This is a genomic window from Mucilaginibacter sp. R-33 (assembly GCF_049949235.1).
GTDB lineage: Bacteria > Bacteroidota > Bacteroidia > Sphingobacteriales > Sphingobacteriaceae > Mucilaginibacter.
In genome coordinates, this window is the sequence record NZ_CP188089.1 from 4,440,708 (window position 1) to 4,498,378 (window position 57,671).

The window sequence follows — 57,671 nt, forward strand, 5'->3', positions numbered from 1 at the left end:
TGAGCAATGTAACGCGCGATACTACTACCGGTATCAGCACTTATCAATCGTCAAACCTTAAAAACAAATCAACCAGCAATTTTTGGGTTAATGCTTACTTTGACAGAAAGATCCCCGGCCTGGATATTAATGCAGGGCTTGGACTTAATGGTAACGGCAATACATACTATAACCTGTCAAACAACGTACTTAACGAAACTAAATCATACAGCTATTCCGGGAATATCAGGCTATCTAAATACAAGGAAAAAAAGTATGATGCCTGGATGTCGGCAGGGCCTACCTATAACATCAACTCTTCATCACTTAATACTGTACTGAATAATAACGGTCGCGGGTTTAATGCTAACGGAGGGTTCAATATTTATCTGCCTGGCAAATTCCAGATTGGCTCAGACGGTAATTATACCTATAACGCCCCTACAAAATCATTCCCGCAAGATTTTAAAAGGTTCCTGCTGAATGCTAACATATCAAGAACATTCATGAAAGATGCTTTGAAAGCTACCGTATCCGGCAATGACCTGCTAAATCAGAATACCGGCTATAACCGCACAGGATCGGCCAATGTGCTTACACAGGAACGTTATACCACTATCAGGAGATATTTTATGTTTTCCCTTACCTGGGATTTTAACAAAGTTGGAGGCGGTGCACCTAAAAAATAACCTATCATGAAAAAGATTTTAACCTTAACAACCATATTGCTATTAAGTGCGAACCTTTTGCGTGCGCAGGGCAATAAGCATTTTACTTTTCACGGTACCATTGAGTATAACAAAACCTCAAATGTATGGGCTATGCTGCAAAAAGCCATTAATAAAGATAACGAAATGTGGTACCAGCCCAGGTATGAACAATATAAAAAAACCAAACCCCAGTTTAAGATATTAAAAAGCACCCTGAAGTTTGGCAATAACCAAACGCTGTTTACACCTGTTGAACCAGAAACACCAACAGCCGGTTACTGGAGTGAGCCAATGATGACGGCTCAAAACAGCACTGTATTTTCTGACTTTAATACAGGAATGAGCACCAGCCAAAAAAGTGTATTTGAAGAAACCTTTTTAGTGAAAGACACCACCCGTCATATCAAATGGAAACTTACCGGCGAAACCCGTGAAATTGCCGGCTATCCATGTCGCCGGGCTAACGGGCTGATTCTTGATTCGATTTATGTAGTCGCCTTTTATACTGAAGAAATCCCTGTTTCGGGCGGTCCCGAATCATTTAATGGCTTGCCAGGGATGATATTAGGCGTAGCTCTCCCGCACGAAAACGTAACCTGGTTTGCCACTAAAGTTACTGAACAGCCTATCGACGAAAAATCATTAACAGCACCCAAAAAAGGCAAAGCAGCTACTAACAAGAGCTTCATGACCGTATTGCAAAATGCCATGAAAGATTGGGGTACGGAGGGAAAAGAGTATTTGAAGGGGTTTTCGTTGTAAGGATAAACTATTTCATATTAATAAAACGTCATTGCGAGGTACGAAGCAATCGCGAGCTATACAGAGCGGCTCTGTAAGTTGGGGATTGCTTCGTACCTCGCAATGACGATTTTATAATAAATTAATCCCTTACGCATTAGCCAGCGCCCTGTCCAGATGCACATAACCACCATCAACATAAATTAGCTGACCGGTAGTATGGCTTGATACCGGCGACAATAAAAACGCAACAGTATTAGCAATTTCTTCGGCCGTAGTCATGCGGTTGCCTAATGGAATCTTTGCTTCGATCTCTTTCAGCTTTGCCTGTGGATCGGGCAGGGTCTTGATCCAGTTAGCGTAAAGCGGTGTCCAGCATTCGGCTACTACCAGTGCGTTTACACGGATGCCATATTTCAAAAGCTCAACCGCCCATTCTCGGGTAAGCGCGTTACGGCCACCATTTGATGCCGCGTAACCCGAGGTATTCCCCTGGCCGGTATCGGCAGTTTTTGAGGTAATGTTAAGGATGGCTCCTTTTGATTTTTTTAGTTCGGGCAGGGCATGATGCGCCATCAGGTAATAATGCACCACGTTTTTATGCAGAGAGGCCATGAACCCTTCGTAATCACCGCTTTCCAGGCCAACGCCATCGTTAACACCGGCGTTGTTTACCAATCCGTCAATACGGCCAAATTTTGTTATTACTTCATTAACTGCGTTTTCGCATGCTTTGGGATCAGTAAGTTCGGCTACTACCTGGTATGCCTTATGCCCCGCTGTTGCTACAGCTTCAACCGTTTTCAGGTTATCAGCCTCACCGCGGCCTACTATAACCGGGATAGCACCCTCGGCAGCTAACACTTTCACTATGCCTTCGCCTATGCCCTTGGCGCCGCCGGTAACTATAATTACCTTATCTGTAAGTTGTAAATTCATTTTTAGTATGATAGATATATTAATGACTGCCGGCCATTACCAGCTTCTTAACTTTGTGATTATTGATGGCAAAGAGCAAGATGCCAAAAAAGCAAATACCGGGCACAACGTAAGCCCATTGAATGCTGTGTGTTGCGTCAGAAACCCGTCCCATGATTACCGGGAATATAGCACCGCCCACAATCCCCATGATCACCAATGATGAACCAAGTTTGGTTTTAGCGCCCAGGCCACGGATACTTAACGAGAAAATAGTCGGGAACATGATCGACATAAAGAACCAGGTACACATCAACGCGTAAACAGCCACTTCGCCTTTTAGCGTTACAGCCATAGCTATCAGGAAAATGTTAATAATCGCATAAGTGATGAGCAGTTTAACCGGGTTAAAATAACGCATGAGTAATGTACCAATGAACCTGCCTGCCATGAAACCTGCAGAAGCTATAGTGAGGTAAAAAGAAGCCGGTTTTTCGGCGAATCCGGCTACTTTTTCTGAATAGCGGATAAAGAAACTACTTATACCAGCCTGTGCCCCTACATATAAAAACTCAGCAAAGATACCGGCCCTTAAACTTTTCACGTGCAGCAGCTCGCTTATCCTTACACCAAGCGAACGGTTGTCGTTAACTGCCTCCTCACTGGTTTCTTCAACAATTGGCGGGAAGTGCGTGCGATAAATTAAGAATGCAACTACAAGCACCACTGCGCCAATTACCACAAAAGGAATTTGTACAGACGATGCTTCATGATTAAGATATTCATTCAGCTGCTCGGGCGACATTTTGCTTGATTCCGCATCTGTTAACACTTTGCCCGATAAAATATAATTACCACCTACAAGCGGAGCTAAGGTAGCAGCCAATCCGTTAAATGATTGTGAAAAGTTTATCCTTCTTTCAGCACCAGCCGGATCACCTAATACCGTTATATAAGGATTAGCTGCCGTTTCCAAAAAGGCCGCTCCCGAAAATACAATGAATAACGCTGCTAAAAAGAACGCGTAGTTACGTACCGCCGCAGCAGGGAAAAACAGGAATGCTCCTGTTGAAAAAAGTATCAAACCTAAGATGATCCCACCCTTGTAGCCATATTTTTTCATGAACTGTGCGGCCGGAATAGGTAATATGAAATAGGCAATATAGGATGCCGAATCGATCAGTGAGGATTGAAGGTCATTAAGCTGGCAAGCCTTTTTTAAGTGCGGAATTAAGATTGGGTTAAGATTGAGCGCGAACCCCCAGATAAAGAACAGGGAAGTAATTAATGCTACTGCGAACAGGGCGTTGTTTTTTGACATTAGTGTTTATGGTTGATTATATATTGATCTGTTATTTAAATGCTGCTGAAATATCATCCAGTGAAATCCCCAGCGTTTTTAATGCTATTTTATTTAATGCGGCTTTATTACCGGTAAAATGGAATACGCTATGTTTATGTGTTAGCTTTTCGCCCGGCTTCAGGAACGCGGCGGGAGATACGCTTTCTATCTCATAAAAAGGCCCCATTTGTTTACCATCGGCCAGTGGTCCATCGTTATAAGCATTCACCGCGTCACCGCTGTAAGGCGCGGTATCAGTTTTCCATTCCTGGTTTAAGTAGGATGCTGTACTAGCCACATCAAACATAGTGATGGTTAAAACATCGTTTTCGGCATCGTAACTGCCTGCCATATTTTTTGCACGATGAGGTGGAATACCCAGCTTGCCACGGCTTTTACCATCAGCTTTAAACAACAGGATGCCATTTTTATAATTAACCCTGTCTTTCGGGATCTCACCAAAATAATTGGTGGTAGCTACTTTGCCGGTAGCTTTTTCATGGTACGGTACTACGATCACCACTTTTGGCGATGGCGTAAACATATCTAAATTCCAAAGGCATGGGGCGCCTGTAGCTTCATTCCAGGCGTTATTACCTGTATTAACGATTGAATTTACTGTACTAAAGCCAACTGATTTTACAGAGGTGTCGGCATCAATACCAAGAGCCTGCTGTATTGCTTTCGGCTCCATAATCTCCACGTCACGTTCAAGCTTAATTGATAAATCAGTACCGACATAATTTTGCAAATGTGTGCTTTTGCTCATCGATACCTTTTTATCCGATTTGGATATCAACTCCCAGCTTTCATTATCAACCGCTGCCGGGGTGTGCCAATTGGCAAACTCCATTTTGGTGCCGGGCTTAAAGAAAAGCGAAAACTGTCCGCCTTCCGGCCCAAGCCATAAACGGTCTTCCCCGCCAAAAGCGTTCATATGTGGGTCGGGCTGTTTCAGGTCGAAAGTTTCGTATTTGATCCATCCGAAACTTTTGCCATTTAAGCCATCAGCAGTTGAGGTAAAAACCTTTGCCTGGTATTTGGGCGATACGATGACCTGCCCTAAACCGCTGTCGTCTTTTAAAACGATAACACTATCCTTTGTTTTTAAAAAATCAAGATCAGATCCAAAAGTACCTTTCATGGGTAGTTGAGGGTTGCGCATGGTACATGACGCTAAACCGGTAAGCAGCAAAACTAATGATGACTTTTTAAAAAGCTGCATATGCCGGTTATTTATGTTTAGGATTTAAGCCGATCACATTCACCATCGTACCGATATGATCAATGCTGATCTCCACAACATCACCGGCTTGCAAAGTAAAGCTTGGCGGCGGCACCAGGCAGGTACCCGTCATTAAAAAGCATCCGTTAGGAAAATCACATTCGCTGTACAAATAACTGGTAAGTTCTGTAAAGGAGCGTTTGATCCGCGATACGGTAGTTTCATCTTTAAAAACCAGTTCGCCATCACGTTTGATATTCATGCTGATCACTGTCTCGCCGGGAATGGGCGATGAAGTAACATATAAGCATGGCCCAAGTGCGGCGCTTTTTTCATAAACTTTAGCCTGCGGCAGATATAAAGCATTTTCGCCCTCAATACTCCTCGAACTCATATCATTGCCAATGGTATATCCCTGGATATTACCATCGCTATTCACAAATAGTGTAAGCTCAGGCTCCGGCACGTCCCAATCCGAGTCTTTGCGGATGTAAACCTCGCCGTTGTGCCCGGATACCCGATGTGCAAGCGCTTTGAAAAAAAGCTCAGGGCGGGCTGCGTCATAAACCTTGTCATACAAACTTGCGCCTGTTTCTGACTCCTCCATACGGGCATCACGGCTACGTAAATAAGTTACGCCGGCGGCCCATACTTCCTGGCTGCCAATAGGCGGCAGAATATTGCCGTTCAGATATTCATTCTCCACCTCGGCGCTTAAAGCCGTAGTATCGGCAGTGATCGATTCCAGGTAAGCCGCTAAACCATCCCGGTTGATCAGTTTATCCCATTCATCATCAATAATATATGATGAACCGTTATGTTGCAATAGGCTGCCTTTGGCAAGTTTATATAGTTTCATTAGTTTACTTCCAGTTCGTCTTTTGAGGGGAATTTAGGGAAAGGGCCATGTTCGCCGGTTTGATACCAGAACACGGTTGAAGCGATATCATCCTGCAGGGGCATGTACCGGCCATCGTGCCGCCAACCCAGGGCCTGTATGGTAACCTTCAGGCTTTTTTCAAAGCGGATAGGATCAACAATATGCCAGCGGTACATGCCGAAACGTTGTGCAATTTCATAGTGCCCATCGCCGCGGATCACCTGGGGTAAACCGCTGTAAGGGCTGCAAAATTCGGTGTACTCTGTTCCCGGTTTTTCTTTCCCATTGGCATCTTTATGGCGGGTATCAAAATCATACGATCCGCAAAAATAATCTTCTGTCCCTGTTCCATTTATAGTAGGAAACTTGGTATCGCCATCCATAAAAAATTTGATCTCCCCTTCGCCCCACCATCCATTTTTGTTTGAGCCATAAGCTATGTAAGTACCAACATATTGCCCTTTGCCTTTGATACTATCCACCAAAACGAAATCTTTTTTATAAGGTAACGGGTTTACCCTACGAAACTGCGCGTGAAAATAGCCCGCATCCTCGGGTACATCGGTCAACGTATAATCCACCTGGTAGTACAGCACCATATCCGCATCGTCGATATTTTCCATAGTAATGCGGCATTTTTTACGGAACGGCATTGGCCAGTAGCAATTAAATGCACTGCCAGGGTTTACTGCAACGGCAAGGGAACTTACCGGCGCATATTTACCCCAACCCATACAAAAAAAGTCGCCCACGGGCACCTCAACTGACGGGGTAGTTTCATCGTCCCAGTAAAAACGGATTATGGAATAGCGCCAGTTGCCGGTTGGCGTCATCCAGATATGTTGGATAGCGCCCGATCCGTTAATTTCAGCGACGGTAAAAGTTGTATGCTTTTTGATGACAACACTTGGGCTTACTTTCCAGGTCTGGCCCAGATCGCGCGAGGCATTGGCACCGGTGCCTGTTGTGGCCATGCCGCCTTTACCTTTTTCGCCGGTGAAGTTCTCGGGGCTGATAGATCGTGTCTTAGCGTCAGACGTACGATAAAGGTTGCCGAGCCCAACATCAAGACCGTTAAATTTTTGCTGCGCATTAACAAACGAAGCGACAATAACACACAGGCAGATCGTTAAAAAATAATTTTTCACCATAAAACTTATCTTTAAAATCAATTAACGCAGTAATTGGTAATGCGTTCCAGGTTTATTTGTTTATGCTTCAGGCCTTGGTTAAAAAGCCATTCACAATCATATTGATAATTTTTTGCTATCCATACCGCTTTATAAGCATAACATGCGCATATTTTGGCATGGCTTAACTACGGTTGATAAAGCTAATTTAAAAATTATTAAATAATGCCCTGTACCTGTAAAAAACAGGATAGATTAATTGCCCATTCTTCGATAAATAAGCTAAATAAACCACATTTTTGCATATGCCGTTTGATCTGATACTTAACAATCTCGAAAAACACATTCATCTAACCCGCGAAGAACAGGAAATTTTCACGGCTTATTTACAGCCTAAAAAAATAAAACGAAAACAGTTTTTGCTTACTTATGGTGAGATATGCAAGTATTCGGCTTTTGTAACGGCCGGTTGTTTGCGAGGCTATACCGTAGATAAAAGTGGTATCGAACACGTGTTAAACTTTGCCCCTGCCGATTGGTGGATTGCCGATATGTATAGTCTAATTTCGCAAAAACCCGGTATCCAGAATATCGAAGCATTGGAAGATACAGATGTACTGCTGCTCTCAAAAGCAAATCAGGAAAAACTATACACACAAATCCCAAAGTTTGAACATTTTTTCCGGATCCTTACCGAAAATTCTTTGGTAGCCAGCCAGCAGAGGTTGATCGATAGTTTAAGCTTAACTGCCGAAGAACGTTATAATAATTTTTGCAAGCGCTACCCTACACTAATAGATCATCTCCCACAAAAACAAATAGCCTCCTATATAGGTGTAACGCCCGAGTTTTTTAGTAGGATGAAGAGTGAAATGGTAAGGAAGAGGTAGCCCCACCCAAACCCTCCCAGGCAGGGAGGGCTTCAAATGCTGAAAGCCTCCCCTACCGGGGGAGATTTAGAGGGGGCTGTTTTCTTAACCTACATCAAGTGCCGCCAACCAATGTCCCTTTAAATTTGTATTATAATTTAAAGGAAACATACAATGGCACAGACCGTTTTACATAAAGCTAACACCCGCGGACATGCAGACCACGGATGGTTACACAGCTACCAATCATTTAGTTTTGCTGGTTATTACAATCCTCAACGGATGAACTTTGGCGCGTTGAGGGTGTTGAACGATGATACCGTTGATCCGGGTATGGGTTTCGGCAAACACCCGCATGATAACATGGAGATTATATCCATTCCGCTGGAGGGTGATCTGGAGCATAAGGACAGCATGAACAATGTAGCTGTTATCAAAAACGGAGATATCCAGGCTATGAGCGCCGGTACCGGAATTTTTCACAGTGAGTATAATTTTGACCGCACCAGCGAAGTTAAATTTCTTCAAATCTGGATTTACCCTAACAAACGGAACGTTGAACCACGTTATGATCAGATTTCATTAAATCTTGAAGACCGTCATAACAAACTACAACAGGTATTATCCCCCAGCCCCGACGATGCAGGTGTGTGGATCCATCAGGACGCATGGTTTCATTTAGGCAAGTTTGATAAAGTAGTAAGCACCGAATACAGCATCAAGAAAGAGGGCAACGGCGTTTATGCGTTTGTGTTAAGCGGAGAAGTAAATATCAACGGTCAAACATTGAGCAGCCGGGATGCTTTAGGTATCTGGGACACCGACAAGTTCACTATTGAAGCAGGTACCGACGCCGAGTTTTTATTGATAGATGTACCGATGAAATTTTAAGATCATGGAAAAGATTCAGATATTGGTAATTGGCCGGCATCCAGAAATATTAGCCACAGTAGTGAGATTAGTAAACAATAATCCTGACTGGAACGCAACTGGCTGCCTCAGCGATGAGGAGGCCATTGCGGCGTTCAGTACGCAGGATTTTAAACTCGTGCTGTTAGGTGGTGGTGTTGATGAGATGTCGGAATATAAATTGAACGAGTATTTCTATAGTGAAAAACCCAACATTAAAGTAGTTCAGCACTTTGGTGGAGGCAGTGGGTTACTTAGCGCTGAGATTTTTGAGGCATTAGTTAGCTGACTAACTTAATGACTACTGCAACCGCTACATCCTGACGCAGAGCATCCGGAACAGCCGCTTCCACAGCCGCTGCCCCCGCCGCTATGGCATCCATGACCAGAATGCCCGTGATGGCCCGAATCGAAACCGCCATTAGCCCCGCAGCCGGCGGTACTACAACCAGCCCCCCCTCCATTACCGTCACGGTCCCGTTTATCACTATTACGCCCTTCACTATGATAGCTTAATATGGTAACACCAACAAAGATTACCAGGAAAATCAATATAAAAATATCATTATCTGAGGCCTGCATACATAACCATGAAACAAGGATCAACATACCCATCAGCAACAGTACTCTAATTCGTCGAGGTTTACGGACAAGCCAGTATTTATCCAGGTTCACTCGTTGAAAATTGATCTCTTTAAAGCGGGCTTCGTTTCCAGGCCAGATATCAGCAGGCGGCTGTTCGCTAAAACAATTAAAATATAGTTGGCCGGTATCCGTATAAAAGGTATCATACTTTACAGCTTCACTATTTCCGCCTTTAGTAGGATTGTGATGGATCTCTCTTCCGAGTGTATCACGGCAAAGATCAATCCAATATGACCAGGTGAAAGTTAAGTGCAGGTGCCAGACCTGATCGACAGCGTCAGAAGGTGTTACACCATTTTCGGAGATACAACAAAGAAAGATAAAACGTTTGTACTCCACAATCACCTTACGGGTATAAACCGCGTTCCAACCGTTCTCCTGAGCCAGGCGTTCCGAGAATTTAAAAGCAGCATCAGAATCATCCAATTGAAAATCCAGGATTTTTTGCCAAAGTTCGGCTTGTTCTGCTGTAAGCATCTGTTTAGGTTATATAGCCTAAAAGTAGCAAAATAATATCGAAATGAAAATCTGTTATCTTGGCCTGTAAAACGAAATATCTTAAATAGTAAAGCAGTTGTGCAATTTGTTTAGAAAAAAGGGTTCGTCAGGGCGTTTCCTCCGGCCGGGCTATGCGCTCATACGCCTCCAGGCCTTACGCTCATTGGCCGGTATCCGCTCCTATCCCTAACGCGGGGAGGTGAGTGGAGCGCAGTGGATGGTGAGTTGTTAACCATCTGTTTATAACCTCAAACGTCATTCCCTTGCGCCTTTGCGTGAAACCAATAGAGAATTATGAAAAAAACCCGTAAATGCAAAAAGCCTTAGTAATTAGCTAAGGCTTTTGCGTTTGTTACACTATTGAAAGTGATAAAGGGTGGCACCGACCTACTCTCCCACGTTTTACCGCAGTACCATCGGCTCTGGCGGGCTTGACTTCTCTGTTCGGAATGGGAAGAGGTAGACACCGCCGATATAGGCACCTGAATATTTTTAAGTGTGTGGTTGATTATGTGAGCCGTGAGTGGTTCTTGTCTGATTGCTTATATCATGGTAGTTTTGCAACTACTCACCTAATCAACCATTCACCATTCACTATTTTTCACTTGCCACAAACATGACATATTATTGAAAGAAGTGATTGAAGTTAAGAGAAAACAACAGCATTGTTGTTCATTATCTGTTTTGTTTCGGATGAGTGATCAATATCTTGTTCATAGTCTTGCAACTACTCTCTCAATCAACCACTCACCTTAATCCTTCACGAAGAAAGCTTCGGGCAATTAGTATTACTCGGCTATGATGTCACCACCTTTATACCTGTAACCTATCAACGTAGTAGTCTCCTACGACCCTCAATGGAAGTCTCATCTTGTGGCTAGTTTCGCACTTAGATGCTTTCAGCGCTTATCTATTCCCAACGTAGCTACTCTGCAGTACACCTGGCGGCATAACAGATTCACCAGAGGTTAGTCCAACCCGGTCCTCTCGTACTAAGGTCAGCCCCACTCAAACTTCCTACGCCCACAACAGATAGGGACCGAACTGTCTCGCGACGTTCTGAACCCAGCTCGCGTGCCACTTTAATGAGCGAACAGCTCAACCCTTGGGACCTTCTCCAGCCCCAGGATGTGACGAGCCGACATCGAGGTGCCAAACCTCCCCGTCGATATGAGCTCTTGGGGGAGATCAGCCTGTTATCCCCAGCGTACCTTTTATCCTTTGAGCGATGGCCCTTCCATGCAGAACCACCGGATCACTATATCCGTCTTTCGACCCAGCTCGACTTGTCTGTCTCACTGTCAAGCAAGCTTATGCTATTGCACTCCGCGTACGGTTACCAAGCGTACTGAGCTTACCTTTGAAAGCCTCCGTTACCTTTTTGGAGGCGACCACCCCAGTCAAACTACCCGCCAAACAATGTTCTCCACATTGCAGAGTTAGACACCAAATACAGAAAGGGTGGTATTTCAACGTTGACTAACCAACTCCTAGCGAAGCTGGATCACAGTCTCCCACCTATCCTACACATCCTGTATCCGATATCAATGTTAAGCTATAGTGAAGGTGCATGGGGTCTTTCCGTCCCGTTGCGGGTAACCGGCGTCTTCACCGATACCACAATTTCACCGAGCTCATGGCTGAGACAGCGCCCAGATCGTTACACCATTCGTGCAGGTCGGAACTTACCCGACAAGGAATTTCGCTACCTTAGGACCGTTATAGTTACGGCCGCCGTTTACTGGGGCTTCGATTCAATGCTTCGCCTTGCGACTAACATCCCCTCTTAACCTTCCAGCACCGGGCAGGTGTCAGGCCTTATACGTCATCTTGCGATTTTGCAAAGCCATGTGTTTTTGTTAAACAGTCGCCTGGGCCTTTTCACTGCGGCTGACATTGCTGCCAGCGCCCCTTCTCCCGAAGTTACAGGGCCATTTTGCCGAGTTCCTTAGCCATGATTCACTCGAGCACCTTAGGATTCTCTCCTCGACTACCTGTGTCGGTTTACGGTACGGGTTTTTATTACCTGAAGCTTAGCGGGTTTTCTTGGAAGTCTGATTACCTGAACTATCACATCCCCCGAAGGTTCTGTGTACTATCAGCTTTCAGCAAAGTCTGCGTACTTAACTACAAACTCTATACCTACAGCCTTTAACGAACTATTCCGTCAGTTCGCGTCAGTGTCACTACTCCGTCACCGCATCGCAGTAATAAAAAGTACTGGAATATTAACCAGTTGTCCATCGGCTACGCCTGTCGGCTTCACCTTAGGCCCCGACTAACCCTGATCCGATTAGCGTTGATCAGGAAACCTTAGTCTTTCGGTGGGCGGGTTTCTCTCCCGCCTTATCGTTACTTATGCCTACATTTGCTTTTCTATTCCCTCCACAGTCAGTTACCTTCCTGCTTCGCCGGATAATAGAATGCTCCCCTACCAGTCATATTAATATGAATCCATAGCTTCGGTATACTGCTTGATGCCCGTTTATTATCCATGCCCGATCGCTCGACTAGTGAGCTGTTACGCACTCTTTAAATGAATGGCTGCTTCCAAGCCAACATCCTAGCTGTCTGTGCAATCGGACCTCGTTAGTTCAACTTAGCAATAATTTAGGGACCTTAGCTGATGGTCTGGGTTCTTTCCCTCTCGGCCATGGACCTTAGCACCCATAGCCTCACTCCAGCGTATATTATAAAGCATTCGGAGTTTATCTGGATTTGGTAGGATTTGACTCCCCCGCACCCAATTAGTAGCTCTACCTCTTTATAACTCAACCGCCAGGCTGTTCCTAAAAACATTTCGGGGAGTACGAGCTATTTCCCAGTTTGATTAGCCTTTCACCCCTACCCACAAGTCATCCGGAAACTTTTCAACGTTTATCGGTTCGGTCCTCCAGTACCTGTTACGGCACCTTCAACCTGCCCATGGGTAGATCACAAGGTTTCGCGTCTACCTCCCCTGACTATACGCCCTTTTCAGACTCGCTTTCGCTTCGGATCCGTGTCTTAAACACTTAACCTTGCCAGGGAAGAGTAACTCGTAGGCTCATTATGCAAAAGGCACGCCGTCACGGTGTTAACCGCTCCGACCGCTTGTAAGTACACGGTTTCAGGTTCTATTTCACTCCCCTGTTCGGGGTTCTTTTCACCTTTCCCTCACGGTACTGGTTCACTATCGGTCTCTCAGGAGTATTTAGCCTTACCGGATGGTGCCGGCAAATTCCCACAAGGCGTCTCCGACCTCGCGGTACTCAGGATACCACTATCCTATCATTCATTACCCGTACGCAGCTCTCATGCTCTATGGCAGGGTTTCCCACCCCCTTCCGGTTCTTCTTGATATTCATGTTGTGGTCCTACAACCCCTGCTATGCCGTAACATAACAGGTTTGGGCTTCTTCCATTTCGCTCGCCACTACTCTGGAAATCACTATTGTTTTCTCTTCCTCTGCTTACTTAGATGTTTCAGTTCGGCAGGTTAGCGCATTTATGCAATTAGTCTTCAACTAATTAGGTTTCCCCATTCGGAAATCTGCGGATCAATTCATATTTGCTAATCCCCGCAGCTTATCGCAGCTTATCACGTCCTTCTTCGCCTCTGAGAGCCAAGGCATCCCCCGTGTACCCTTTCTTACTTTCTTCTACTCATGCGCCTTTTGCGCCGCATGGTATGTCTTTATTTTAGTCCGTCGTTCGACAGAGTCAAGAGTTCAGGAGTCAGGAAGCAAGATTACTCTTGTTTCTTTATTCTTGTAATCTTGGTTCTCAATCAAACAACTTCCTATCTGTTGTTTTCTCTTGTTTTCAATTACTTCTTCCAATATGTCAAAGAACGTTAGTTGTTAGTGGCAGTCTTTAGTTGCAGCGGCAGTTTCCTGCTTCTGCTACTTATTACTGTTACTTACAAAGTGTGGAGAATAACGGATTCGAACCGTTGACCCCCTGCGTGCAAGGCAGGTGCTCTAGCCAGCTGAGCTAATCCCCCTTTCAGATGAGTGGGCAGTGGTTAGTTTACAGTGGCAGTTAATTACTGCTGCTGCTACTTCTTACTGCTACTTCCCCTTGTGTAGTCCCGAGCAGATTTGAACTGCTGACCCCTACATTATCAGTGTAGTGCTCTAACCAAGCTGAGCTACAGGACTATTTGTTTTTAATTGCAGTTATCAGTTGCAGTTTGCAGGACTTTTCTGCCTACTGCTGCTGCCACTGCTTACTGCCACTTGTCCTGTGCTTACTTGCGTTTGCACATTCCACAGATGGCTTCATCTTCTGGGTTTCCTTTTGTCTTTTTTTTGTGTTTTAAGAAATATCATGTAGGTAACAGTCCCGAGTCAATCAGAGATCCTGCTCCAGAAAGGAGGTATTCCAGCCACACCTTCCGGTACGGCTACCTTGTTACGACTTAGCCCCAGTTACCGACTTTACCCTAGGACGCTCCTTGCGGTTACGCACTTCAGGCACTTCCAGCTTCCATGGCTTGACGGGCGGTGTGTACAAGGCCCGGGAACGTATTCACCGCGTCATTGCTGATACGCGATTACTAGCGAATCCAACTTCACGGGGTCGAGTTGCAGACCCCGATCCGAACTGTGAATGGCTTTAAGAGATTGGCATCCTGTTGCCAGGTAGCTGCCCTCTGTACCATCCATTGTAGCACGTGTGTAGCCCCGGACGTAAGGGCCATGATGACTTGACGTCGTCCCCTCCTTCCTCTCTATTTGCATAGGCAGTCTGTTTAGAGTCCCCACCTTAAATGCTGGCAACTAAACATAGGGGTTGCGCTCGTTGCGGGACTTAACCCAACACCTCACGGCACGAGCTGACGACAGCCATGCAGCACCTAGTTTCGTGTTCCGAAGAACTGTGACGTCTCTGTCACATTCACTAACTTTCAAGCCCGGGTAAGGTTCCTCGCGTATCATCGAATTAAACCACATGCTCCTCCGCTTGTGCGGGCCCCCGTCAATTCCTTTGAGTTTCACCCTTGCGGGCGTACTCCCCAGGTGGAACACTTAACGCTTTCGCTTAGACGCTGACCGTATATCGCCAACATCGAGTGTTCATCGTTTAGGGCGTGGACTACCAGGGTATCTAATCCTGTTTGATCCCCACGCTTTCGTGCCTCAGCGTCAATCATACTTTAGTAAGCTGCCTTCGCAATTGGTGTTCTGTGACATATCTATGCATTTCACCGCTACTTGTCACATTCCGCCTACCTCAAGTACATTCAAGCTCTTCAGTATCAAGGGCACTGCGATAGTTGAGCTACCGTCTTTCACCCCTGACTTAAAAAGCCGCCTACGCACCCTTTAAACCCAATAAATCCGGATAACGCTTGGATCCTCCGTATTACCGCGGCTGCTGGCACGGAGTTAGCCGATCCTTATTCTCAAGGTACATTCAACCCGGTTCACGAACCGGGGTTTATTCCCCTGCAAAAGCAGTTTACAACCCGTAGGGCCGTCTTCCTGCACGCGGCATGGCTGGTTCAGACTTCCGTCCATTGACCAATATTCCTTACTGCTGCCTCCCGTAGGAGTCTGGTCCGTGTCTCAGTACCAGTGTGGGGGGTCATCCTCTCAGATCCCCTAAACATCGTCGCCTTGGTATGCCGTTACCACACCAACTAGCTAATGTTGCGCATGCCCATCTTGATCCTATAAATATTTGATTATAATACGATGCCATATCATAATGTTATGCGGTCTTAATCTCTCTTTCGAGAGGCTATCCCCCTGATCAAGGTAGGTTACATACGTGTTACGCACCCGTGCGCCACTCTCATTAGGAGCAAGCTCCCAAATCCCGTCCGACTTGCATGTATTAGGCCTGCCGCTAGCGTTCATCCTGAGCCAGGATCAAACTCTCCATTGTAAAATGTTTTGTTTAACCACTGACCCTATTATTAATTAATAGAATCTGTATTATTATATCTTTATACAGTCTCTCTTCTTTTTCTAACTCTTCAATCTTCCTCAGCCTTAGCTTTGGTTAATCTCCCGTTACGCTACATGATTTCCATTTCTTAAAAGAACTTGATCGCTTCATCATCCGAATCAGCTATTATGTCGTCGCAATTCGCATTGCTTAACTTGTCAGTTTGTTTCCCCGAAAATCGCTTCCGGCTCTTTTGTTTTACTCATTAACCATCGTTAACTTTCTTCCTTCTTTTATTGACTGAACTCGCTCAGCCTCAACTTCTTTCGCTCTCTCAAGCACCCTTCCGTTTGGGTCTGCAAAGGTAGAAAACCTTTTCTTATTTCCAAAACTTTTTTATTTTTTATTTTTAAAGTTTTGCAGTGCTTCTCTCTCTTCTCTTTCCCTCTTCAACACCGATTCTTTTACCCTTTGTATGAACTACCGCTCCTGTTTGAAGCGGCTGCAAAGGTGCGAATTTCATTTTGATTTAGCAAGTGAAAATTTCACTTTTTTTAATCTTTTTATTCGCTTTTAATTTTCAAAAAACAACGCCTCTTTTTCTAAAGCGGTCACAAATGTACACAGAAAACCATCTACCAACCAAGATATATTTTCAAATAATTAAACCTATTTTACAACTGCCTGTAAATTAAGGTAAAATACATCCCCAAACACCCTCATAATTAAGTAAAGACGGGCATTTAGCTAATGTGTATATTTGAAATGTATATGAATGAGCATAATTTCCCTCCGCATTTCATCGCATCATTGAGCGTGGAAAACGGCTTCGATGAAGAAAATTTTGTAAAAGCGCACCGGTTTGAGGAGGCTCCAACCTCTATAAGGGTTAATCCTTTTAAACCATCTGCCTTAAAAATTACACAAAATGTACCCTGGTGCGCCAACGGATATTATCTTGAAAGCCGCCCGTCGTTCACATTCGATCCTCTTTTTCATGCCGGCTGCTATTATGTACAGGAAGCATCATCAATGTTTATTGATCATATTTTTAAAACCATCAACCAAAATAATGATGATGCGGTAAAAGTACTTGACCTTTGCGCGGCACCCGGAGGTAAAAGCACCTTGCTTAATTCGGCCCTGCAACCTGCCGATTTATTAGTGGCAAACGAAATCATTAAAACACGTGTACCTATATTAACAGATAATTTGAACCGGTGGGGTACAGCCAATACCATTGTTACCAATAATGACCCTAAAGATTTCAGCAGGCTGAAAAGCTTTTTTGATATCATACTCGTTGATGCCCCCTGCTCGGGCTCGGGCATGTTCCGAAAAGATCCGGATGCGATGAGCGAATGGTCGGAAGGGAACGTGAACCTTTGTCATCAGCGGCAGGAACGCATACTTGCTGATATTTACCCAGCCTTAAAAGAAGATGGTTACCTTATATATAGCACTTGTTCCTACTCACACCAGGAAAATGAAGATATCCTGGACTGGCTTTGCACCGAGTTTGAGCTGGAAAGCATCCGCATACCTATTAATAAGGAATGGGGCATTGTTGAAACCCAGTCGCCGGAGAAAAAAGCCTGGGGCTACCGTTTTTACCCTGGTAAGATAAAAGGCGAAGGCTTATTTGCCGCCTGCCTGCAAAAAAAAGAAAACAGCGGCGATCTGGCCTCCTTCAAAAACAACACCCAGCAAAAATTGCCGGGCAAGGAGCTCGACCAGGTGCGCTCATATATTAATAACCCCGACCACCTTTATTATTTTAAGGTAAATGACGACTGGATGGCTATTAACCGCGCCCATAAAGAAAGCCTCAACATACTACAGCGACAGCTCTATATAAAAAAATCGGGCGTAATTATAGGTAAGCTTGCCGGTAAGGACCTGATCCCCGATCACGAACTGGCCCTAAGCCTCATAGTTAATAGGAATGCTATTTTGGAAACGCCCCTTAATAAAGATCAGGCTATCCAATACTTGCGCCGGGACAACATAGAACTATCCACAGCAGATAAAGGCTGGACGCTCATGACCTATGAAGGGCATCCGCTTGGCTGGGCCAAATTATTGCCAAATCGGATCAATAATTATTATCCTAAAGAAATAAGGATCCTCTCGACGCATCCTCCGAGGGAATGGTAATATTATGCCTTTACGTTAGGGATTGAAGCGGATACCGGCCAATGTGGCTAAGGCCCTGCGCAGTATGAGCGGAAAGCCCGGCCGAAGGCAACGCGCTAATAAATAAAGATCGAACTTAAACTCACAAAAAAAGCTAAGCCGCAAAGTTTTGGAATCTCTTCCCCCTTTGCGGTTTAGCGTATTTGCATAAAAGTAAATGCTACATTAAAGTTACTGTGATCAATTACCGTGCTCCATTATTTATTATTGAAATTTAAACCCTAAACCAATTTGCCAAACCTGGTTACGGTAATCGGGCAGGTTTTGATCAGCATAAGGACGATTTTCACCAAGGTCGATATTATAACGACCGCGGATCTCCACATTGCGGTTAATGTCAAAACTTACGCCTACTACACCGGCAACGTAACTATGATTGGCATCATTGTCAATATGATCAACACTGGTACCTAAACCGCTTTCGTAAGTATTTTTGGTTGATGTTAAAAAGGTAAGCTGCGGACCAACCAGCAGGTTAAAGCCTCGTACCACCCTAAATTTAGCCAGCAAAGGCACATCAATATAATTGGTGCGCTGTGTAAATTTCCCGTCCCGGTCATTCACCTCATATCCTTTTTGCGAAAACAATACTTCGGGAGCAAATGACAGCGGGTAGATAATAGGCACATCAAAGGTTAAACCCGCGTGCCAGCCCGCAAGTGAACTCGAACTATAATTGCTGTTATAAGCATCAACCGTGTTTGAAACGTTTAAACCAACCGCCAAACCAACTTTGGGGGTGTAAAAATCATCATAACGGCGTTGGGGCTGAGACCTTTCAACAACCCGGCGGGGCGGGCGGCGATGACGCGGTCCATAGTAATACCCCTGCGCACTAACTGTCCCTACGGTAAAGAGGCACATTGCCAAGAAAAGTAATTTTTTCATCGTATTTGTCTGTTTTAAATAAGTGGCGGAAAAGTCGTTAGCCCGTTAGTTACCGGTTACCGCCGGCTTTTCCTCGTATGTATGTTAATAACGTGATAGATTAATAAAAAACACAAAGGTTTATTAGCGGTTTGATTTTTGTAATAGTTGTAACATCATTTTCATCAAAAATTCAGAATAACGCTACATTTGGCCTATGCAAGCTTCTAAAACCCGCATTTTCTACCCGCTGATTATCATCTTCACATTTTTCACCGCCGATGTTTTTGCACAAAAAGAAAGTTATATCCAATTGTTAGGCAAACAAAACCGCTGGGTCGACTCGGTGTATCATAAAATGAGCCGCAAGCAGCGGGTTGCACAATTATTATTTGTAAGGGCGCATACCAATAAAGGGAAAGCCTATGAAGATTCGGTTGGGCAGGTGATTAAAGAGCAGCAATTGGGGGGCGTTGTATTTTTTCAGGGTGGGCCGGTGCGCCAGGCCAACCTAATCAATAAGTATCAAAAACTGGCCAAAGTACCTTTAATTATAACTATGGACGGCGAATGGGGCCTGGGCATGCGCCTGGATTCTACCATATCATATCCATACCAAATGACCCTCGGTGCCATACAGGATAATAACCTGATTTACAAAATGGGCCAGCAAGTAGCTTATGATTTTAAACGCCTGGGCATGCAAATGAACCTTGGGCCAGATATGGATGTGAACAACAATCCTAATAACCCGGTTATCAATTACCGCTCTTTTGGCGATAACATGTATAACGTGGCCAAAAAAGGTATTGCTTATTTTAAAGGCATGCAGGATGCGGGCTTGCTTACTTCGGCCAAGCATTTTCCGGGGCATGGCGATACCAATGTCGATTCGCATTTTGATTTGCCGCTGCTTCCTTATAGTCGTAGCCGATTAGATTCATTGGAGATGTATCCCTTCCGGGAAGCCATCAATGCGGGTATCAGCGGGGTAATGATCGCTCATATGGGGATCCCTTCCTTAGATAATACGCCAAAACTCCCCTCAACCCTTTCGCGCCCTATTATTACCGGAATCCTGAAAGATTCGTTAAACTTTAAAGGCCTGGTGATATCCGATGCGATGGAAATGAAAGGGGTAACCAAATATTTCCCCAACGGTGAAGCCGATGTAAAGGCCTTTATTGCAGGCAATGACATCATCGAGCTGTCTGAAAACTCCGACCGGGCCATAGGCCTGATCCGTAAAGCTGTGAGGCATGGCAGCGTTAGTGCTGTTGAATTTGAAGCGCGGATCAAAAAGATCTTAGTTGCCAAATACTGGGCAGGGCTTAATCAATACAAGCCAACTGTTTTAACCAATTTGAGCCAGGACATTAACAGCGATGCCGCCAAAGCACTGGTACAACAACTAAGCGATGCCGCGGTAACTCAATTGAAGAACAATAATGTAAAGCTCAATCCATTTTTAAAAACAGCCGTCGTGAGTATAGGGGTAAGCTCGCCAACGCTTTTCCAGATGGAGGTTGTAAAAAGTTTCCCGAACAGCCGCATATTTATAGTTAATAAAGACGCACCGGCGATTGAAGTTACCAACATCCTGAACTGGCTTAAACAATACCAGCAAGTAATTGTGGGCATACATGATACCCGCCTGCGCCCGCAAAGCAAGCTTGACTACAGCAGCGATGTAAAACTGATGATTGCCGATCTGGCATCACGCAAAAACACAGCATTTAGTGTGTTTGCCAATGCTTATACTATAGCGGGTTTGCCGGGACTTGAAAACGCTGGCAGTTTATTGGTTTGCTACCAGATGTCGCCCGAACTGCAACAGTCGGCAGCGAAAGTGCTTAGCGGTCGTTTAAAGCCTACGGGTAAGCTTCCTGTAAGCGTGAATGCATTTTTTACTACGGGGATGGGGTTGTAGGCCCCCCGACCCCTAAAGAGAGAGTTTAAAATAGGATTTCAATATTATTGATGAAAGTCATCTGTTCAATTTTTATGTCTTATTTTTGATATTATTGATTTCGGGCTTAAGATATTGAAGTTCGAACAGTATTATCATACGTCACAAATTCCATACTATAACTAATTAAAAGTCTTCCCCTTCAGGCGGAGATTTAGAGGGGGCTTATGCAATCTACATTCAATAAATATAACGCTAAATTTCAGGAAGCCTTAGCCGGTTTAAACCCCGAGCAGCTGGCCGCAGTTAACAAAATGGATGGCCCGGTGCTTGTAGTAGCCGGCCCCGGTACCGGCAAAACCCAGATCCTGGCAGCGCGGATAGGCAAAATCCTGACCGATACAGACGCTTTACCCAGCGAAATCCTGTGCTTAACGTATACCGATGCCGGCGCAGTAGCCATGCGCAAACGCCTTTTTGAATTTATCGGCCCTGATGCTTACCGTATTAATATATATACGTTCCATGCTTTTTGTAATGAGATTATCCAGGAGAACCTCGAGTATTTCGGCAAGCTGAATTTGGAATCCTTATCCGACCTGGAATCGGCCATGCTTTTCCGTGAGCTGGTTGATGAGTTCCCGAACGATCACCTGCTGAAGCGTTTTACGGGCGATATTTATTACGACGTTCCCCGGCTTAAAAGCCTGTTCAGCACTATGAAGCGGGAAAACTGGAATGCCGAAATGATCGAACAGGCGGTAAATGACTATCTTGAAGACTTGCCTAACCGAGAGGAGTTTATTTATAAACGGGCTAATGCCAAAGCAGGCATCAAGATTGGTGATCCGAAGCAAAAAGATATCGACGCCGCGCACGACGTGATGAAAAAACTGCTGGCTGCTGTTGGAGAGTACCAAAACTACACAGAAAAAATGAAAAGCCGCGGCCGCTATGATTATGACGACATGATCATTTGGGTGTTGCGCGCTTTCCGCGATAATGAGGAAATCCTGCGCCGCTATCAGGAGCGTTACCAGTATATTTTGGTTGATGAGTTCCAGGATACCAGCGGATCGCAAAACGAGTTACTGCGTTTCCTGCTTAATTATTGGGATACCCCAAATGTTTTTGTGGTAGGCGATGATGACCAATCGATCTTTAAATTTCAGGGGGCAAACATGAAAAACATCCTTGATTTTGCCAATGACTACGTAGATACACTATACACCGTAGTGCTAAAACATAACTATCGCTCCAGTCAGCAGATCCTCGACATTTCAAAAGCGCTTATCGATAACAATTTCGAGCGATTGACCAGTCAGCTTAATTTAGATAAAGCTTTAAAATCGTCGCATCCACGTTTTAATAACCTGTTGGTCGAGCCGGTGATCCGGGAGTACGAGAACCCTGATAAAGAACTGGTTGATGTATCGCTGCAGATAAAACAACTGGTTATTGACGGTGTACCGCCGGGCGAGATAGCGGTAATTTACCGCAACCACAACCAGGTTGAGGAGATGATCAAATTTTTGGACGTGCAAAAGATACAGGTAAACACCAAGCGCAAAATTGACGTGCTTACCCAGCCCTTTGGCGAAAAGATCATCAATATCTTACGTTACCTTACCATGGAGCTCGATTCGCCATACAGCGGGGATGAATTACTATTTGAGATCATGCACTATGATTTCTTTAACATCCCCCCTATTGAAATTGCCAAGGCAAGCGTTGCCGTGTTTAAAGAAAACTTTGGTACCCTGGCTTACAATCAGCCTAAAACTTCTATCCGCCGTTACGTAAGCGAGATGAGGCCACCCAAACAGGCAGACCTTTTTCACCCCGATCAACAACAGGAGATGCGGTACCTCGTAAGCAATATCGATTATCTGCTCAAAGAGTCGGTTAGCGTTACGCTGCAACAGCTTTTTCAAAGTGTGATAGCCAAAATGGGCATCCTGAAATATATTATGCAGCAACAGGATAAGGGCAGCTACATGCAAATGCTTACCAGTTTTTTCGATTTCCTGAAAGATGAAAGCCGCAAAAGGCCCGACATCAGCCTGGATGATTTGATCTCGACCATCGAGATGATGAAGAAACATCAGATCCGCCTGGAGCTTAACCAAAGCATCTTTTCGGAGAATGGTGTTAACTTCCTCACCGCACACGGCTCAAAAGGGCTTGAGTTTGAATATGTGTTTTTTATTGGCTGCGACAAACGTACCTGGGACAGTAAAGGCCGGAACAGCGGTTTCAGCTATCCCGACACACTTACCCGCTCCGCAGCTGATGAAATTGCACAGAAAGAGGAAGCACGCCGTCTGTTTTATGTGGCGGTAACGCGTGCCAAGCAGCACCTTATGATCTCATACGCTGCCAAGGACAGGAAAGACAAAGACCAGGAGGCTAGCCAGTTTATAGGCGAGATATTAGCCAGCACCAACATGCAGGTACAATACCCTAAAGTGGATGCCATGGATATGATCGAGTTCCAGGCAACCCAATTCAGCGAAGCCGAAAAACCAAAGGTTGAGTTACTGGATAAAAACTACATCAACCAGCTGCTGCAGAATTACACGCTATCAGTAACCCACCTGAGCAGTTACCTGGATTGCCCGCTGCGATTTTATTTTCAGTGTTTGATCAGGGTACCATCGGGTAAAAGTCCGGCGGCTACTTTTGGACAGGCGGTACACTGGGCACTCAATAAAACTTACAGGCAGTTGAAGGATAATGGCAACGAGTTTTTGAGTACGGAAAATTTCATGCGCGAGTTTAGATGGTATATGGCCCGTAATCGCGATTCATTTACTAAAGATGAGTTTAAACTGCGCTCGGCTTATGGCGAAAAGATCTTGCCGCCATACTACGAGCAAAATGTACCGCACTGGAACAAAATAGCGGTAACCGAGCGCCCTATCAAAAATATTGAAGTACACGGCGTACCTATTAAAGGTAACCTGGATAAAATTGAATTTGAGGGCAAGCAGGCTACTGTTGTTGATTATAAAACGGGTAAAGTAAAAAATGCCAAAGAAAAACTGATGCGCCCAACAAATGATCTGCCCAACGGAGGCGATTACTGGCGCCAGGCAGTTTTTTACAAGCTCCTTGTTGATCATGACCGCAGTAACGACTGGGAAGTTATAAGCACTGTATTTGATTTTGTTGAACCCGTAGCCGACAACGAATATTACCGCGAAAAATTTGTGATAACACCCGATGACATGGAAACGGTAACCGGCCAGATCACCGAAACTTACGCCAAAATCATGGCGCACGATTTCAGCACAGGCTGCGGCAAAAAAGAATGCGACTGGTGCCATTTTGTAAAAAGCAATTTTAAACAGGCCGATGAGATTTTGGGGATTGTTGCGGAAGAGGAAGGAGAATAAAAGATGCTGATGTAGAGACGCATAATTGCGTCTCTCGCAGGACAGGCAATCGGAAATAAATAGTTCGATAGACGCATGTGATGCGTCTCTACATTAAAAAAAACCACTACCATACCATATGAAATATATCATCCCATGTTGCTTTGGCAATGTGATCACACTTACCCCATACAGAAACGACAGGGGTTAACAGGGTTAACACAAATTCAAATACCCCTTAATAAAAATCTGATAATCAGTCATTTATAAAACACGCAGGGTTACACAAAAAATCCCCAGTGGTCGCTGCTATCGCCTGGAACATACAAATTTATAGTCGCCGTTGAACGAATCGCATCACGTGATTATTACAATATGTTTCATTCTGCAAATTCATTAATTCCATAAATTCGGGTTTCAGACATACATCATATGAAACACATCCTCCCATTCCTCCTCCTCATCTTAACCTTGCCTGCCACTGCCCAAACCATCATAAAACAGGACGCTGGCATTAAGCAAATGGTTGATGAGGTATCAGCCAAAAACATTGAGGCTACCATCCGCAAACTGGTTAGCTTTAAAAGCAGGCACACGCTGAGCGATACAACCAGTAAAACCACGGGCAGCGGTGCAGCGCGCAACTGGATCAAGGCCGAAATGGAGAAATATGCTTCGGAATCAAACGGGAGGATGACCGTGCAGTTTGATACGTTCACACAGCCTAAAGGTACACGTATCGATAAACCCATCAAGCTCAAAAACGTACTGGCCACACTGAAAGGTACCGATCCGAATGATACGCGGGTGTACCTGGTATCGGGACATTATGATTCACGCATCAATGATGTGATGGACGCCAACGGGGTTGAACCCGGTGCCAATGATGATGCTTCAGGCACTGCTCTTTCGATGGAACTGGCCAGGGTGATGGCTAAAAGATCGTTCCCTGCCACTATTATTTTCATGACAGTGGTTGGTGAAGAGCAGGGTTTGTACGGATCTGCCAACGTAGCCAAACGGGCCAAAGCCGAAAACTGGAATGTGGATGCCATGCTGAATAATGATATCGTTGGCAATACTTACGGCATGGAAACTGACCTGAAAGATAACCGCAGCGTACGTGTTTTTAGCGATGGTGTACCTACAGCAGCTACCGATAAACAAGTAACGGTTTTGAAATCATTAGGAGGGGAAAATGATAGTCCGTCCAGACAACTGGCGCGGTATACCAAGGAAATTGGAGAGCGTTATGTTGACCAACTGGATGTGAAACTCATTTACCGGCGCGACCGCTACTTGCGCGGCGGCGATCACCTGCCGTTTTTAGAGCAGGGCTTTACAGCTGTAAGGTTTACCGAAATGAATGAAAACTTTAATCGCCAGCACCAGAATATCCGCACCGAAAACGGCGTAGAATACGGTGACCTGCCCAATTTTGTAGATTTTAATTACGTGCAAAAAGTAGCCCGCATGAACCTATCGGTATTAGCCAGTCTTGCTTCAGCCCCTGCCGAGCCGCAGAATGTAGGTGTGATCACCAGCGACTTAACCAATAAAACTAAACTGAAATGGGAAGCTCCCGCTACCGGTAAAAAGCCCACAGGTTATTATGTATTAATGCGCGAAACTATCAGCCCTTATTGGGAAAGGAAATTTTATGTAACCGATACTTCGGCTATGTTGAATTATTCAAAGGATAATTATTTTTTTGCGGTGCAATCTGTTGACGCGGATGGGCATGAAAGTTTGCCTGTGTTTCCGAAGCCGGTTAGGTAATCTTTTTTTTGACAGATAATAGATTTATCACCATCTTTATAGCTAAAAAAGTCCTGACCTTATGGCATTTAGCTTTACCCCTTCATTTAATAAACAAATTGATACAAACAACGCCGACCCAAAACATATCCTGGTAATCGCACTCGAGACCGCCCGGCAACTGGATTGGAGAATAATTTATACCGGAAAAAATGGGCTAATAACAATTATAGGCGGAGGCCTTTTTTCACCCATGCAGGAGTTCAGGCTTGTTATTAATCAGTCTGATATTTTGCTGATAAGTAAAAACGCCGATGGAAAAATTACTGATTGGTCGGAAATGAACGAAGAGAATGTAAATACTTTCATTGAAAAATATGATCAGCTTAAAACATCTCTGAACAGCGAATTTATCGAGGAAAAATTAGTCGAACTCACTCCCATATTTGAATCTGAAGAAGAAGATATCTTAAACGCCCCTCCACCAACCACAAAAAAAAAGTTACTGGGATTCCTTAGTTTTTTTATACCACGGCCTGAATACTTCATAACACCAATAATTATAAATGTTAACATCGCGATTTTTATTATTATGGTTATTCGTGGTGTATCGGCGTTCGAACCTACAGTAAGCGACCTCATTAGCTGGGGAGCAAACTTTGGGCCACTCACTTTAGATAATCAATATTGGAGACTAATAACGGCAATTTTTCTTCATATCGGCATCATGCACTTGCTTTTAAACATGTATGCCCTGATGTATATAGGTATGCTACTTGAACCCCGGCTTGGCAAACTAAAATTTGCAGCTGCCTATTTATTGACAGGTTTATCTGCCAGCATAGTTAGTGTTACAACGCATGGGTTTATTGTTAGTGCAGGTGCATCCGGGGCTATATTTGGCATGTATGGTGTATTTCTTTCCATGCTCACAACAAATATTATCGAAAAAAACGTACGAAAGCAACTTTTGGTCAGCATAGGCTTTTTTGTCGCTTTTAATTTATTATATGGTACTAAAGAAGGGATTGACAACGCGGCTCACGTTGGTGGACTGGTAAGCGGATTCATTATAGGATACCTTTACTATCCAAGTCTTAGCAAACCGGATAATACAGGATTAGAAGTTCTCTCTGTAATGTCCATTGCCGTTTTAACACTACTATGCTGTACCGTTACCTACTATCAAACACCTAATGTATTTGCTATATACCAGAAAAAAATGAAGGATTTTGCCATTAAGGAGTCGATGGCATTAGAGGTAATGCAAATGCCTAAAAATACTGCTAAAGATGTTTTAATGTCCGAACTGAAGGATAGGGGGATATATTACTGGAACGAAAATATCCAGGTTATCAACTCTGCCGACTCGCTTGACATTCCCGAACCTTACAAGGCACATGACGATATGCTTAAAAAATATTGCCAGCTACGTATTAACAGTTATAATTTGTTATATAAGCGATTACAGGATAGTACGACAGTTAACCGAGCGTCGATAGATTCAATTAATCACGAGATAACTCAGATTATTGACGATCTTAATAAACACAACAAATAAGCTATTTCACACTCTTACGCTGCACGATAAAATACCCGGCGATAAATACTACAGTAGCAACGGCCATACTAACAAATACATCTTTTGTAAAAACATCTATCTGCAACCGTTTAGAAGGATCACCATGATTGTTCTTTAACATGGTGGTTATTGCAGCCATGGGATGGGCATAAGGGTATAAATAACTGTATTCCCAGCCTTTTGAGGCAGCTACAACACCCGCTATGGTGCATATAAAACCAATTCCCATCGGCTTTAAAAAATCTGCCCAAAATAAACTGAGTAAAAACTGAATGGAAAGGATACCTAATGATGATAAAAACAGTTTGAAATAGATCTGTGCCAGTTCTTTCTCCATGTGGAAATCGTCGAACCGTAACTCTGGTTTTACTATGCTTAACAAATTGCCGAAACCAATGGTAAACAGCACAAACAACGCAAGGCAAACAAATACAAGGAAAACCGCATAAAAAAATTTAGCCGCATAAACCGACCAGCGGGGGATTGGCAGATTAAACAAGGTTTTCCAGGTATCGGCCCGGTGTTCGATACTGTTTACGGAGTATGCTATAAATATGATATACATTGGCAGCACCAATGAGCCCATGATACCCAAAATAGCACCAGCAAACTGTAGCCAAAGCATCATCGGCGGCATTGACACCAACTTTTCACTTTTGGTATAAAACCCTACGAACAACAAAACACCTATAAATAAAGGAAGCATTACCGAAGCCCAAAAGCCGAGTGTTTTACGGCTTTTGTAAAACTCCGAACGGAACGATAGTATAAATCCTTTCATGGTTTAGGCGTTTTGGTGATATCTAAAAATAGTTTCTCCAGGTCTTTTTGCTGTTTACTGATGCTGTAAACCGTTTGCCCGTTTTTATTGAGCAGGGCGTTGATCTCGCCCATTTGCTGTTTGGAGATGTAGGGTACCAGTAAATGCTCGTCGGTTACTTCGGTAACGTTAATATGGTTGCGGGTTAAGAGGTTGGCGGCGTCAACGGTATTTTCGGCATCAACGCGCACCAGCGGTTTACTAATGGCCTGCAGGTCGGCAACACTCCCCTGAAAAAGCATTGCGCCATTATTTATAATGCCCACATGCGTGGCCATCCGTTCAATTTCGGCCAGCAGATGGCTTGATATAAAAACAGTTTTACCGTGTTGGGCAACAAGCTTTTTTAAAAGCTCGCGGATCTCGATGATACCGTTTGGGTCGAGGCCGTTGGTAGGCTCATCCAAAATCAACAATTTAGGATCGGCCAGCAGGGCCAGTGCAATTCCAAGCCGTTGTTTCATCCCTAATGAATATTGCCCGGCCTTTTTATTGGCGGCGGCGGTTAGCTGTACCAGGTCAAGCATATCTTCAACGCGCTGAGCAGGCACCTGCAATAATAAGGCCCTGTTCAATAAATTTTCCCTCCCGGTTAAATGCTGGTATAAAGCAGGCTGTTCAATAAGCGAGCCTATTTGTGAAAGTATGCTGATGCGGTTAGTTTTGATATCCTGCTCAAAAATGTGGATGTTACCTGCATCGGGTTTTAGCAGGTTAAGCAGGAGTTTGATGGTAGTGGTTTTCCCGGCGCCGTTGGGACCGAGAAAACCATATATACTTCCTTCCGGAACTTGCAGCGCCAGAGATTTAACTACCTGCTGCTTACCAAAGGTGAAGGAAAGCCCTTCGGTTTTAATTACCATATATTATTTTTTGCTACTGAGCAAACGGTTTTAACCATTACAAAACCTTTGTGAAACAATGAGGTAGCATGTACTGCTGTGCGGCCAATTATTGCTGTTTCCTTTTTTTGCTCGAACTGGTAGCTTACACCCAAAATAAGGGCAAACATTACCGGGATCAATAACATGATAAAAGGATTTGAATTTTTGATAAGCGTTTTCATTGTGAGTGGTGATTTTATACAACAAAGGAATATTAAAAAAATAACCTGCTAAAATCATTTAGACCAACACACTTTGTTTATAGATGAACGCTTTTCTGCACCTTTTAACCAGTTCATCGATGATAAAAGCCAGTTCATCGAAAAAATGAGCCGCTATATATAAATAACAGGCCGATATCATTATCAAAATATTAAATTAGATGCCACACCCGTAAACATAAAAGGGATTTAAAAACAGCGAATGGAGGCTTCATTACCATTACCGAAATCCAGAACCGGCATTAAAACTGCCTGGATAATTTTTTGGCACCTGTTTTTTTGGACGGGCATTATATCCTTTTTTGTTTTTTTGGCAAGGCTAAACGATGCGCAGCTCAGTACCAAAGAGCTGCTGGTGATCTTTTTGCTTTATCCTGCTATTAACATCAGTCTGTTTTACCTTAACTACCTGGTTTATATCCCCAATTTCCTTAATAAAAAACGGTATTGGGAATATGCCACAGCTGTACTGGTAAGCATAATAATATATGGCATAGGTAAATATGGAGTAGGGCTAATATTTAAGGACATTGTATTAGTACATCAAAAAGGGCATGTAACCAGTTTTGCCACCTATTTTTACAGCAGTATTTTCACCAGCCTTATATTTGTTTTCCTGAGCACAGCGCTAAAATTCAGTACAGACTGGTTCCTGAACGAACGCATCCAGCGCGACCTGGAAAATCAGCGCCTTATTGCCGAGCTGGCTTTTCTGAAATCGCAGATCAACCCGCATTTTTTATTTAACTCCTTAAACAGTATTTATTCACTGGCTTATCAGCGCTCAGAAACTACCCCCGAGGCTATTTTAAAGCTTTCGGAAATTATGCGTTATATGCTGTATGAATGTAACGAAAACAAAGTTGACCTGAGTAAAGAACTCCAGTACCTGCAAAACTATATCGACCTGCAAAAGATCCGCTTTGGCAGCAAGGCATTTATTGATTTTAAGGTAGATGGCAATATCACCGATCAAAAAATAGAACCTTTGCTACTGATCGCTTTTATCGAAAATGCTTTTAAGCATGGCGTTGCAAATGATATCAATTCGCCTATAAAGCTACTTATTAACGTGGCGGATGGTAAACTGCATTTCTACATCCAAAACAAAAAACATAACAATAACCGTGATGCTGTAGGTGGAATTGGTTTGATAAATGTGCAGCGCCGGCTCAACCTGCTTTACCCCAACAGGTACTCTTTAAAAATAAGGGATGAAGAATATACTTACACCTGCGAATTATCAATAGATTTATAGTTATAACCCATTATAACCATGACCTGTTTGAAAAAATTTCTCCCTGCCCTGTTTCTTGCAACATCGGCCATTACCGCATCTGCACAAACCGATCCTAAAGCAACCGAAGTTTGGGACCCCGAACCTGAAGTAGTTTCACCGGGCGTCGGCAACAAGCCGCCATCTGATGCTATTATTTTGTTTGATGGTAAAAACTTGGACAAATGGACAGATCAGAAAGGCAACAAACCGGGCTGGATAGTAAAGGATGGTATTGTAACTGTTAAGCCGGGCAGCGGCTCTATCATCACCAAACAAAACTTTGCCGATTGCCAGCTGCATATTGAATGGCGCACCCCGGCTGTTGTTAAAGGAGAAGGACAGGAGCGTGGCAACAGCGGCGTAATTATGCAAAGCCGCTACGAACTGCAAATCCTGGATAGTTATAAAAACCGTACCTACTCAAACGGGCAGGCCGGTTCTGTTTATAAACAATACCTGCCGCAGGTAAATGCCTCGCTTAAACCGGGCCAGTGGCAAAAGTATGATATCATTTATACCGCTCCACGCTTTAATATCGATAGCTCGGTTAAATCACCGGCTTACATTACCGTATTACACAATGGCATACTGGTACAAAACCATGTTGCTATAAAAGGAACAGTGGCGCATGTTGGTCAGCCCAAATATCAAAAACATGCCTTCGCCTTACCCTTGTTGCTGCAGGAGCATGAGTTTCCGGTATCGTTCCGTAATATCTGGATCAGGGAGATTGGGGTTCAAAAGCTGTTGAACGGCAAGGATAAAAAGGGCTGGTATACCTACCTGGATACACTCGGTAAGGATAACGATGTACACAATAACTTCGCCATCGAAAACGGCATGGTACATGTAATGGGTAAATATTTTGGCTATATGGCCACCCAAAAATCGTACGATAATTATTACCTGAAAGTAGTATTTAAATGGGGGAGCAAACAATATCACCCGCGCGAAAAAGGCGTACGCGATGCAGGTATTTTATATCATTTTGGAGAGGGCGATAAGGATATTGTTTGGCCAAGATCGATAGAATGCCAGATCCAGGAAGGTGATTGCGGGGATATTTGGTGCGTACAGCATACTAATGTGGTTACGCCTAATAAATCGGCTATTGAGTGGGACCAGCAGCGTGTTTACCGCACCGCCAATTTTGAAAATCCGCGCGGCGAATGGAACACCATCGAAATTATTTGCAATGGTAACCAGATTGAGCATTATGTTAACGGGCATTTAGTAAACTGGGGAGTAGCTTCCTTATCGCACGGTCGCATCCTTTTACAATCGGAAGGCGCCGAGATCTGGTATAAATCTGTTGAAATGACGCCGTTATAACAAAACAGCACATTAAAAAATTTAGAATAACCATTATTACATTATTTTTACGCTATGATCAGATGTTTGGTAGTTGACGATGAGCCTTTGGCGCTGCATATTTTGGAAGACTATATTTCCAAGATGCCTTTTTTGCAATTGGTTAAAGCTACAACCAACCCCATCGAGGCGCTTACCATGGTACAGGCCGCCGAAGCCGACCTTGTGTTTTTAGATGTTCAGATGCCAGAACTTACCGGCATCCAGTTTTTGAAGATCGCCAACGGCAAGGCCAAGGTTATTTTAACTACAGCCTACCCGCAGTACGCGCTTGAAGGCTACGAACTTGATGTAGTTGATTACCTGTTAAAGCCTATCGCATTTGATCGTTTTTTTAAATCGGTACAAAAAGCACAAAGTATTATCCAGCCGGTTGCAGCCAAACCACAGGTAGTGATGCAGGCCGAACCCGTGCAGCAGGATGATTTTTCAACCGATTTTATCTTTGTAAAAACCGAGCATAAAATTCAGAAAGTTTACCTGCATGACATCATGTTTATTGAGGGCTTGAAGGATTATATCAGCATCTTCACTTCTGCCGAGCGTATTATTACCCTGCAGGGCATGAAAAAGATGGAAGATGCCTTGCCCGAAAAACATTTTGTTCGGGTACACAAATCATATATCGTCGCCCTCAATAAAATAGACAGCATTGAACGGAGCCGCATCCAGATAGGAGATAAGATCATCCCCGTAGGCGATACTTACCGCGATGAGTTTTTCAGGATGATTGAAAATAAAAATATTTAAGCTTGGTGCTTATCTGAGATTACTTCGTTTCTTATAATGACGATAGAAACTAAAAAAGGCGATGTTTTTAATATCGCCTTTCTTTATTAGATTACTTAGTGCCTTAATCCAACGTGTCCACTGTATCCTTCTCCCCTATCTGCTGCCTCCACATGGCATAGTATAAGCCTTTTTGGGCAATCAGATCGGCATGTTTGCCACCTTCAATAATGCGGCCTTTCTCCAATACATAAATGCTATCGGCATGCATGATTGTTGATAAACGATGAGCGATGAGAATGGTAATGTGATTTTCCTTTTCGGATACGTTACGGATGGTTTCGGTGATCTCTTCTTCGGTAATGGAATCAAGCGATGAAGTGGCCTCATCGAAAACAAGGATATCCGGTCGGCGTAATAACGCGCGGGCTATAGAAAGACGCTGCTTTTCGCCGCCAGATACTTTTACACCACCTTCGCCAATTACAGTGCTTAATCCTTTATCGGCGCGGGCCAGCAGGGTTTGGCATGCGGCACGCTGCAGCACATCCATACATTCCTCATCGGTAGCATCCGGGCGTACAAACTGCAGGTTTTCGCGGATGGTACCCGAAAACAGTTGCGTATCCTGGGTTACAAAACCTATTTTTTCGCGCAGCTGATCAAGGTCGATTTCTTTACTTAATGTACCGTTGTATAAAATATCGCCCTGCAGGGGCTGATATAAACCTACCAATAATTTAACCAATGTAGTTTTACCCGAACCCGAAGGGCCAACAAAAGCGATCGTTTCGCCCGAATTGGTTTCAAAGCTGATATGGTTAAGGGCATTACGATTAGCTGTTAAATGTTTAAAGCTGACATCGTTAAAAGTTAGGGTATTCACCTTTTCAAGCAATACAGGCTTTTCGGGTTTTTTGTCAATGGGGATACTTAGGATATTCCTGAAATTGCCAAGGGAAACTTCAGCCTCACGCCAGGAAAGGATCACATTACCTAACTCCTGCAATGGGTTAAATAAAAAGAACGAATAAAATAAAAAGCTAAAATACTGACCAGGAGAGATAGTCTCTTTGAAGATAAGCATTAACAGTACTACAACCATTACACTGCGTACAAAGTTTACGGTAGTACCCTGTACAAAGCTCATACTGCGTACATACTTCACTTTTTTCAGTTCCAGGTCGAGAATTTTGTAGGTAGTATTATTTAATCTTGCTATTTCCTGTTTTGCCAAACCCAAACTTTTTACAAGCTCGATATTCCTTAGCGATTCGGTTGTTGAACCTGCCAGCGCTGTTGTTTCGGCTACAATTGTCTTTTGGATTTTCTTAATTCTCCGGCTCATGGCCATACTCACAAAAGTGATGACAGGTATCGCCGCGAAATATACCAGGGTAACTTTATAGCTTACGCTTACCGAGTAAATGATAACAAATACCATCCCGATAAGCGAAACAAAAAGGATCCCGATAAAGGAGGTAATAAACTTTTCGCAATCTAAACGCACCTTTTGTAATATACCTAAAGTTTCGCCGCTCCGCTGGTCTTCAAATACCTGGTAGGGTAACTCAAGCGAGTGCTTTAAACCATCGGCATACATTTCGGCCCCAACCTTTTGGGTAATGATATTGGTAAAATAATCCTGGAAGTTTTTAGCTATACGCGATACCATGGCAACACCAATAGCAGCGCCAACCAGCATCAGCACCTGGTTGAGGTATGCGTCATATTGCAGCTTACTGCGTTGTTCAATAACACGGTCAACAATACGACCGGTTATCCATGGGTCGAGCAGTGAGAAGCCTATATTCATAGCCGCCAGGAAAAGTGCAAATACAACTATCCAGCGGTGTTTTTTTAAGTAAGAGATTAATACATTCATGTTTCAACGGCAAACATAAAAAAAGGGAATGGCTAAGTAGCTCATTCCCTTTTAATTTGACACAAGGTTAATATTAAACCGTCATGATATCTTTTTCTTTAGCTTCTGAAAGCTGATCAACTTTAGCAATATAAGCATCAGTAAGTTTTTGAACTTCAGCTTCGCCTGTCTTTATTTCGTCTTCAGAAACACCTTCTGATTTTAATTTTTTGATCTTTTCGTTAGCATCTTTACGGATGTTACGAACAGCCACCTTACCGGTCTCAGCCTCGGCTTTAGCTTTTTTAACCAAATCACGGCGGCGCTCTTCGGTAAGCGGCGGTACATTAATACGGATAATGATACCATCGTTTTGAGGGTTAACACCTAAATTAGCTTCTTTAATGGCTTTTTCAATAGGGTTTAACAATGATTTTTCCCATGGCTGAACAACAATGGTACGGGCATCAGGGGTGTTAACACTACCTATCTGGCTTAGTGGTGTTGGGGTACCATAGTAATCAACCCTGATATCGTCAAGTAATGAAGGGCTTGCCTTACCTGCACGTATTTTATTTAATTCGCTATCTGCATGGTCAATGGCCTTTTCCATCAAGGCCTTTGCATCGTTCACTTGTTTTTTAATGAGTTCGCTCATCGGTTTTTAAATTTTCCACAAAAGTAATAAAATCTATCAGTTTATGGCTTTGGTATTTGGGTTCAATTCAAAAGCATTTAACATTTAATAACATTATTTAACATTTAAATATTATTGAATGATAGGTATATTAGTATAAAATATTATCGCCATGAAAAAAGCCCTACTTTTTGTTGCAATTTTAGCCTGTGCAGATCAGCTTAAAGCACAAAGCCTCAATAAGGCGCCTAACAACAATAACGCTGCCGATAAACTTTTTAACCTGAAGCCATTAAAGCCTGACAGCAACTTGTCTAAACTAATCCCGGTACTTCCGAAAAACGGACTTTTAAATGATAACAGCACATTGCTAAATACCCGTGAACTTTTTGATAATGTAACCGTGTATAGCCGGATGCCTGTGGTTAAAACTTATCCTAACGATAATATGCCTGTGGTTAAAACAGATAAACCAGGGATGAAATACCATATGCTCATTAAAAGAATAGATGTTGTTAATCCGGATACGGTAGGTGTTAAAAAAGAAAAGGTTACTCCTTGATAGTGCTTTTATTCGTATCCAATTTATAAAACCATATTCCTAACAAAAGAGAAAGCGGATATGCTAAATAAGCAATAAAGCTCCTTTTGTTTAAAAATGACAGCGAATGGAACAATAAGACAAATAAGAGCACAAAAAATATTATGCTAACTACCGACAATATTAGCTTCATTACATTTCTGTTTACAATGAGCCTATTAAACAAGCTTGTTATTAAATAAAACAACATAAAGCATGGCACGGATAGTAACAACCCGAAGAATATCATATAAACATATATGACATTAGTTGCAACATTGACCACAAGGGTTCAGAAAGAAAATTGACCTCAACTCCTGACGGTAGCTGTGCAATGAATATAATAACAGGACAACTAACGTAGATGTCAACCAAATTCCCAAGCAATAAGACCTTACAGGTTTCATATAAGTTCATTGACGACACCACGACAAAGTCACAAGTCAGCCCAGCATTGTCCTGTGCACAAGACTTGCATCAGTTAAGTAATATTTACTGTGTTTTTATAACCGTATCACATTCCTGAGACATTAGCGAATCCTCACTAACTTCAATACCTGATTTAATTTTGTAAACCAAGATACTTATTATCAAAGCAAGGTAATAACCAATAAACATAGGAAATACCGAAGGCCAGTAATTTCTTCCGAAAACAAAGTGATAATTTAAAATAGATAGTGTTAGTATTATAAAAAACACAGACAGCAAACTAAGAATAATTTTTATATAGATTGGTGATATCCTTCTCTTTGTAAATCTGCGCAAAACAAAGGCAAATAATAACCATGAGGGAATAAACAAGATCGCCGACACAGGCACCATATAAACAAAACCTATAAGAATATCTGACACTTGATATATTTCAGGGTCATTGAAAATTGTAGCAATCCCAGTTAAAACAGCTCCTATTACAACTGTAGTTATAAATACTTTAAAACTATGAACAAGTTCTTTTTTCATCATATACAGTGCCTCAAAAATCCTTATTTAAAACTTTTTCCAGCTCTGCGAAGCTAATATTCATTTTAATCCGGCCTTGTTTGGCATATGAGATCTCACCAGTTTCTTCAGATACAATGATCGCCGTGGCCTCATTGGCTTCTGTTACACCAATACCTGCCCTGTGGCGCAGGCCGAACTGCGCCGGCAGATCCGTTTTTTCGGTAAGCGGCAAAATACAACTTGCCGATTTAATCTTATTCTCCGAAATCACCACCGCACCATCATGCAACGGACTGGTTTTCTGAAAAATGCTTTCCAACAATCGCTTTGAAATTTTGGCCTCCACCACCTCACAACTGTTTTGATAAAACTGTTCGTCATAATACTTGGCGAAAACAATAAGCGCCCCGGTGCGGGTTTGCTTAAGGCTTTTGCAGGCATCAATTATTGGCTTGATCCGGGCGTAATTATTTTTCTCCACTTCTGATTTTCCGAAGAAATATTGCCACCAGGCTTTATTGCGTTGGAGCGAAGCATTTTTACCTACCAATAGTAAAAACCGCCTTACCTCCTGCTGAAACACCACGATAATGGCAATGATCCCCACATCAACAAATTTGCCCAGGATAATGGTAAGCAGCTTCATATCCAAAGCCTTCACCACAAAATTGAGAGCGAAGATCACTGCAAATCCAATGAAGATATTAGCTGCAATGGTTCCCCTGATAAGGTTATACAACTGGTAAATGATCAAAGCCACCAGCAATACATCAAGAATAGAAAAGAAACCTATTTTAGGGAAGAGGGATTGTATTGACTGCATTTACGAAGTTAATAAGTTTACCCGAACATAAACGCCGGATGGATGCTAAATATGATAAGCCAACCGGGTACAACGGTCATTTTACATATCTGTGTTGTTACTTCAGGGGATATACGGCCCTCCCGGCACACCCCAGTCCCATTTTGGCATAGGCGTATCCGGGCTTTCTGTAGTATTATCTGTTTGGGAGTTCAGCACTGCTATCCGAGTACCCCACTCAAGGTAAGCCATAAAAGCTGAGCGAAATTCCGGATCATCGGGCAGTGACAGTTCATCGGCAGTTTGCAGCAACAGTTCAATCCAGCGCTTGCGGTGCGCTTCGGTTAAATGCTTTTGCAAATGTTTATTAATCATGGCATAATGGCTGCCTTCAGTTTCGCTATAGGTTTTTGGGCCGCCAAAAACTTCACTTACAAAATGCGCCACATGCATCCGGTGCTGGGGCGACATATGCTTAAATACAGGTTCCAACAGTTCATCGTCCAAAACCTTATCATAAAACTTGTTGAAAAGCAGTTCAAAAGCAGGTGTACCACCCGCCCATTCAAACAATGTAGGGATTGTAGCTGTCATAAGTGTAAAACCGGTTGTGATAAAGATAGGGAGTGCATCTTTAAAAAACCAGTTATTTATACGCAGCAATAAAATTGATTATTTGTCCCGTTCGGTAGTAAACCTAACCAGTTGCTCCAGCCCGCGGTGCGAATCACTGTCGGGAAAAGTGTTCAGGATTTCGAAAGCCTCCTCCTGGTACTTTTTCATCTGGGTTTCGGCGTATTGTAAGCCCCCGGTATCCTTCACAAATTTGATGATCTCAGCAATCTTTTTAGGGTCTTCATTATGGTTCTTCACCAGGTTGATCACCCTCTTTTTTTCTGAACTGCTGCAATTGGCCAGGGCGTAAATAAGCGGCAGAGTAACTTTTTTTTCTTTGATATCGATACCCAACGGCTTACCCACATCATCAGTTCCGAAATCAAACATATCATCCTTGATCTGGAACGCGATGCCTATTTTCTCGCCAAAGAGGCGCATTTTTTCAATCACCTCGTCACTGGCCCCTGCCGACGCAGCACCGCAGGCGCAGCAGGATGCAATAAGCGAAGCGGTTTTCTGCCTGATCACTTCATAATAAACAGGTTCACCAATATCCATGCGGCGCACCTTTTCAATTTGCATCAGTTCACCCTCGCTCATTTGCTTAACAGCATCCGAAACAATACGCAGTAATTGAAAATCGTTGTTATCAATAGAAAGCAGCAAACCTTTTGAAAGCAGGTAATCGCCTACCAAAACGGCTATCTTATTTTTCCATAAAGCATTGATAGAGAAAAAGCCGCGGCGCTGATAAGAGTTATCAACCACATCGTCGTGCACAAGTGATGCCGTATGCAACAGCTCAACCAATGCCGCCCCGCGGTGCGTTGCCTCATTGATCCCCCCGCAAATACTGGCCGAAAAGAACACGAACATAGGACGGATCTGCTTGCCTTTACGCTTTACAATATAATGCGTGATGCGGTCAAGCAGCGGGACGGAACTTTTCATTGAGTTCCTGAATTTCTCCTCAAACGCATCAATATCAGCAGCAATAGGTTTTTTAATGTCGTTGATGCTCAGCATTGCAACCAAAACAGTATTTTATGTTAACCACCGCCATGTGACAGTGCAGAGCAAACATAAGCTAAAATTATGTATCTGCATTGCAGCCTAATATTTTTTACTCAAATTAAACCAAAGCACACCATAACTGTCATACTTGCGCGAGTGCAATTTTTATAAGTAGAGTTAAGTTTTTGTGAAAGCGAAGCCGGTTAAAACAGGCTTCGCTTTTTTATTGATAGTAAGGGCAAATATTTTACCTTTGCAATCCACATTTACACGGAGAGGTGTCTGAGTGGTCGAAAGAGCACGCCTGGAAAGTGTGTATACTCCAAAAGGGTATCGAGGGTTCGAATCCCTCTCTCTCCGCTGAATGCTATAACTATCTGATAATCAGTTATTTATAGCGATATTTTAAAGATCGAAAAAGATTTTGAATCTTGCTTTTTTAAATTAAAAAACCCCTTAATTAGCGAAATTAAGGGGTTTTTCAATTTTAACTCTCTTTAAAAATCAAAAAACAATCACAATTCCATTGCGTCTTTTGTATCGTCTTTTTTTTCCAAAAAAAGACGCTTTCTGACTTATTTCGTTGTAAATCAATGGGTTGCAATAAAGCATAAAGATACTTTATAAGAAAATATAACTATTTAATAATAAGTTAGTTATGTTTTAAAAAAAATCAAGTATAATCCCACTTTAAGTCCCAGATATACAGATATATTAAGATGACTTTGAGAGTTACTATGCGGAATGCGGCCGTAATTTTATAGTACTGATGAAACACGCTAAACCTCATGCCTTTATATTGGATTATCTGTGCTACAGCCTTATCCATTCAGGCTTAACACACAAACATCAAAATAAACCTGCTGAGACATCTGATGGTAGACAAGTAATGGAGATGGTAATAAAGAAGGTAATAGAGATAGTGGCTACCGGTTGGTGATGGTAAATTTGCAACTATGAGTATAGATAAAAATACGCGTTTGATTGATCTGACCGTCGCAGATTTAATGGTCATTATAAAAGAATGCATGACCGGGTTCATGCCGGTTGATTAAACCTTAAATGACGAAGACGAAATTGGCGGATACGAGATCGCCGAAACAATAACCGGGTATTCCCGCCAAACGCTTTACCAGTTAAAATCTGCCGGAGAATTACCTTATATAGGTTTACCCGGAGGGGGTATCCGGTTTCCAAAAAAGATGTTAATGAACTGGTTGCTATCCCATCAAAAGCTTACGCGCCAGGAAATAGAGGAAAAAGCGGAAACCCTGAAACTTAAGCGCAAACCGCGAAGAAAATAATGGTCAGCACAGGTTATTCAGATAGTATCCTGTACAGTTCCAGATTTAGGTAATAATTGCCTTTACCGATTACTCTCTTTTCCAAAACACCCATGTCCGTTAACTGGTCAAGGTATTTTCTGGCAGTATTTTCCGCATAAATATTGCCGCCGACCAGGTGCTTTACCCGTGTGTATGGTTGGGTAAATATGGCATTGACCAGCGATTCGGGGCGTGCGATGTCGGTATCTTCGATGATGGCTTTTAAAATGGCATCTTTTGCACTAACGATGTCGTTGATCTTGTCATAGGTGATGTTCGATGTCACCTCGACAGCTTTTAGCATATATAACAACCAGCTCTTCCAACTTCCTCTTTGGGTTACCCCGGCAAGTCCTGCGTAGTAATCTTCTTTATGGTCCATGATGTAACGGCTTAAAAAAAGGATAGGATAATCCAGCAGGCCTTTTTTGGTCAGATAGTGGATGTTGAAAATTCTGCCGGTGCGCCCATTGCCATCCCGGAAAGGGTGTATCGCCTCAAATTGAAAATGGCCAATGGCCATTTTCAACAATGGGTCTATGGCATAAGTTTTGTCGTCGTTCAAAAATTCGATCAAGTTGTGGAGTTTTGCTTCGACTACTCCTTTGCCCCTTGGCGGCGTGTAGGAAACTTTCCCAGCATTTGGCCCGGTGCCACCCTCTTTGATAACAATTTGGGCGATGGGGGTTCTGATGCCATCATTAAACTGGCTAACGATCCGGTACATTTTCACGAAGTAATTTTCGTCAAAAACCTGCTCTGCTTTCAAATACGTATAACCTTCCCATAAGGCTTCCCGATAATACAGTACTTCTTTGGACGGCCCGTTTAATTGCTGGATTTGTTCTTCACTGTAGGCCTGGTACAATTCATCATCAGTTGTAAAGATATTTTCTATTGCGCTGGATGCTTTCGCTTCCTGTAAACTAATGGAATTAATGAGCAACCCTTGATTTGGAATGACGATACTTCTGCCCTGTAAGCGGCCAAGCGCGGCTTTGGCATTACCCAATTGACTGTAAATTTCGACATCTTCATAGAGGTTTTTGTCAATTGGCAGTTCCGGCAAGGTATTCCAGGGAACACTCCGGTCAGGGTTTATTGGGTATGGCATAATACAAATATAAACTATTGACCTTAAAAATTAAATATTTTAATGTCAATGAGTTTTGTGGCATTAAAGTCAGCTCGGATGATATTGATTACCTTAAAATAATGCAATTTTAAGGTATAGCTTAAATTTCGCATTAACAAGTCTTTGGAAACCATATTAATATAACGAAGTTTTATCAGGTAATTACTGTCGGTACACTAAATTTTTAAGTATGGCACGTACAAGAATCCCTGAGAAAAAACAAATATCTATTGGTCGCATGCTTTTAAATGGAGCAATCAATATTAGACAAACCTCCCGGAGGTTAGCCATTTCCAGAAACACCGTGAAAAGTTATATTAAAAAATACAAGGCATTTGCCGATAACTGTCCAGGCGAAGCAGTTTATCGAGATGTTGGAATTCCCGTTTTCAAAATCGAATATCCACGGAATGATAAATATCAGGATTTGATAAACGTCTTGCCATTATTAATAGGTTTAGATAAACCCGCCAGCGCAAAGGATGTCTGGCTACGTTATTTGGCTATTTATCCAAATGGTTACAATCGCTCCGCGTTTTGCCAGCATTTTTCAAAATGGTTAAAAGAGAACAAAGTCGTGCTTCGTAACTTTTCGCAAGTGCTTACAATACCTGCGGAAGACTTAAAAATATTGAAACGATGGCGTAGATCCTCCGACAGACGTAAATGGGAACGGTCAGTGGTCATCATGGAGTCTTTCCATTCAAAATCGGCGGTTGATATTGCTATTAAGGTAGATCGCGGCGCTGATAAAGTATCGGATTGGATCAGGGACTACAAAGCAAAAGGCATTAAAGGATTGGAAAAGCAACCCCGGCGTGCGAATAAGGATATCATAAACGGAATCAAAGAAAAGCGCGACAATTTGGTAAGGCTAATTCATGAGTCCCCCAAATTACACGGGATCAATCGTACATCCTGGTTTCTGGCAGATTTATCTGCCGTTTATCAAAAGGTATATGGCATTTACATATCCGGCTCCACCATATCGGCCTATCTTAAAAAAGAGGGTTATGTTTACCGCAAGGCAAAGGAAGTGTTGACAAGTCCCGATCCCAACTTCCGGGAAAAGATGGACAAGATCACTGCAATCCTGCAAAATCTTGGATCAAGGGAGAAGTTTTTTTCGGTAGATGAGTTTGGCCCTTTCGCTGTGAAAATGAAAGGAGGCCGGTCGTTGGTCAAGAGGAGCGAAAGAAAAACGTTTCCGCAGATTCAAAAAAGCAAAGGCTGGACTATCTGTACGGCGGCATTGGAGCTATCTCAAAATCAGATCACGCATTTCTATTCACAAAAAAAAGAAACCGAAGAAATGATCAAACTCATAGACTTGCTACCGATCAAATATCAAAATGAGGAAAAACTTTACTTTTCCTGGGATGCTGCATCCTGGCACGCCTCTAAAAAATTGGTCAGCTATATTGAGCAATTGAATAGCGAAAGTTACCGGCTTGTCCACAAAACACCGTTGGTGGAATTGGCACCACTCCCGGCTTCTGCACAATTTTTAAATGTGATTGAATCTGTATTCAGTGGACTGGCCAAATCTATTATTCACAATAGCGATTATACAAGTCTTGACGAATGCAAGGCAGCTATCACCTTATATTTTCAAACCAGGAATAATCATTTTATATTAAACCCGCAAAAGGCTGGCAATAAAATATGGGGCAAAGAATTAGTTGTTCCTACATTCAAAGACAGCCATAATTGCAAAGACCCAAAATATAGGTAAGACAATCGCATTTAAAACCACTCGGGACTACATAAACCGTCTTCTATGTAGCGTTAATAGTACGTTTGACAAATTTTGATTTGAAAAGATCTCTTGTAAGCTTTAGCGAAATTTTAAATTCTATGTTAGAAAAAAGCTTCGGTGTGTTTTATTACTTAAAGCAAGCTAAAAATCAAAAGGATGAAAAAAGATATGTTTATCTCCGCATTACAGTAGATGGCATTCATCGTGAACTTTCAATTAAAAGACAATGGGCGCTCAGCCAATGGAATACATCGTTTGGTAGAGCCATAGGCGACAATAAAGAAACAAGGGAATTAAACTCTTATCTGGATCTTATTTTAAGCAAGGTTTATCAAGCAAAAACCAAACTATATGAACGCAATAAGCCGATAACTGCAGAAAGCATAAAGGATGTACTTTTAGGAAAAGACGAGAAAAAATATTTCATTAAGACAGTGTTTCTGGAACACAATATTCAAATGAAAGCTTTAGTAGGAAAAAATGTTGCTGAAGGTACGCTAACTCGATATAAGACAGCCTACTCGCATATAAGCAATTTTATTAGATGGAGATATGGAAAAGAGGATATGGAACTAGGAGAGTTAAATTACGAATTCATAGACCAATTCTTATTCTGGCTTAAGAGCGAAAAGAATTGTGGGCAGAACACAGCTATAAAGTATTTAGGCAACTTTAAAAAAATTATAATCGGAAGTCTGAAAAGCGGGCTATTAAAAAAAGATCCGTTTCAAGGTGTTAAAATCAAACGCATAGAAGTATATCCTACTGTCTTAACTAAAGAGGAAATAGTTAAAATAATTAATAAAAGGTATGATATTGAAAGACTAAAATATGTGGAGATTCCGCTCAAACTGACCACCTGATTCCGATTTAAAGTGACCAGGGTATTCCGGACCAAAGTGACCACCTGATTCCGGATCAAATTGACCACCCCATTTTTGGTAGTTTATGCATCAGACGCTGGCCGTCCTTTTAAATGCCAAATACAGTCGCCGGGTGAACGAGTTGATCGGTAGCCTCATTAGGTATGCGAAATAGCGCTGAAAGCCTCTAATAAAGCAATGAACGGCCATAACCAGAATGGAGATCCTGCAATCACCTTGCATATTAAAGCTTCGAAAAGAAAAAAGAGGTTATAGATAGAGCAGCACCAGGCTAAATGGAAATTGGTAAATAATTATCTTTGTTTATGCTGCTAAAGCATGAGCTGCATTTCTTTGCCAGCAAACAGGTGGTCAGTTTTGCCACGGAATAGGGTGTAACATATCTCCGAAACGCCCAGGCAAAGTACGACATATTTTCAAAACCGAGGGAATAGGCGATCTCGGAGACGTGGTCGCCGGATTCCCGCAACCGGTTCTTGGCGACCGAGATCAGCGCGATATGGATTAGTTCCTGTGCCGTTTTGCCGGTCTCCAGTTTCAGAGCATTGCTGAGGTAACGCGGCGACATATTCAGCTCAGCCGCAAGTGCGGCTACCGAAGGCAGGCCTTCCTTCACCAACTTGTCCTGGCGGATGAAATCGTCGAGCAGCCTTTGGAAAGCGGTCACCGTTTTGCCGCTAAGTTCCCGGCGGTTGATGAACTGCCGTTTATAAAACCGCTCGGCGTATTTCAACAAGGAATCGATATTGACCAGGATAATATTACGGCTGAATTCATCCTGGTTATTATCGTATTCGGTGTCGATAGATTCGAAGAGCCGCGTGATGATCTTTTCTTCTTTAGGTGCCAGGTGTAAAGCTTCGTCCGCTTCATAGTCAAAAAAGGTATATCGACTGATCTCGCGTTGCAACGCGCTGCCCAATAAGAAATCTTCATGAAACAGCAGGATAAAGCCGCCCTCTTCCAACTCCAGGTTGTGGATCTCGATGATCTGACGCGGTTTCCAGAACACCATCGAACCTTTTTCGTGATCGAAACGTGTGCGGCCATAAAGCCAATGCCCGGCTTTGATGTGTTTCAACCCTATCATATAGCAATCGCAGGTGAATTCCTGGAAATTCAGCACCAGGCCGGGCGTGATCCTGATCAGGCTCAGCATCGGGTGCTCGGGTTCGGGCAGGCAATTGTCGCGGTGCATCTCGCTTAAGGAACTGTAGTGTTTCATCAGGTCTAATTTAAAAAAGATCAGGCACTAAATTGCCTTAAATGGTAATCGATATGGATCAGCGCCAGTTTCCCCCATTGTTTGCGGGTCAGCCGTCCGAACAGGGGATGCGGCCCCCAGCCTTCGGTTGGCGTGGTCCAGGCCTTGTCCAGTATCTCCAGCAATAGTTTTTGCTCATTTTCAAAGTCATATTGGGCTTGGTGCGGTATAATGAAATTCAGCGGCATGCGCAATCCCCGCGGCTGTTCCGGGAAGAAATCGACCAGCAGCCATTTGAATAGCGTACGGCTCAATCCGTAACTCTCGTCCCAAAGATCGAAATAACCCAGCGCGCCGCCCAGCGACAGGTTGAGATGGTGCAGCATCTGCGCTGCAACCATCGTGCCCCAGACCCTTTTGGAACCCGGCGTCAGGCTTTGCACCCGTCGCCGGAATTCCGCCTGTTTTTCAGGTTCGTAAAACAATAGCCCGTCTACCTGTGGCCTGACCAGGGCTTTGGGGAAATATTTCAGGATAGCGATAAAGGAATACCAGAGTTCCTTATTGATGAGCCTGCGTTTCATGGCCTAGATCTCTGTAGGCGTGAATTTGCCAGCCCAGGCCTCAATTTCCTGGCTAACCTTGTCGCGGTTGGTGCGGTAGGTTTGCAGCGAGTCCTGTCCCACCGGTAAATGAAGCGGCGGATTTTCGGTGTTCGCCAACTCCAGGATGACGTGCGCCAGTTTCGCCGGGTCGCCGGGTTGGTTGCCGTGCAGGGCTTCCGGAACCGCCTTCATTTGCCCAACTACGGTAGGCTGGTAGTCTGCGATCGACTGCTTGGTCAGGGAGTAGCTTTGCGAGTTTAGGAACTGGGTGCGGAACAGGCCCGGCGCAAGGGCAGTAACCTTGATGTTAAACGGGGCGAGCTCCAAGGCCAAACCTTCGGATAAGCCTTCGACGGCGTATTTCGTCGAGCCATACAGGGCCCAGCCTGCTAAGGCACCGTAACCGAAGAGCGACGAAATGTTGATGATCTGTCCAGCCTTTCTTTCCCGCATTCCGGGCAATACGGCGCGGACCAGATTCAGTACGCCGAATACGTTGGTATCATACTGCCGCCTCACTTCTTCAGCTGAAGCTTCTTCAATGGCACCGACAATGCCGAAACCGGCATTATTGACCAGGACGTCGATCTGTCCGAACTTCGCCAGGCCTTCACTGACCCCTTGTTGTACTTCAGTCTCGTTGGTAACATCCAGGTTGACGACCAGCAGGTCTGCCGGGTTCCCCAAAGCTGCCTGCAATCCGGCGGCATCATTCCTGACGGTAGCGATCACCTTGTCACCCGCTGCGAGGACGGTTTTAACGATTTCGAGGCCGAAGCCTTTGCCGGCACCTGTGACCAGCCAAATTTTCTTTTTCATGATTATTAATTTTAAATGATTTACTTGTTTTGATACACCAAAGGTAGGCCTGTGCCCGCAGGTGCTGCTAACCCGTATTGTACGAATACTAACACAGATCTACATTTAACTGAATACTGATTTATTCTTTCTGAAGAAGTCCGCCAGTGTTTCCGCCTGCTGGCCGGTGATGGTTTCGATCAGGCCGTTCGTCCCTGCGAAAATGCCGTTCACACAGTCTTCGGCCACGTGGGTCACGTGCTGGATGAAATGTTCACTGGCCGGTCTTTTGGCATTACGTTCAAAGAATTCGGCGATGGTTACGGGTTGGTACCGGATCGTTCGGCCGAGTTCGGTGGATATGACTGCAGCCATTTCTGCCACGCTGTATTCCTGCGGGCCGTAAAGCTTAAGGATCTGCCCGGCATAGGTGTTGATATTCGTCGCTGCTTTGGCGACAACGCGTCCCAGGTCGGCGGAATCCACCGGTGCCCAACGTCCGTTGCCGAAAGGCAGGGCGAGCTCGTTATTGTCCCTGATCAGGTCGCGGATATACAGGAACCAATCGTCGAAAAAGGTGGGCCTTAAGTGTACAGTGGGGATGCCGGTAGCATTGAGCAATTGTTCGCCTACCCAATGATCCTGGGCAGCGTAGCTTTTGGCTTCCCGTCTGGCCGATATCTGCGACATATTAACGATCCCTTTCAGGCCGTTCTCTTTAGCTGCGATAGCGAAATAAGCGGTGGCCTGCAATACGCCGGGCACCAGCACAGGGTAACACAGGTAGGCGGTGTCGATACCCTGCATGGCGGCCGAGATGTCATCCAAGCTTAACAGGTCACCAACGACCACCTCAACACCTTTGGCGGCCAGTTGTGCCGAACGTTCATCCAACCGGTGGACGAGCGCCCGCACGGGATAGCCCATTTTTAACAGCTCATCGATAGCGGCCCCGCCGCTTTTGCCGGTCGCGCCGGTGATGAGTACTTTGATCTGATCTTTCATTTGTTTTGAATTGAATACTCAAAGGTAGTCCGGGTTTAACCCGGGCTGCTAACCCGGAACAGCCAATTACTGACACTATTTGACATAGTAAGGCGAGATCATCAGGTAGACGATCACACCAGTGAGGCTGACGTAAAGCCAGATAGGCATTGTCCAACGAGCGAGTTTCCGGTGACGGTCAAACTGGTTTTTAAGAGCCAGCGCCATGGTATACATGGCCAGGGGCACGATGATAATGGCCAGAACAATGTGCGTGGTCAATACAAGGTAGTACACATACCTAAGGTTGCCGGTACCGCCGTAGCGGACCGAGGGCGTAGTGAAATGATAGGCCAGGTAGCTGATGAGGAACAAACTGGTTGCGACAAACGCGATGCCGATGAAACGTCGGTGCCAGTCGCGGCGCTGACGCCGGATGGAGATCAGCGCGGTCAGCAGGGCCACAAAGGTCAAGCCGTTAAGAACGGCGTTGACCTTTGGCAGCAAGTTAACATGGAAACTGGCGGGCAGGGCCGTTTTGGGTAAGAAAACGGAGAGGGCAATCAACCCATTGATCGCCAGGGCGAGTGCCCCTATGTATCGTTGTTCTTTTTTCATCAGTCGGCGAATGGGGCGCTACCTAAAAAATCTTCCGGTTTCGGGATATTGAGCGTATTTGAACGGTGATGCTCAATACAACTGCAGAAATGAAAGCGGTGCGGGTAAGGCTGTTTGCTGTCCAGTTCCCTGGTAAAGAGCTCCAAAAAACCCTGCTTAAATCCCAGTCGCGGATAATGGTGAAGTACATCTGCAACATCTTTAGGTTCGAGGGCCAGTTCCGGCGGTAAAGCCGTAAGATCGTACAGGATACCCTGTTGCATCACGCGGGTCGGTTCATCTTTGAAGAGGTTCAGGTCACCCACGTGCAGGGCGATGTTATGCCACACCTGCCAGGCCCGGTCATCCGCCACCCCCTTATCCAAAAGGAACCTTCTGGCCGCGTGCGCACCTTCTACTTCGAAGCGGTGCGGCCCTTTTCCTGCTTCGGTAAAACCAAGGTCATGCAAAACTGCGGATACGAACATGAGCTCATGATCAACTTTAACGCCTCTCTTCCGGGCGAACAGCTCACCGAAGTAATAACACCGCATCACGTGGTTGAACAGTACATCGCTTGAATACTCACGTGCATATTGCTCCGCCTGGCGTGCAATGGCAGAGTCAGGCGTTTTGATACCGGCGATCATGACCCCGACCTTTCGCTGGCAGGTACACGTACCACTTCCGTCAACTCACCCGAATTGATCTCATAAAAGAAGCCGTAGAGATTGAGGTGTTTGGGTACCAGCGGGCTATTATTAAGCAGCTCCACGTCGTGTTTGATGGTTTTCTCATAGTCCTCAATAGCCATATCCTCATGATTCCACAAACCGGAGATATCCGTATGATGATGCGTGTGGAACTTCTCGATCAAAAGTTCGGGCGTATAAGAGGTCATGCCACAGAAAGAGTGGTGAACAATGACCACATTCTGATAATGGAACAGATAGTCCATCGTGGCGATGGATTGCAAGGACTGCAAGGCGCGGCCGCCGCCATTTGATAAAGCGAACAGTGTGCGGGTATGGCCTACCCGGACACCATTTTCGTCGGTGATGTTTTCGCCGGGATAAACCTCATCACCCAGATAATCGGCTACGGCTTTCGGGACTTCCGCGGCCCTGGGATCAAAACAATAGATCACCAGTGTTTTCATTGGGATGGCTTTATCAAAACCATCAAAAGTGTTTTGGTCGAACCCGGGCAAGTTCCTGAATTCGAATTGGCTGAAATTTGTCATGTCTTTAAATTTTATGGATCAAATGTATACAGGTCTGTCTACTTTAGCAATTAAAAGTATACAAGTCTGTCTACTTTGACAATTGCCTGATATTTCAAGCAGTTAAAAGCCTTATTTTTGGATATGGCAGACACAACGAGCCCCTTTCGTGACTTGCGATCAGAAAAGATCGACACCCTGAAACCCGGGGAGCGGATATTAAAGACGGCGATACGACTATTCAATGAGCATGATGTGCATACCATTGGTATCGACCGCATCATTGCGGAAAGTTTGGTATCCAAAAGAACCTTCTACAGCTACTTCCCGTCAAAATCTGATCTTGTCGGTGCTTACCTTGACTTTTGGGATGCGTTCCGTTTCGATATCCTGGAAAAACGGGTGGCGGCGGCGGGTGACGATCCAAAAGCCCAGCTGCTAGCAGCCTTTGATGCGGTGGATGACTGGATCGCCGACCGGGATTTTAATGGTTGCGTCTTTACGAGGGGCTTAAGTGATTTCAGTACGGACGAGGAGAAACCGCTTCGGGCGAAGGTGGACCGGCACCTGGAGAAAGCTGCGGTATTTATACAGCAACGTTTAGATCAATTGGTTGAGCCGACTCAGGTTAAAATCCTCTTGCCGCAATTACTCAGTCTCATCCTGGGGGCGATGATCGTTGCACAGGCAACTGGCCATAAAGACGCTGCACTGTTGAATAAATCTTTGGTTAGCCAAATACTCAAGCGCTGATCAGCCCCATTGTTGATGTTGCCGCTCTTTTATAAAAGATTGCAGACATGATAAGCATTCATTTGATGTTATTAATGAGTTGTAAATACATTAGTCGGGAAGATTAACGCAGATTTACGTTAATGGTTATGGCGTTCAGATATCCAAGTATTTACACGAGTTGCAGAATGCAGATGTCATTATCACGTTTTCTGGTAAGCTTGTCTTTTAATAAATTATTCTTAATTTCGGGTAACAATTAGAGTTATTTGCCTATTGCGTGATTCGTTGCGTTTGAAAAAATGACAATGTTAACATATTGATAATGAGGTGGTTATATAGAAATGTTCTGAACCCTCCCTCTCCGCTGATTTTCACACCAAAAATGACTAAAAGCCTGCAAATCAAATATTTGCAGGCTTTTCTTTTTTTCAGAATTCGCACTGTTTTGTACGAAAATGAGTATAATTCTGGTGAGTAATTCGGTGAGTCAGCAAGGATTAAACCTAACTCACCAGAAAGCAATTAATTATCTTATTTACAGGTAGTTAAAAAATGAACATCTTGTCAAAAACGTGACGCAGAACTAATTTTGTTTAACTTTTTCTGAGTTATTTTTTATGAAAACAACATTCAGTTTGCTCTTCTATTTGAAGAAACCTAGAAACTACACAGCCGGCCCGGTGCCGGTTTACATGCGGATCACCATTGAAGGTCGCCGCTCAGAAACAGCCATCTCCAGGGAGTGCGAGCCCTCACAATGGAACAGTGCAGCCGGACGCATGAAAGGTACCAAGGAGACTGTGAAAACTTTTAACAATTATCTTGATACATTGCGCACCCAAATTGATGAAGTGCACGGCTCAATGGTGAAAGGCGAGGAAGAGATTACTGCGGAAGGCCTCAGGAATCGCTTTCTCGGAAAGGAGGAACGTCCCAAAACGCTCATCGAAGTTTTTGAAGAACACAATAAACGCTTTGAAAAACTTGTGGGAAAGGAAACTACGAAAGGCACGCTTGGCCGGTATAGAATATCGTTAAGTCATATCCAACGATTTTTAAAATGGCGTTATAATCTGACAAATATCGGCCTCCGCAAAATCGACTATCAGTTTATTACGGACTATGACTTCTGGCTGCGTACTGAGCGGAAGTGCGCCAATAATTCTGCGGTAAAATACATTCGAAATTTTAAGAAAATCATTTTGTTAAGTATTGACAATGGCTGGATAGACAAAAACCCCTTTGTAAAATACAAAGGTAAAGTCAAACGGATTCCACGTACTTGTCTGGAGGAAAATGATCTTTCTGCCATAGCAACAAAACAGTTCTCATCAGTAAGTCTACAACAGATTCGCGATATATTCCTTTTCAGTTGCTACACAGGTCTTGCATACATTGATATTAAGCAGTTACGCCGAACAGATATCATTGACCGTTTTGACGGTGAAAAGTGGATCATGACAAATCGCCAAAAAACGGATGTACCAACAAGAGTACCCTTGCTTCCGGCTGCCATTGAAATCATGCAAAAATATGAGCGGCATCCGAAATGTTCAAACTCCGGACTTGTTTTCCCGGCCCCCTCGAACCAGACAGTCAATGATTATTTAAAAGAGATCGCGGAGCTTTGCGGTATTCAGACGGAATTAACCTTTCATATAGCCCGTCACACTTTTGCGACGACTGTTACACTTGCCAATGACGTTCCGATTGAGAGTGTATCTGTTATGCTGGGACATGCAAACTGTCTCGTCCTGCTATAGCTTGTTACTAAAAACAAGAAAATGAAAACAATACCAGGGAAGAAAAAGAAAGTAGCTCCCGTCGTAAGACGCAAGCCATTTGATAAGGTCGAAGAACAGACCAAAATAAAGATTGTAGAAGAGATAAAAACTGGGATGATTAGTTGCTTGGGAGCCACCCGGAAATACCGTGTTCCAAGGAATACGATAAAAGCATGGGCAGGTAAGCTTAATTTGACTACTTTGCTGAATGCAAACAGCTCTTCATCGGTTCCAGGGATGACCCAAAGCCAGGAATCAAAGTTGCTCATCAAAAAAATACATGAGCTTACTGAGGCATTAGAGCTATCCCAATTGAAGAACCTGGCCTTGGAAACGATGATTGAGGTAGCAGAAAGTGACCTACATATCAAGATCCGAAAAAGCGTGGTACCAAACAGTCTTAAGAATGCGGCAAAAGCGTTCAGAATATACCCTGGTAGCTATTTGTGCACTGTTTGGTGTAAGCCGTCAGGCTTACTACTTAGCTCATCATAAGGCTTCAAGGACAAGTATCGCACATATGGTTGTGTTGACGCTGGTGGGCGAGTTCCGGCTGCTGTTCCTATGTTGGGAACCAGAAAACTATTACATATGCTCATTCCGGAGATGGAAAAGCATGAGATAAAGATGGGGCGGGACTTGCTGTATGATCTGTTACGCATTCACGGCTTATTGATCCGCCGGAGAAGGCGTATGGTTAAAACAACGGATTCCCATCATTGGTTAAGAAAATATCCTAACCTGATCGCGCATCTATCCCTGTCAGCACCGGAGCAGCTCTGGGTGAGTGATATCACCTATATCCGTACGCTGGAAGGCTTCAGTTACCTGAGCCTGATCACAGACGTTTATTCCAGAAAGATCGTTGGATATGCCCTACATCCCAGCTTGGAAGCAGTTGGTTGCATTGCAGCCCTGGAAATGGCAGTAGACAGTAGAACGCGGATACCTCCATTTATCCTGATACATCATTCTGATCGTGGAATACAATATTGCTCGCAGAATTATACTGCCCTGTTAAACAAAGACAGGATCGCGATCAGTATGACCCAAAGCGGTAGTCCATATGAGAATGCACTTGCCGAGCGCGTTAATGGAATTATCAAGAATGAATTCTTTCCAAAAAAGGTCTACCAGAACCATAAAGAGGCAAAGAAAAGCATCTCAGTGATCATCGGCAATTACAACGAGCGACGCCCGCATGCAAGTTTGAATTACCATCACCAGATCAGGCACATGGTATGTCCGGTGAAATCAGGAAGCGTTGGAAGAGCTATCCGCGCCCTAAAAAAGGGAAGGAGGAAAGTCAGGTTACTGGCATTTGAGACTGTGCCCGCAAAAAGAAAAAAAGAAGCAAAAAAAGAAAAACGCATTAGGATATGGAAAACTGAAGGAGTTTCCCACATCCTAATCAGGGCTAATGAAATATCGGTGTAAACTGATTCCAGTATTACCACTCAAAAACGACAAGTAAAATCAGGACGAGACACATTATTTAACAGCCATAAAATTTTCGATTACTAAAACATCTATACCCGTATTTAGGAAACAGTCTATAGCATCCTGTGGTGAGTTCACCATAGGTTCATCCATCCGGTTAAATGAAGTATTTAACAGGCAGGGGCAGCCTGTTAAATTGTAAAATGCTTTGATCATATCATAAAAATCGGGATGGTTTCTGTAGTTCACAGTTTGGATCCGGGCAGTATAATCCACATGTGTCACCGCCGGAATATCCGATCTTTTGTTTTTCAACAGTTCAAACCCTTGCAATAGTTCATTTTCCGGCAAAGGGACTATTCGCAATTCTGACTTAACCCTTATAACCATTAGCATGTAAGGACTTGATCCCTCAAAATCAAAATAAGTCGGGGCGTATTCTTCTAAAACCGCAGGTGCAAACGGCCTGAACGATTCCCTGAACTTGATTTTTTGATTTAGTACGGATTGCATATCTATCCTTCGCGGATCAGCAAGAATACTTCGTGCGCCCAAAGCACGCGGACCGAATTCACTCCGTCCTTTGAAGTAACCAACTACTTTACCATCGTTAATACTTGCAGCTACTTTTTCGTGCAAGTGCTTTGTTTCTAATTCTTCAAACCGGATATGATTATCTATAAAACACTCCTTAACATCGTTGGCATTAAAAGATGGCCCGAGCAATCCATTCCGCATTTTGTCTGTGCCATTGGGATTTTTCCTTTCGTTACTTAAATGTTCATAGTATACTGCGTATGCCGCACCTAAAGCACCGCCCGCGTCTCCGGAGGCAGGTTGGATCCATAACCGTTTGAAGCCCGATTGCTCTAATATTTTACCATTGATGACGCAATTTAAAGCTACGCCACCGGCCATACATAAATCATCAAACTGAAATTCTTTATACAAAGCTATGGTTAAATCAAGCATGATGTGCTCTGCCGCAACCTGTATGGAACTGGCGATATCCATATGAAATTGCAAAATCGCTTCGTTCGGTTTTCGTCTGGGTTGGCCAAACAGCTTATCAAACCGTGACGAGGTCATGGTAAGGCCTGTACAGTAGTTAAAGTATTGCTGATGCAGCCTGAATGACCCATCTGCTTTTAAATTCACGAGTTGTTTAAATATCAGATCAGTATAAACGGGCCTGCCATAAGGCGCCAGCCCCATTACCTTATACTCATCGCAGTTAACTTTAAAACCAAGATAATAGGTAAATGCCGAATAAAGCAGACCGATAGAGTGCGGAAAACAAATTTCTTTGACCTCTTCTATTTTATTGCCCGCGCCAATGGCGACAGAGGTGGTTGTAAATTCGCCTACTCCATCGGCAGTCAGAATAACAGCCTTATTGAATGGCGAAGGATAGAAGGCCGACGCTGCATGAGAATGATGATGTGTGGTAAATAGCAGGCTTGACTTTTTTGAGTCCCAATCCTCATCGATGAGTTTCAATTGGTTAATAATGTTCTTTTTCAGAAATAGTTTATCCTTGAGCCACATCGGTATGGCTTTCATAAACGAAATAAAGCCTGAAGGAGCAAAGGCCAGGTAAGTTTCCAGAAGGCGCTCAAACTTCAGGAACGGTTTTTCGTAAAAAACAATATGGTCAATCCCATTTAAAGAGATCCCGGCTTCAACTAAACAGTATTTTATAGCATTTATTGGGAAGCTTTCGTCATTCTTTTTGCGGGTAAAGCGTTCTTCCTGGGCGGCTGCAATGATGTAATCATCCTTAAGCAAACAAGCTGCGCTATCATGAAAATAAGCCGAAATACCAAGAATATACATGAACCTAAAACAAGGAATAAATGAACGGTGCAAGCGCCGATCCCTGTGCCAAAACCAGCAGCAGGCTTAGTAAAAACAGCAGGATAAACAAAGGCCAAAGCCAAAACCGTTTTCTTGATTTCAGGAACATAAAAAACTCTCCTATCACTTCCATAATGCTGTGTATTAAAATTGTTGTTTCATTGAACTTTGGCCGGTCGTTTTTACAGGCTTCCAATAAGTGGCTGCGCTACGCTCAAACTTTAAATCCAGGCCATTTTTACCAAATAAACGCATGATGACACCAACCGGCGTAATGATCAGGAAATACAGTAAAAATAGAATGATGGCAGTATTGATCACAGCTAAGACGTGGCCTATCCTATCCCAAACCAATCGTAAAGGATTTAAAATTTGAGGGATGATTAGGGCCGATAACATCAGCAAAATACCGATTGTTAACAGCCAGACGATAGCATGATGGTGTACAAAATATTGCCATGCGACCATAAGCAAACATGCGCCGCCGGCTACCAAGCCAAATTTCTGATTTACCTTCCTGATGTTCATTGCTGTTTATATTTCGTAGCGGCCTCGTCTGCGCCAATGGCATGGTAGTTCGCAGCTATCTGCATGTTGGATTTTTTACCGGCCATGTTTTTTAGGCGGATGATCTCTGCAACTATAGCTTTTAAATTCACCAGTTCAATATCCGAAGGATGCTGTTGTATCGCCGAATCAATGTAGGGAGCAGCCTTTGCGGGCTGATCACTTTTTAAAAATACCAGGTACATATTTTGCGTGTTGGCAAAAGAAGGGTCAAGCTCATAGGCTTTTTTAAAGTAAAAAGCGGCCCCGTCAGGATCGCCCAGCTCAAAGCTTAGCCTGCCTGCATAAATGGGATAGATTGTATTTTGAGGCTTTTCGAGCATAACGGCTTCAACTGCTTTCAGAGCCGTCTTTTTATCACCCGCTTTCATACTGTATTTGAACAGCTGATCCATAGCATCCAGCCAGCTGATCCGGTTTACCGATAGTGCACCAGCGAGTTGTGAAGCGATATCATCGCCGCGTTTAAACCCTGCAGGGATAGGCTTATTAAATGGCCAGCCTGTTTCAAGCATCATGATGGTATAAGCGCCATACAATGAATCAATTTTGGTAACAGGCATCCGGTTGAGTAATTCAGCTAAACTCATTTCCTTATCGGGATGAGCTTTAATCAATCGGGCGCTTTTTATGGATTGATAAAAAGCGCCCGACATCAGGGCATAACCATATAAATTTGGATGTACATGCTCCAGCAGGGTTTCTTTGCCCAAAATGCCGTTTGGCGAGTGCTGCTCAAAAACAGTTCGGCTATTTACCAAATGCACATTGCAGTATTGTTTAGACAAAGCCGTTATAATTCTATTCATCGCCTCGGGAGCGCGGAAACGTAAAAGGTCAAACTCCTTTGCTTTGATATATTCCTGTTTTGCCTGCGCATATTTACCTGATTGATACGCATCATTTGCCCTCGCATACAACATATTGGCCGAAGTATCAGATCCATCGCTGATAAAAGGTTTCAAATCTTTTTCGTTACTCACTAATGTGCTTAAAAACACGGGCACATTTTTATCATGCATAACCTGGCACAGTTCGGTCATGTTGTCCTTAAACTGCGCTATCCCGGCTTTATATGCTTCAGATTGATAAGGTATGGCCTGTTGCTGCGCCATACGCTGCATCAGGTTTTCACGCTGATCGGGGTTGGAAGCTGCCGGTTTAAAGCTACCAATTACATTATTGACCAGTTGAACCAATCGAAGTTCTTTAAGTGCAACTATAGCGCGCACCAAAAGCCTGCTATTGGCAATATGACTGGTTGAACCAATGCCTAAAGCACCATAATATTCGTTATGACCGGTATAAATCAACACTGCATCGGGCTGGTAATTAACCACCTGCTTGCCAAAATCAAGTACTGTATATGAATTTACAGCTGTTAATGATACATTGATCACTTCAAAATTAATATCAGGATAGATGTGCATTAACCGGTACTGCAGCCAACGATGAAACGATCCATTGTGCATGTACGGGTAACCGGCTGTTGTCGATTCACCAAGCACAAAAATCCTGAAAGTATTTTTCGCTTTTTCAACCTTAAAAGGCTCAATATTGCCTTTGGTGGCATTGGCAGTATCGGTAAAATATTTTTCGGAT

General features: G+C 43.6%; 49 protein-coding genes, 3 tRNA genes and 3 rRNA genes (2 of these 55 cut by a window edge). 22 read left to right on the top strand and 33 right to left on the bottom strand.

The window, feature by feature from the left end; genetic code table 11:
* Positions 1 to 668, top strand: the 3' portion of a protein-coding gene (locus tag ACP26M_RS18235) for an outer membrane beta-barrel family protein (protein ID WP_426582087.1). The gene continues 2,134 nt to the left of window position 1, outside the view; only the last 668 of its 2,802 coding nucleotides appear in the window; its start codon lies off the left edge, out of view; its stop codon occupies positions 666 to 668.
* Positions 669 to 674: 6 nt separating this feature from the next.
* Positions 675 to 1,451, top strand: a complete 777-nt coding sequence (locus tag ACP26M_RS18240) for a GLPGLI family protein (RefSeq protein ID WP_426582089.1) — start codon at positions 675 to 677, stop codon at positions 1,449 to 1,451.
* Positions 1,452 to 1,580: 129 nt separating this feature from the next.
* On the opposite strand, the gene ACP26M_RS18245 is transcribed toward ACP26M_RS18240, so the two are convergent.
* From ACP26M_RS18245 to ACP26M_RS18265, 5 genes are read right to left on the bottom strand one after another with little or no spacing between them, the layout of a single operon-like run.
* Positions 1,581 to 2,369 (bottom strand): SDR family oxidoreductase, encoded by a 789-nt coding sequence (locus ACP26M_RS18245; protein ID WP_426582091.1) that lies wholly within the window; start codon positions 2,367 to 2,369, stop codon positions 1,581 to 1,583.
* Positions 2,370 to 2,388: 19 nt separating this feature from the next.
* Positions 2,389 to 3,669: an L-fucose:H+ symporter permease gene (gene fucP / locus ACP26M_RS18250; RefSeq protein ID WP_426582093.1), complete on the bottom strand. Its 1,281-nt coding sequence runs from the start codon at positions 3,667 to 3,669 to the stop codon at positions 2,389 to 2,391.
* Between the two features lie 31 nt (positions 3,670 to 3,700).
* Positions 3,701 to 4,915, bottom strand: a complete 1,215-nt coding sequence (locus ACP26M_RS18255; RefSeq protein WP_426582095.1) for a DUF6786 family protein — start codon at positions 4,913 to 4,915, stop codon at positions 3,701 to 3,703.
* A gap of 7 nt (positions 4,916 to 4,922) precedes the next feature.
* The gene (locus ACP26M_RS18260) at positions 4,923 to 5,774 is read right to left on the bottom strand and encodes a fumarylacetoacetate hydrolase family protein (RefSeq protein WP_426582097.1); all 852 of its coding nucleotides are present in this window, start codon (positions 5,772 to 5,774) and stop codon (positions 4,923 to 4,925) included.
* Positions 5,774 to 6,946 carry a glycoside hydrolase family 172 protein gene (locus tag ACP26M_RS18265; RefSeq protein WP_373612496.1) on the bottom strand — a complete coding sequence of 391 codons (1,173 nt, stop codon included), beginning with the start codon at positions 6,944 to 6,946 and terminating at the stop codon, positions 5,774 to 5,776. Before ACP26M_RS18265 ends, ACP26M_RS18260 begins: the two co-directional genes overlap by 1 nt.
* A 284-nt stretch (positions 6,947 to 7,230) precedes the next feature.
* Here ACP26M_RS18265 and ACP26M_RS18270 point away from each other — a divergent pair, with 284 nt between their 5' ends.
* The 3 genes from ACP26M_RS18270 (at position 7,231) to ACP26M_RS18280 (ending at position 8,992) form a co-directional block, all read left to right on the top strand.
* Positions 7,231 to 7,815, top strand: coding sequence for a Crp/Fnr family transcriptional regulator (locus tag ACP26M_RS18270; protein WP_373612495.1), 585 nt, complete (start codon positions 7,231 to 7,233; stop codon positions 7,813 to 7,815).
* A gap of 153 nt (positions 7,816 to 7,968) precedes the next feature.
* Entirely contained in the window at positions 7,969 to 8,685 is a 717-nt protein-coding gene (locus tag ACP26M_RS18275; protein WP_426582100.1) for a pirin family protein, read from the top strand.
* 4 nt (positions 8,686 to 8,689) lie between these two features.
* Positions 8,690 to 8,992, top strand: a complete 303-nt coding sequence (locus tag ACP26M_RS18280; protein WP_426582102.1) for a hypothetical protein — start codon at positions 8,690 to 8,692, stop codon at positions 8,990 to 8,992.
* Between the two features lie 5 nt (positions 8,993 to 8,997).
* Here ACP26M_RS18280 and ACP26M_RS18285 read toward each other — a convergent pair whose 3' ends face one another.
* The 6 genes from ACP26M_RS18285 to ACP26M_RS18310 form a co-directional block, all read right to left on the bottom strand.
* Complete coding sequence (locus tag ACP26M_RS18285) at positions 8,998 to 9,825, bottom strand: glycine-rich domain-containing protein (RefSeq protein ID WP_426582104.1); 828 nt, start codon at positions 9,823 to 9,825, stop codon at positions 8,998 to 9,000.
* A gap of 395 nt (positions 9,826 to 10,220) precedes the next feature.
* A 5S ribosomal RNA gene (gene rrf / locus ACP26M_RS18290) occupies positions 10,221 to 10,332 on the bottom strand.
* A 276-nt stretch (positions 10,333 to 10,608) separates the two neighbouring features.
* A 23S ribosomal RNA gene (locus tag ACP26M_RS18295) occupies positions 10,609 to 13,488 on the bottom strand.
* Positions 13,489 to 13,757: 269 nt separating this feature from the next.
* A tRNA-Ala gene (locus ACP26M_RS18300) sits at positions 13,758 to 13,831 on the bottom strand.
* Positions 13,832 to 13,913: 82 nt separating this feature from the next.
* Positions 13,914 to 13,988: transfer RNA gene (locus ACP26M_RS18305), tRNA-Ile, on the bottom strand.
* A gap of 211 nt (positions 13,989 to 14,199) precedes the next feature.
* A 16S ribosomal RNA gene (locus tag ACP26M_RS18310) occupies positions 14,200 to 15,720 on the bottom strand.
* The 16S, 23S and 5S rRNA genes sit together here with 2 tRNA genes alongside, the layout of an rRNA operon.
* 753 nt (positions 15,721 to 16,473) lie before the next feature.
* Here ACP26M_RS18310 and ACP26M_RS18315 point away from each other — a divergent pair.
* Entirely contained in the window at positions 16,474 to 17,880 is a 1,407-nt protein-coding gene (locus tag ACP26M_RS18315) for a methyltransferase RsmF C-terminal domain-like protein (RefSeq protein WP_426582106.1), read from the top strand.
* A gap of 243 nt (positions 17,881 to 18,123) precedes the next feature.
* Here ACP26M_RS18315 and ACP26M_RS18320 read toward each other — a convergent pair whose 3' ends face one another.
* The gene (locus ACP26M_RS18320) at positions 18,124 to 18,807 is read right to left on the bottom strand and encodes a porin family protein (RefSeq protein WP_176628862.1); all 684 of its coding nucleotides are present in this window, start codon (positions 18,805 to 18,807) and stop codon (positions 18,124 to 18,126) included.
* Positions 18,808 to 19,003: 196 nt separating this feature from the next.
* On the opposite strand from ACP26M_RS18320, the gene ACP26M_RS18325 reads away from it, so the two are divergent.
* The 4 genes from ACP26M_RS18325 to ACP26M_RS18340 all read left to right on the top strand — a co-directional run bounded on the left by ACP26M_RS18325 (position 19,004) and on the right by ACP26M_RS18340 (position 27,391).
* Entirely contained in the window at positions 19,004 to 20,716 is a 1,713-nt protein-coding gene (locus tag ACP26M_RS18325; RefSeq protein WP_426582109.1) for a glycoside hydrolase family 3 protein, read from the top strand.
* Positions 20,717 to 20,922: 206 nt separating this feature from the next.
* Positions 20,923 to 24,093, top strand: coding sequence for an ATP-dependent helicase (locus ACP26M_RS18330; RefSeq protein ID WP_426582111.1), 3,171 nt, complete (start codon positions 20,923 to 20,925; stop codon positions 24,091 to 24,093).
* Between the two features lie 411 nt (positions 24,094 to 24,504).
* Complete coding sequence (locus ACP26M_RS18335; RefSeq protein ID WP_426582113.1) at positions 24,505 to 25,851, top strand: M28 family peptidase; 1,347 nt, start codon at positions 24,505 to 24,507, stop codon at positions 25,849 to 25,851.
* 61 nt (positions 25,852 to 25,912) lie between these two features.
* The gene (locus ACP26M_RS18340; RefSeq protein WP_426582115.1) at positions 25,913 to 27,391 is read left to right on the top strand and encodes a rhomboid family intramembrane serine protease; all 1,479 of its coding nucleotides are present in this window, start codon (positions 25,913 to 25,915) and stop codon (positions 27,389 to 27,391) included.
* A 1-nt stretch (position 27,392) separates the two neighbouring features.
* Here ACP26M_RS18340 and ACP26M_RS18345 read toward each other — a convergent pair whose 3' ends face one another.
* From ACP26M_RS18345 to ACP26M_RS18355, 3 genes are read right to left on the bottom strand one after another with little or no spacing between them, the layout of a single operon-like run.
* Positions 27,393 to 28,193 (bottom strand): ABC transporter permease, encoded by an 801-nt coding sequence (locus ACP26M_RS18345; RefSeq protein WP_426582117.1) that lies wholly within the window; start codon positions 28,191 to 28,193, stop codon positions 27,393 to 27,395.
* On the bottom strand, positions 28,190 to 29,095 hold the full coding sequence (locus ACP26M_RS18350) for an ABC transporter ATP-binding protein (RefSeq protein ID WP_426582119.1): 906 nt from the start codon (positions 29,093 to 29,095) through the stop codon (positions 28,190 to 28,192). The genes ACP26M_RS18345 and ACP26M_RS18350 overlap by 4 nt, the downstream gene beginning before the upstream one ends.
* A complete protein-coding gene (locus ACP26M_RS18355) occupies positions 29,089 to 29,298 on the bottom strand; it encodes a hypothetical protein (RefSeq protein WP_091220896.1) in 210 nt (69 codons plus the stop codon). Before ACP26M_RS18355 ends, ACP26M_RS18350 begins: the two co-directional genes overlap by 7 nt.
* 241 nt (positions 29,299 to 29,539) lie before the next feature.
* On the opposite strand from ACP26M_RS18355, the gene ACP26M_RS18360 reads away from it, so the two are divergent.
* The 3 genes from ACP26M_RS18360 to ACP26M_RS18370 are packed head-to-tail and all read left to right on the top strand — an operon-like array spanning position 29,540 to position 32,737.
* Positions 29,540 to 30,595, top strand: a complete 1,056-nt coding sequence (locus tag ACP26M_RS18360) for a sensor histidine kinase (RefSeq protein ID WP_426582122.1) — start codon at positions 29,540 to 29,542, stop codon at positions 30,593 to 30,595.
* Positions 30,596 to 30,613: 18 nt separating this feature from the next.
* Positions 30,614 to 31,948, top strand: a complete 1,335-nt coding sequence (locus ACP26M_RS18365) for a 3-keto-disaccharide hydrolase (RefSeq protein WP_426582124.1) — start codon at positions 30,614 to 30,616, stop codon at positions 31,946 to 31,948.
* Between the two features lie 54 nt (positions 31,949 to 32,002).
* The gene (locus ACP26M_RS18370) at positions 32,003 to 32,737 is read left to right on the top strand and encodes a LytR/AlgR family response regulator transcription factor (protein WP_090530824.1); all 735 of its coding nucleotides are present in this window, start codon (positions 32,003 to 32,005) and stop codon (positions 32,735 to 32,737) included.
* 103 nt (positions 32,738 to 32,840) lie between these two features.
* Here the strand turns inward: ACP26M_RS18370 and ACP26M_RS18375 are convergent, their stop codons facing one another.
* Both ACP26M_RS18375 and frr read right to left on the bottom strand, forming a co-directional pair.
* The gene (locus tag ACP26M_RS18375; protein ID WP_426582127.1) at positions 32,841 to 34,601 is read right to left on the bottom strand and encodes an ABC transporter ATP-binding protein; all 1,761 of its coding nucleotides are present in this window, start codon (positions 34,599 to 34,601) and stop codon (positions 32,841 to 32,843) included.
* 73 nt (positions 34,602 to 34,674) lie between these two features.
* The gene (frr, locus tag ACP26M_RS18380) at positions 34,675 to 35,238 is read right to left on the bottom strand and encodes a ribosome recycling factor (RefSeq protein WP_090530830.1); all 564 of its coding nucleotides are present in this window, start codon (positions 35,236 to 35,238) and stop codon (positions 34,675 to 34,677) included.
* 151 nt (positions 35,239 to 35,389) lie between these two features.
* Between frr and ACP26M_RS18385 the strand changes: the two genes are divergently transcribed.
* The gene (locus ACP26M_RS18385) at positions 35,390 to 35,779 is read left to right on the top strand and encodes a hypothetical protein (RefSeq protein WP_426582129.1); all 390 of its coding nucleotides are present in this window, start codon (positions 35,390 to 35,392) and stop codon (positions 35,777 to 35,779) included.
* Positions 35,780 to 36,289: 510 nt separating this feature from the next.
* On the opposite strand, the gene ACP26M_RS18390 is transcribed toward ACP26M_RS18385, so the two are convergent.
* The 4 genes from ACP26M_RS18390 to ACP26M_RS18405 form a co-directional block, all read right to left on the bottom strand.
* Positions 36,290 to 36,760, bottom strand: a complete 471-nt coding sequence (locus ACP26M_RS18390; RefSeq protein ID WP_426582131.1) for a hypothetical protein — start codon at positions 36,758 to 36,760, stop codon at positions 36,290 to 36,292.
* 10 nt (positions 36,761 to 36,770) lie between these two features.
* The gene (cdaA, locus tag ACP26M_RS18395; protein WP_090530839.1) at positions 36,771 to 37,562 is read right to left on the bottom strand and encodes a diadenylate cyclase CdaA; all 792 of its coding nucleotides are present in this window, start codon (positions 37,560 to 37,562) and stop codon (positions 36,771 to 36,773) included.
* A gap of 102 nt (positions 37,563 to 37,664) precedes the next feature.
* A complete protein-coding gene (locus ACP26M_RS18400; RefSeq protein WP_426582133.1) occupies positions 37,665 to 38,135 on the bottom strand; it encodes a group II truncated hemoglobin in 471 nt (156 codons plus the stop codon).
* Between the two features lie 78 nt (positions 38,136 to 38,213).
* Positions 38,214 to 39,185: a polyprenyl synthetase family protein gene (locus tag ACP26M_RS18405; protein ID WP_090530846.1), complete on the bottom strand. Its 972-nt coding sequence runs from the start codon at positions 39,183 to 39,185 to the stop codon at positions 38,214 to 38,216.
* Positions 39,186 to 39,445: 260 nt separating this feature from the next.
* On the opposite strand from ACP26M_RS18405, the gene ACP26M_RS18410 reads away from it, so the two are divergent.
* A tRNA-Ser gene (locus ACP26M_RS18410) sits at positions 39,446 to 39,533 on the top strand.
* Positions 39,534 to 40,276: 743 nt separating this feature from the next.
* Positions 40,277 to 40,477 carry a helix-turn-helix domain-containing protein gene (locus ACP26M_RS18415; RefSeq protein WP_426589738.1) on the top strand — a complete coding sequence of 67 codons (201 nt, stop codon included), beginning with the start codon at positions 40,277 to 40,279 and terminating at the stop codon, positions 40,475 to 40,477.
* 13 nt (positions 40,478 to 40,490) lie between these two features.
* Here the strand turns inward: ACP26M_RS18415 and ACP26M_RS18420 are convergent, their stop codons facing one another.
* Complete coding sequence (locus tag ACP26M_RS18420) at positions 40,491 to 41,612, bottom strand: Fic family protein (RefSeq protein WP_426582135.1); 1,122 nt, start codon at positions 41,610 to 41,612, stop codon at positions 40,491 to 40,493.
* Positions 41,613 to 41,823: 211 nt separating this feature from the next.
* On the opposite strand from ACP26M_RS18420, the gene ACP26M_RS18425 reads away from it, so the two are divergent.
* Together ACP26M_RS18425 and ACP26M_RS18430 are read left to right on the top strand one after the other, a co-directional pair.
* Entirely contained in the window at positions 41,824 to 43,368 is a 1,545-nt protein-coding gene (locus ACP26M_RS18425) for an IS630 family transposase (RefSeq protein WP_426582137.1), read from the top strand.
* A 122-nt stretch (positions 43,369 to 43,490) separates the two neighbouring features.
* Positions 43,491 to 44,255 (top strand): phage integrase SAM-like domain and Arm DNA-binding domain-containing protein, encoded by a 765-nt coding sequence (locus ACP26M_RS18430; RefSeq protein ID WP_426582139.1) that lies wholly within the window; start codon positions 43,491 to 43,493, stop codon positions 44,253 to 44,255.
* Positions 44,256 to 44,547: 292 nt separating this feature from the next.
* Here the strand turns inward: ACP26M_RS18430 and ACP26M_RS18435 are convergent, their stop codons facing one another.
* The 7 genes from ACP26M_RS18435 to ACP26M_RS18465 all read right to left on the bottom strand — a co-directional run bounded on the left by ACP26M_RS18435 (position 44,548) and on the right by ACP26M_RS18465 (position 49,707).
* Entirely contained in the window at positions 44,548 to 45,501 is a 954-nt protein-coding gene (locus ACP26M_RS18435) for a helix-turn-helix domain-containing protein (protein WP_426582141.1), read from the bottom strand.
* Positions 45,502 to 45,521: 20 nt separating this feature from the next.
* The gene (locus ACP26M_RS18440; protein WP_426582143.1) at positions 45,522 to 46,064 is read right to left on the bottom strand and encodes a DUF1569 domain-containing protein; all 543 of its coding nucleotides are present in this window, start codon (positions 46,062 to 46,064) and stop codon (positions 45,522 to 45,524) included.
* Between the two features lie 3 nt (positions 46,065 to 46,067).
* Entirely contained in the window at positions 46,068 to 46,904 is an 837-nt protein-coding gene (locus tag ACP26M_RS18445; protein ID WP_426582145.1) for an oxidoreductase, read from the bottom strand.
* Positions 46,905 to 47,009: 105 nt separating this feature from the next.
* Positions 47,010 to 47,888, bottom strand: a complete 879-nt coding sequence (locus ACP26M_RS18450) for an NmrA family NAD(P)-binding protein (RefSeq protein ID WP_426582147.1) — start codon at positions 47,886 to 47,888, stop codon at positions 47,010 to 47,012.
* Positions 47,889 to 47,963: 75 nt separating this feature from the next.
* Positions 47,964 to 48,485, bottom strand: coding sequence for a DUF420 domain-containing protein (locus ACP26M_RS18455; RefSeq protein WP_426582149.1), 522 nt, complete (start codon positions 48,483 to 48,485; stop codon positions 47,964 to 47,966).
* Positions 48,485 to 49,018: a hypothetical protein gene (locus ACP26M_RS18460; protein WP_426582151.1), complete on the bottom strand. Its 534-nt coding sequence runs from the start codon at positions 49,016 to 49,018 to the stop codon at positions 48,485 to 48,487. The genes ACP26M_RS18455 and ACP26M_RS18460 overlap by 1 nt, the downstream gene beginning before the upstream one ends.
* Before the next feature lie 92 nt (positions 49,019 to 49,110).
* Positions 49,111 to 49,707 (bottom strand): hypothetical protein, encoded by a 597-nt coding sequence (locus ACP26M_RS18465; protein WP_426582153.1) that lies wholly within the window; start codon positions 49,705 to 49,707, stop codon positions 49,111 to 49,113.
* Positions 49,708 to 49,830: 123 nt separating this feature from the next.
* Between ACP26M_RS18465 and ACP26M_RS18470 the strand changes: the two genes are divergently transcribed.
* The 4 genes from ACP26M_RS18470 to ACP26M_RS18485 all read left to right on the top strand — a co-directional run bounded on the left by ACP26M_RS18470 (position 49,831) and on the right by ACP26M_RS18485 (position 53,642).
* Positions 49,831 to 50,439 carry a TetR/AcrR family transcriptional regulator gene (locus ACP26M_RS18470; RefSeq protein WP_426582155.1) on the top strand — a complete coding sequence of 203 codons (609 nt, stop codon included), beginning with the start codon at positions 49,831 to 49,833 and terminating at the stop codon, positions 50,437 to 50,439.
* A 599-nt stretch (positions 50,440 to 51,038) separates the two neighbouring features.
* Positions 51,039 to 52,184, top strand: a complete 1,146-nt coding sequence (locus tag ACP26M_RS18475; protein ID WP_426582157.1) for a site-specific integrase — start codon at positions 51,039 to 51,041, stop codon at positions 52,182 to 52,184.
* A 21-nt stretch (positions 52,185 to 52,205) separates the two neighbouring features.
* Entirely contained in the window at positions 52,206 to 52,700 is a 495-nt protein-coding gene (locus tag ACP26M_RS18480) for a hypothetical protein (protein WP_426582159.1), read from the top strand.
* 69 nt (positions 52,701 to 52,769) lie between these two features.
* Positions 52,770 to 53,642, top strand: coding sequence for an IS3 family transposase (locus ACP26M_RS18485; RefSeq protein WP_426582161.1), 873 nt, complete (start codon positions 52,770 to 52,772; stop codon positions 53,640 to 53,642).
* A 54-nt stretch (positions 53,643 to 53,696) separates the two neighbouring features.
* On the opposite strand, the gene ACP26M_RS18490 is transcribed toward ACP26M_RS18485, so the two are convergent.
* The 4 genes in view from ACP26M_RS18490 to ACP26M_RS18505 are tightly spaced (at most 11 nt apart) and all read right to left on the bottom strand, a layout consistent with a single transcriptional unit that may run on beyond the window.
* Entirely contained in the window at positions 53,697 to 55,481 is a 1,785-nt protein-coding gene (locus ACP26M_RS18490; protein WP_426582163.1) for a carbamoyltransferase family protein, read from the bottom strand.
* Between the two features lie 4 nt (positions 55,482 to 55,485).
* Positions 55,486 to 55,635, bottom strand: a complete 150-nt coding sequence (locus ACP26M_RS18495; RefSeq protein WP_426582165.1) for a DUF5989 family protein — start codon at positions 55,633 to 55,635, stop codon at positions 55,486 to 55,488.
* A gap of 11 nt (positions 55,636 to 55,646) precedes the next feature.
* Entirely contained in the window at positions 55,647 to 56,030 is a 384-nt protein-coding gene (locus ACP26M_RS18500) for an SxtJ family membrane protein (RefSeq protein ID WP_426582167.1), read from the bottom strand.
* Positions 56,027 to 57,671 carry the 3' portion of a hypothetical protein gene (locus ACP26M_RS18505; protein WP_426582169.1) on the bottom strand. Its footprint extends 182 nt past the window's final position, so only the last 1,645 of its 1,827 coding nucleotides appear in the window; the start codon falls outside the window, past its right edge — the gene reads right to left on this strand; it ends in the stop codon at positions 56,027 to 56,029. The genes ACP26M_RS18500 and ACP26M_RS18505 overlap by 4 nt, the downstream gene beginning before the upstream one ends.

Excerpts from the sequence above, each read along its gene's own strand:
- ACP26M_RS18325 (WP_426582109.1), top strand. The coding sequence starts at position 19,004 with ATGCAAGCTTCTAAAACCCGCATTTTCTACCCGCTGATTATCATCTTC.
- ACP26M_RS18335 (WP_426582113.1), top strand. The coding sequence starts at position 24,505 with ATGAAACACATCCTCCCATTCCTCCTCCTCATCTTAACCTTGCCTGCC.
- ACP26M_RS18430 (WP_426582139.1), top strand. The coding sequence starts at position 43,491 with ATGTTAGAAAAAAGCTTCGGTGTGTTTTATTACTTAAAGCAAGCTAAA.
- ACP26M_RS18320 (WP_176628862.1), bottom strand. The coding sequence starts at position 18,807 with ATGAAAAAATTACTTTTCTTGGCAATGTGCCTCTTTACCGTAGGGACA.
- frr (WP_090530830.1), bottom strand. The coding sequence starts at position 35,238 with ATGAGCGAACTCATTAAAAAACAAGTGAACGATGCAAAGGCCTTGATG.
- ACP26M_RS18315 (WP_426582106.1), top strand. The coding sequence starts at position 16,474 with ATGTGTATATTTGAAATGTATATGAATGAGCATAATTTCCCTCCGCAT.
- ACP26M_RS18245 (WP_426582091.1), bottom strand. The coding sequence starts at position 2,369 with ATGAATTTACAACTTACAGATAAGGTAATTATAGTTACCGGCGGCGCC.
- ACP26M_RS18385 (WP_426582129.1), top strand. The coding sequence starts at position 35,390 with ATGAAAAAAGCCCTACTTTTTGTTGCAATTTTAGCCTGTGCAGATCAG.
- ACP26M_RS18425 (WP_426582137.1), top strand. The coding sequence starts at position 41,824 with ATGGCACGTACAAGAATCCCTGAGAAAAAACAAATATCTATTGGTCGC.
- ACP26M_RS18440 (WP_426582143.1), bottom strand. The coding sequence starts at position 46,064 with ATGAAACGCAGGCTCATCAATAAGGAACTCTGGTATTCCTTTATCGCT.
- ACP26M_RS18435 (WP_426582141.1), bottom strand. The coding sequence starts at position 45,501 with ATGAAACACTACAGTTCCTTAAGCGAGATGCACCGCGACAATTGCCTG.
- ACP26M_RS18375 (WP_426582127.1), bottom strand. The coding sequence starts at position 34,601 with ATGAATGTATTAATCTCTTACTTAAAAAAACACCGCTGGATAGTTGTA.
- ACP26M_RS18455 (WP_426582149.1), bottom strand. The coding sequence starts at position 48,485 with ATGAAAAAAGAACAACGATACATAGGGGCACTCGCCCTGGCGATCAAT.
- ACP26M_RS18495 (WP_426582165.1), bottom strand. The coding sequence starts at position 55,635 with ATGGAAGTGATAGGAGAGTTTTTTATGTTCCTGAAATCAAGAAAACGG.
- ACP26M_RS18240 (WP_426582089.1), top strand. The coding sequence starts at position 675 with ATGAAAAAGATTTTAACCTTAACAACCATATTGCTATTAAGTGCGAAC.
- ACP26M_RS18460 (WP_426582151.1), bottom strand. The coding sequence starts at position 49,018 with ATGCGGTGTTATTACTTCGGTGAGCTGTTCGCCCGGAAGAGAGGCGTT.
- ACP26M_RS18405 (WP_090530846.1), bottom strand. The coding sequence starts at position 39,185 with ATGCTGAGCATCAACGACATTAAAAAACCTATTGCTGCTGATATTGAT.
- ACP26M_RS18465 (WP_426582153.1), bottom strand. The coding sequence starts at position 49,707 with ATGACAAATTTCAGCCAATTCGAATTCAGGAACTTGCCCGGGTTCGAC.
- ACP26M_RS18360 (WP_426582122.1), top strand. The coding sequence starts at position 29,540 with ATGGAGGCTTCATTACCATTACCGAAATCCAGAACCGGCATTAAAACT.
- ACP26M_RS18390 (WP_426582131.1), bottom strand. The coding sequence starts at position 36,760 with ATGATGAAAAAAGAACTTGTTCATAGTTTTAAAGTATTTATAACTACA.
- ACP26M_RS18490 (WP_426582163.1), bottom strand. The coding sequence starts at position 55,481 with ATGTATATTCTTGGTATTTCGGCTTATTTTCATGATAGCGCAGCTTGT.
- ACP26M_RS18475 (WP_426582157.1), top strand. The coding sequence starts at position 51,039 with ATGAAAACAACATTCAGTTTGCTCTTCTATTTGAAGAAACCTAGAAAC.
- ACP26M_RS18340 (WP_426582115.1), top strand. The coding sequence starts at position 25,913 with ATGGCATTTAGCTTTACCCCTTCATTTAATAAACAAATTGATACAAAC.
- ACP26M_RS18255 (WP_426582095.1), bottom strand. The coding sequence starts at position 4,915 with ATGCAGCTTTTTAAAAAGTCATCATTAGTTTTGCTGCTTACCGGTTTA.
- ACP26M_RS18265 (WP_373612496.1), bottom strand. The coding sequence starts at position 6,946 with ATGGTGAAAAATTATTTTTTAACGATCTGCCTGTGTGTTATTGTCGCT.
- ACP26M_RS18470 (WP_426582155.1), top strand. The coding sequence starts at position 49,831 with ATGGCAGACACAACGAGCCCCTTTCGTGACTTGCGATCAGAAAAGATC.
- ACP26M_RS18370 (WP_090530824.1), top strand. The coding sequence starts at position 32,003 with ATGATCAGATGTTTGGTAGTTGACGATGAGCCTTTGGCGCTGCATATT.
- ACP26M_RS18270 (WP_373612495.1), top strand. The coding sequence starts at position 7,231 with ATGCCGTTTGATCTGATACTTAACAATCTCGAAAAACACATTCATCTA.
- ACP26M_RS18280 (WP_426582102.1), top strand. The coding sequence starts at position 8,690 with ATGGAAAAGATTCAGATATTGGTAATTGGCCGGCATCCAGAAATATTA.
- ACP26M_RS18345 (WP_426582117.1), bottom strand. The coding sequence starts at position 28,193 with ATGAAAGGATTTATACTATCGTTCCGTTCGGAGTTTTACAAAAGCCGT.
- fucP (WP_426582093.1), bottom strand. The coding sequence starts at position 3,669 with ATGTCAAAAAACAACGCCCTGTTCGCAGTAGCATTAATTACTTCCCTG.
- ACP26M_RS18260 (WP_426582097.1), bottom strand. The coding sequence starts at position 5,774 with ATGAAACTATATAAACTTGCCAAAGGCAGCCTATTGCAACATAACGGT.
- ACP26M_RS18400 (WP_426582133.1), bottom strand. The coding sequence starts at position 38,135 with ATGACAGCTACAATCCCTACATTGTTTGAATGGGCGGGTGGTACACCT.
- ACP26M_RS18445 (WP_426582145.1), bottom strand. The coding sequence starts at position 46,904 with ATGAAAAAGAAAATTTGGCTGGTCACAGGTGCCGGCAAAGGCTTCGGC.
- ACP26M_RS18330 (WP_426582111.1), top strand. The coding sequence starts at position 20,923 with ATGCAATCTACATTCAATAAATATAACGCTAAATTTCAGGAAGCCTTA.
- cdaA (WP_090530839.1), bottom strand. The coding sequence starts at position 37,562 with ATGCAGTCAATACAATCCCTCTTCCCTAAAATAGGTTTCTTTTCTATT.
- ACP26M_RS18350 (WP_426582119.1), bottom strand. The coding sequence starts at position 29,095 with ATGGTAATTAAAACCGAAGGGCTTTCCTTCACCTTTGGTAAGCAGCAG.
- ACP26M_RS18285 (WP_426582104.1), bottom strand. The coding sequence starts at position 9,825 with ATGCTTACAGCAGAACAAGCCGAACTTTGGCAAAAAATCCTGGATTTT.
- ACP26M_RS18420 (WP_426582135.1), bottom strand. The coding sequence starts at position 41,612 with ATGCCATACCCAATAAACCCTGACCGGAGTGTTCCCTGGAATACCTTG.
- ACP26M_RS18275 (WP_426582100.1), top strand. The coding sequence starts at position 7,969 with ATGGCACAGACCGTTTTACATAAAGCTAACACCCGCGGACATGCAGAC.
- ACP26M_RS18365 (WP_426582124.1), top strand. The coding sequence starts at position 30,614 with ATGACCTGTTTGAAAAAATTTCTCCCTGCCCTGTTTCTTGCAACATCG.
- ACP26M_RS18480 (WP_426582159.1), top strand. The coding sequence starts at position 52,206 with ATGAAAACAATACCAGGGAAGAAAAAGAAAGTAGCTCCCGTCGTAAGA.
- ACP26M_RS18485 (WP_426582161.1), top strand. The coding sequence starts at position 52,770 with ATGTTGGGAACCAGAAAACTATTACATATGCTCATTCCGGAGATGGAA.
- ACP26M_RS18500 (WP_426582167.1), bottom strand. The coding sequence starts at position 56,030 with ATGAACATCAGGAAGGTAAATCAGAAATTTGGCTTGGTAGCCGGCGGC.
- ACP26M_RS18355 (WP_091220896.1), bottom strand. The coding sequence starts at position 29,298 with ATGAAAACGCTTATCAAAAATTCAAATCCTTTTATCATGTTATTGATC.
- ACP26M_RS18450 (WP_426582147.1), bottom strand. The coding sequence starts at position 47,888 with ATGAAAGATCAGATCAAAGTACTCATCACCGGCGCGACCGGCAAAAGC.